This is a genomic window from Haloplanus ruber, from assembly GCF_024494725.1.
GTDB classification, from domain to species: domain Archaea; phylum Halobacteriota; class Halobacteria; order Halobacteriales; family Haloferacaceae; genus Haloplanus; species Haloplanus ruber.
In genome coordinates this window covers 1-56,084 of the sequence record NZ_JANHDK010000006.1, presented here as the reverse complement: position 1 = coordinate 56,084, position 56,084 = coordinate 1, and the positions used below count along the sequence as shown (strand labels likewise).

The 56,084-nt window shown below is 67.7% G+C and carries 55 protein-coding genes (1 of these 55 running past the window's edge); 27 read left to right on the top strand and 28 right to left on the bottom strand.

Annotation, left to right across the window (positions count from 1 at the left end):
• Positions 1 to 932, top strand: the 3' portion of a protein-coding gene (locus tag NO878_RS16155) for an efflux RND transporter permease subunit (RefSeq protein ID WP_256407000.1). It extends 1,402 nt beyond the left edge of the window; 932 of the gene's 2,334 nt are visible here — the last part of the coding sequence; its start codon lies beyond the left edge, outside the window; the stop codon is at positions 930 to 932.
• On the opposite strand, the gene NO878_RS16150 is transcribed toward NO878_RS16155, so the two are convergent.
• A complete protein-coding gene (locus NO878_RS16150; RefSeq protein ID WP_256406999.1) occupies positions 929 to 1,333 on the bottom strand; it encodes a helix-turn-helix domain-containing protein in 405 nt (134 codons plus the stop codon). The two genes, NO878_RS16155 and NO878_RS16150, sit on opposite strands and share 4 nt — an antisense overlap.
• A 255-nt stretch (positions 1,334 to 1,588) precedes the next feature.
• Positions 1,589 to 1,798 (bottom strand): YgaP family membrane protein, encoded by a 210-nt coding sequence (locus NO878_RS16145; protein WP_256406998.1) that lies wholly within the window; start codon positions 1,796 to 1,798, stop codon positions 1,589 to 1,591.
• Between the two features lie 100 nt (positions 1,799 to 1,898).
• Between NO878_RS16145 and NO878_RS16140 the strand changes: the two genes are divergently transcribed.
• Positions 1,899 to 2,378, top strand: coding sequence for an RNA-binding protein (locus tag NO878_RS16140; RefSeq protein WP_256406997.1), 480 nt, complete (start codon positions 1,899 to 1,901; stop codon positions 2,376 to 2,378).
• On the opposite strand, the gene NO878_RS16135 is transcribed toward NO878_RS16140, so the two are convergent.
• Entirely contained in the window at positions 2,360 to 3,028 is a 669-nt protein-coding gene (locus NO878_RS16135; protein ID WP_256406996.1) for a DUF1028 domain-containing protein, read from the bottom strand. The genes NO878_RS16140 and NO878_RS16135 overlap by 19 nt on opposite strands.
• An 89-nt stretch (positions 3,029 to 3,117) precedes the next feature.
• Between NO878_RS16135 and NO878_RS16130 the strand changes: the two genes are divergently transcribed.
• The 5 genes from NO878_RS16130 to NO878_RS16110 all read left to right on the top strand — a co-directional run bounded on the left by NO878_RS16130 (position 3,118) and on the right by NO878_RS16110 (position 9,994).
• Positions 3,118 to 3,471, top strand: a complete 354-nt coding sequence (locus tag NO878_RS16130) for a cell division protein SepF (RefSeq protein ID WP_157691242.1) — start codon at positions 3,118 to 3,120, stop codon at positions 3,469 to 3,471.
• A 110-nt stretch (positions 3,472 to 3,581) separates the two neighbouring features.
• A complete protein-coding gene (uvrA, locus tag NO878_RS16125; RefSeq protein WP_256406995.1) occupies positions 3,582 to 6,554 on the top strand; it encodes an excinuclease ABC subunit UvrA in 2,973 nt (990 codons plus the stop codon).
• A 42-nt stretch (positions 6,555 to 6,596) separates the two neighbouring features.
• Complete coding sequence (locus NO878_RS16120; protein ID WP_256406994.1) at positions 6,597 to 7,706, top strand: PGF-CTERM-anchored ABC transporter substrate-binding protein; 1,110 nt, start codon at positions 6,597 to 6,599, stop codon at positions 7,704 to 7,706.
• Positions 7,707 to 7,806: 100 nt separating this feature from the next.
• Complete coding sequence (locus NO878_RS16115; RefSeq protein WP_256406993.1) at positions 7,807 to 9,210, top strand: DUF402 domain-containing protein; 1,404 nt, start codon at positions 7,807 to 7,809, stop codon at positions 9,208 to 9,210.
• Between the two features lie 46 nt (positions 9,211 to 9,256).
• Positions 9,257 to 9,994, top strand: a complete 738-nt coding sequence (locus NO878_RS16110) for an SDR family NAD(P)-dependent oxidoreductase (protein WP_256406992.1) — start codon at positions 9,257 to 9,259, stop codon at positions 9,992 to 9,994.
• Positions 9,995 to 10,094: 100 nt separating this feature from the next.
• Here the strand turns inward: NO878_RS16110 and NO878_RS16105 are convergent, their stop codons facing one another.
• Complete coding sequence (locus NO878_RS16105; RefSeq protein WP_256406991.1) at positions 10,095 to 10,487, bottom strand: DUF5611 family protein; 393 nt, start codon at positions 10,485 to 10,487, stop codon at positions 10,095 to 10,097.
• 54 nt (positions 10,488 to 10,541) lie between these two features.
• Complete coding sequence (locus NO878_RS16100) at positions 10,542 to 11,543, bottom strand: DUF7093 family protein (RefSeq protein ID WP_256406990.1); 1,002 nt, start codon at positions 11,541 to 11,543, stop codon at positions 10,542 to 10,544.
• 113 nt (positions 11,544 to 11,656) lie between these two features.
• Between NO878_RS16100 and NO878_RS16095 the strand changes: the two genes are divergently transcribed.
• Positions 11,657 to 11,956 (top strand): DUF6432 family protein, encoded by a 300-nt coding sequence (locus NO878_RS16095; protein WP_256406989.1) that lies wholly within the window; start codon positions 11,657 to 11,659, stop codon positions 11,954 to 11,956.
• Between the two features lie 80 nt (positions 11,957 to 12,036).
• Entirely contained in the window at positions 12,037 to 13,128 is a 1,092-nt protein-coding gene (ygfZ, locus tag NO878_RS16090; protein ID WP_256406988.1) for a CAF17-like 4Fe-4S cluster assembly/insertion protein YgfZ, read from the top strand.
• On the opposite strand, the gene NO878_RS16085 is transcribed toward ygfZ, so the two are convergent.
• Together NO878_RS16085 and NO878_RS16080 are read right to left on the bottom strand one after the other, a co-directional pair.
• Positions 13,116 to 14,261 carry a geranylgeranyl reductase family protein gene (locus NO878_RS16085; protein ID WP_256406987.1) on the bottom strand — a complete coding sequence of 382 codons (1,146 nt, stop codon included), beginning with the start codon at positions 14,259 to 14,261 and terminating at the stop codon, positions 13,116 to 13,118. The two genes, ygfZ and NO878_RS16085, sit on opposite strands and share 13 nt — an antisense overlap.
• A gap of 79 nt (positions 14,262 to 14,340) precedes the next feature.
• Positions 14,341 to 15,729, bottom strand: coding sequence for an FAD-dependent oxidoreductase (locus NO878_RS16080; RefSeq protein WP_256406986.1), 1,389 nt, complete (start codon positions 15,727 to 15,729; stop codon positions 14,341 to 14,343).
• A gap of 162 nt (positions 15,730 to 15,891) precedes the next feature.
• Here NO878_RS16080 and NO878_RS16075 point away from each other — a divergent pair, with 162 nt between their 5' ends.
• Positions 15,892 to 16,902 carry a PrsW family intramembrane metalloprotease gene (locus tag NO878_RS16075; RefSeq protein WP_256406985.1) on the top strand — a complete coding sequence of 337 codons (1,011 nt, stop codon included), beginning with the start codon at positions 15,892 to 15,894 and terminating at the stop codon, positions 16,900 to 16,902.
• Here NO878_RS16075 and NO878_RS16070 read toward each other — a convergent pair.
• Positions 16,899 to 17,474 carry a riboflavin synthase gene (locus NO878_RS16070; RefSeq protein WP_256406984.1) on the bottom strand — a complete coding sequence of 192 codons (576 nt, stop codon included), beginning with the start codon at positions 17,472 to 17,474 and terminating at the stop codon, positions 16,899 to 16,901. The genes NO878_RS16075 and NO878_RS16070 overlap by 4 nt on opposite strands.
• Before the next feature lie 85 nt (positions 17,475 to 17,559).
• On the opposite strand from NO878_RS16070, the gene NO878_RS16065 reads away from it, so the two are divergent.
• Positions 17,560 to 17,817: a DUF7533 family protein gene (locus NO878_RS16065; RefSeq protein ID WP_256406983.1), complete on the top strand. Its 258-nt coding sequence runs from the start codon at positions 17,560 to 17,562 to the stop codon at positions 17,815 to 17,817.
• 93 nt (positions 17,818 to 17,910) lie between these two features.
• Here the strand turns inward: NO878_RS16065 and NO878_RS16060 are convergent, their stop codons facing one another.
• The 4 genes from NO878_RS16060 to NO878_RS16045 all read right to left on the bottom strand — a co-directional run bounded on the left by NO878_RS16060 (position 17,911) and on the right by NO878_RS16045 (position 22,242).
• Positions 17,911 to 18,579, bottom strand: coding sequence for a M24 family metallopeptidase (locus NO878_RS16060; protein WP_256406982.1), 669 nt, complete (start codon positions 18,577 to 18,579; stop codon positions 17,911 to 17,913).
• Positions 18,580 to 18,583: 4 nt separating this feature from the next.
• The gene (locus NO878_RS16055) at positions 18,584 to 20,428 is read right to left on the bottom strand and encodes a UvrD-helicase domain-containing protein (RefSeq protein WP_256406981.1); all 1,845 of its coding nucleotides are present in this window, start codon (positions 20,426 to 20,428) and stop codon (positions 18,584 to 18,586) included.
• A 52-nt stretch (positions 20,429 to 20,480) separates the two neighbouring features.
• The gene (locus tag NO878_RS16050) at positions 20,481 to 20,666 is read right to left on the bottom strand and encodes an HVO_0416 family zinc finger protein (protein ID WP_256406980.1); all 186 of its coding nucleotides are present in this window, start codon (positions 20,664 to 20,666) and stop codon (positions 20,481 to 20,483) included.
• Positions 20,667 to 20,739: 73 nt separating this feature from the next.
• A complete protein-coding gene (locus tag NO878_RS16045) occupies positions 20,740 to 22,242 on the bottom strand; it encodes a carboxypeptidase M32 (RefSeq protein WP_256406979.1) in 1,503 nt (500 codons plus the stop codon).
• Positions 22,243 to 22,340: 98 nt separating this feature from the next.
• Between NO878_RS16045 and NO878_RS16040 the strand changes: the two genes are divergently transcribed.
• Positions 22,341 to 23,660, top strand: a complete 1,320-nt coding sequence (locus NO878_RS16040; RefSeq protein WP_379823035.1) for an NRAMP family divalent metal transporter — start codon at positions 22,341 to 22,343, stop codon at positions 23,658 to 23,660.
• Between the two features lie 7 nt (positions 23,661 to 23,667).
• A complete protein-coding gene (locus tag NO878_RS16035; RefSeq protein WP_256406978.1) occupies positions 23,668 to 24,231 on the top strand; it encodes a hypothetical protein in 564 nt (187 codons plus the stop codon).
• On the opposite strand, the gene NO878_RS16030 is transcribed toward NO878_RS16035, so the two are convergent.
• Entirely contained in the window at positions 24,232 to 25,311 is a 1,080-nt protein-coding gene (locus NO878_RS16030) for a M20 family metallopeptidase (protein WP_256406977.1), read from the bottom strand.
• A gap of 93 nt (positions 25,312 to 25,404) precedes the next feature.
• On the opposite strand from NO878_RS16030, the gene NO878_RS16025 reads away from it, so the two are divergent.
• Positions 25,405 to 27,270, top strand: a complete 1,866-nt coding sequence (locus NO878_RS16025; protein ID WP_256406976.1) for a PINc/VapC family ATPase — start codon at positions 25,405 to 25,407, stop codon at positions 27,268 to 27,270.
• Here NO878_RS16025 and NO878_RS16020 read toward each other — a convergent pair.
• The 3 genes from NO878_RS16020 to NO878_RS16010 all read right to left on the bottom strand — a co-directional run bounded on the left by NO878_RS16020 (position 27,267) and on the right by NO878_RS16010 (position 29,538).
• Positions 27,267 to 27,551: a winged helix-turn-helix domain-containing protein gene (locus tag NO878_RS16020; protein ID WP_256406975.1), complete on the bottom strand. Its 285-nt coding sequence runs from the start codon at positions 27,549 to 27,551 to the stop codon at positions 27,267 to 27,269. The two genes, NO878_RS16025 and NO878_RS16020, sit on opposite strands and share 4 nt — an antisense overlap.
• A gap of 101 nt (positions 27,552 to 27,652) precedes the next feature.
• Entirely contained in the window at positions 27,653 to 28,780 is a 1,128-nt protein-coding gene (locus NO878_RS16015; protein ID WP_256406974.1) for a hypothetical protein, read from the bottom strand.
• 80 nt (positions 28,781 to 28,860) lie between these two features.
• The gene (locus NO878_RS16010; protein ID WP_256406973.1) at positions 28,861 to 29,538 is read right to left on the bottom strand and encodes a cytochrome c biogenesis CcdA family protein; all 678 of its coding nucleotides are present in this window, start codon (positions 29,536 to 29,538) and stop codon (positions 28,861 to 28,863) included.
• 54 nt (positions 29,539 to 29,592) lie between these two features.
• On the opposite strand from NO878_RS16010, the gene NO878_RS16005 reads away from it, so the two are divergent.
• Both NO878_RS16005 and NO878_RS16000 read left to right on the top strand, forming a co-directional pair.
• Entirely contained in the window at positions 29,593 to 30,297 is a 705-nt protein-coding gene (locus NO878_RS16005; protein ID WP_256406972.1) for an ABC transporter ATP-binding protein, read from the top strand.
• Positions 30,294 to 30,971 (top strand): heme exporter protein CcmB, encoded by a 678-nt coding sequence (locus NO878_RS16000; RefSeq protein WP_256406971.1) that lies wholly within the window; start codon positions 30,294 to 30,296, stop codon positions 30,969 to 30,971. Before NO878_RS16005 ends, NO878_RS16000 begins: the two co-directional genes overlap by 4 nt.
• A 7-nt stretch (positions 30,972 to 30,978) precedes the next feature.
• Here NO878_RS16000 and ccsA (NO878_RS15995) read toward each other — a convergent pair whose 3' ends face one another.
• From ccsA (NO878_RS15995) to NO878_RS15985, 3 genes are all read right to left on the bottom strand, one after another.
• Positions 30,979 to 33,327 carry a cytochrome c biogenesis protein CcsA gene (gene ccsA, locus NO878_RS15995; RefSeq protein ID WP_256406970.1) on the bottom strand — a complete coding sequence of 783 codons (2,349 nt, stop codon included), beginning with the start codon at positions 33,325 to 33,327 and terminating at the stop codon, positions 30,979 to 30,981.
• Positions 33,324 to 33,788 (bottom strand): thioredoxin family protein, encoded by a 465-nt coding sequence (locus NO878_RS15990; protein WP_256406969.1) that lies wholly within the window; start codon positions 33,786 to 33,788, stop codon positions 33,324 to 33,326. The genes ccsA (NO878_RS15995) and NO878_RS15990 overlap by 4 nt, the downstream gene beginning before the upstream one ends.
• A 92-nt stretch (positions 33,789 to 33,880) precedes the next feature.
• Positions 33,881 to 35,389 (bottom strand): cytochrome-c peroxidase, encoded by a 1,509-nt coding sequence (locus NO878_RS15985; protein WP_256406968.1) that lies wholly within the window; start codon positions 35,387 to 35,389, stop codon positions 33,881 to 33,883.
• A 181-nt stretch (positions 35,390 to 35,570) separates the two neighbouring features.
• On the opposite strand from NO878_RS15985, the gene ccsA (NO878_RS15980) reads away from it, so the two are divergent.
• On the top strand, positions 35,571 to 36,323 hold the full coding sequence (gene ccsA, locus NO878_RS15980) for a cytochrome c biogenesis protein CcsA (protein ID WP_256406967.1): 753 nt from the start codon (positions 35,571 to 35,573) through the stop codon (positions 36,321 to 36,323).
• Between the two features lie 2 nt (positions 36,324 to 36,325).
• Positions 36,326 to 36,463: a CcmD family protein gene (locus NO878_RS15975; protein WP_256406966.1), complete on the top strand. Its 138-nt coding sequence runs from the start codon at positions 36,326 to 36,328 to the stop codon at positions 36,461 to 36,463.
• 13 nt (positions 36,464 to 36,476) lie between these two features.
• On the opposite strand, the gene NO878_RS15970 is transcribed toward NO878_RS15975, so the two are convergent.
• A complete protein-coding gene (locus tag NO878_RS15970; RefSeq protein WP_256406965.1) occupies positions 36,477 to 38,006 on the bottom strand; it encodes a molybdopterin-dependent oxidoreductase in 1,530 nt (509 codons plus the stop codon).
• A gap of 3 nt (positions 38,007 to 38,009) precedes the next feature.
• Complete coding sequence (locus tag NO878_RS15965) at positions 38,010 to 38,543, bottom strand: cytochrome c maturation protein CcmE domain-containing protein (protein ID WP_256406964.1); 534 nt, start codon at positions 38,541 to 38,543, stop codon at positions 38,010 to 38,012.
• Positions 38,544 to 38,749: 206 nt separating this feature from the next.
• Between NO878_RS15965 and NO878_RS15960 the strand changes: the two genes are divergently transcribed.
• The 6 genes from NO878_RS15960 (at position 38,750) to pyrF (ending at position 44,165) form a co-directional block, all read left to right on the top strand.
• Positions 38,750 to 39,340 (top strand): halocyanin domain-containing protein, encoded by a 591-nt coding sequence (locus NO878_RS15960; protein ID WP_256406963.1) that lies wholly within the window; start codon positions 38,750 to 38,752, stop codon positions 39,338 to 39,340.
• A gap of 63 nt (positions 39,341 to 39,403) precedes the next feature.
• Positions 39,404 to 39,718: an EMC6-like membrane protein gene (locus tag NO878_RS15955; RefSeq protein ID WP_256406962.1), complete on the top strand. Its 315-nt coding sequence runs from the start codon at positions 39,404 to 39,406 to the stop codon at positions 39,716 to 39,718.
• A 1-nt stretch (position 39,719) separates the two neighbouring features.
• A complete protein-coding gene (locus NO878_RS15950; RefSeq protein WP_256406961.1) occupies positions 39,720 to 41,549 on the top strand; it encodes a ribosome biogenesis/translation initiation ATPase RLI in 1,830 nt (609 codons plus the stop codon).
• Between the two features lie 64 nt (positions 41,550 to 41,613).
• Positions 41,614 to 41,742 (top strand): hypothetical protein, encoded by a 129-nt coding sequence (locus NO878_RS15945; RefSeq protein ID WP_256406960.1) that lies wholly within the window; start codon positions 41,614 to 41,616, stop codon positions 41,740 to 41,742.
• A 37-nt stretch (positions 41,743 to 41,779) separates the two neighbouring features.
• Positions 41,780 to 43,315, top strand: coding sequence for an amidohydrolase (locus tag NO878_RS15940; RefSeq protein WP_256406959.1), 1,536 nt, complete (start codon positions 41,780 to 41,782; stop codon positions 43,313 to 43,315).
• Between the two features lie 37 nt (positions 43,316 to 43,352).
• Entirely contained in the window at positions 43,353 to 44,165 is an 813-nt protein-coding gene (pyrF, locus tag NO878_RS15935; RefSeq protein WP_256406958.1) for an orotidine-5'-phosphate decarboxylase, read from the top strand.
• Positions 44,166 to 44,169: 4 nt separating this feature from the next.
• Here the strand turns inward: pyrF and NO878_RS15930 are convergent, their stop codons facing one another.
• On the bottom strand, positions 44,170 to 44,307 hold the full coding sequence (locus NO878_RS15930) for a hypothetical protein (RefSeq protein WP_256406957.1): 138 nt from the start codon (positions 44,305 to 44,307) through the stop codon (positions 44,170 to 44,172).
• 25 nt (positions 44,308 to 44,332) lie between these two features.
• On the bottom strand, positions 44,333 to 45,061 hold the full coding sequence (locus NO878_RS15925) for a DUF7847 domain-containing protein (protein WP_256406956.1): 729 nt from the start codon (positions 45,059 to 45,061) through the stop codon (positions 44,333 to 44,335).
• Between the two features lie 97 nt (positions 45,062 to 45,158).
• On the opposite strand from NO878_RS15925, the gene NO878_RS15920 reads away from it, so the two are divergent.
• Together NO878_RS15920 and NO878_RS15915 are read left to right on the top strand one after the other, a co-directional pair.
• Positions 45,159 to 45,650, top strand: coding sequence for a J domain-containing protein (locus tag NO878_RS15920; protein ID WP_256406955.1), 492 nt, complete (start codon positions 45,159 to 45,161; stop codon positions 45,648 to 45,650).
• Positions 45,651 to 45,724: 74 nt separating this feature from the next.
• Positions 45,725 to 47,335 carry a GTPBP1 family GTP-binding protein gene (locus NO878_RS15915; RefSeq protein WP_256406954.1) on the top strand — a complete coding sequence of 537 codons (1,611 nt, stop codon included), beginning with the start codon at positions 45,725 to 45,727 and terminating at the stop codon, positions 47,333 to 47,335.
• Here the strand turns inward: NO878_RS15915 and NO878_RS15910 are convergent.
• The 5 genes from NO878_RS15910 to NO878_RS15890 are packed head-to-tail and all read right to left on the bottom strand — an operon-like array spanning position 47,332 to position 53,205.
• Positions 47,332 to 48,453, bottom strand: coding sequence for an ABC transporter ATP-binding protein (locus tag NO878_RS15910; protein ID WP_256406953.1), 1,122 nt, complete (start codon positions 48,451 to 48,453; stop codon positions 47,332 to 47,334). The genes NO878_RS15915 and NO878_RS15910 overlap by 4 nt on opposite strands.
• Positions 48,450 to 49,577 carry an ABC transporter ATP-binding protein gene (locus NO878_RS17210; RefSeq protein WP_256406952.1) on the bottom strand — a complete coding sequence of 376 codons (1,128 nt, stop codon included), beginning with the start codon at positions 49,575 to 49,577 and terminating at the stop codon, positions 48,450 to 48,452. The genes NO878_RS15910 and NO878_RS17210 overlap by 4 nt, the downstream gene beginning before the upstream one ends.
• Positions 49,574 to 50,485, bottom strand: a complete 912-nt coding sequence (locus tag NO878_RS15900) for an ABC transporter permease (protein ID WP_256406951.1) — start codon at positions 50,483 to 50,485, stop codon at positions 49,574 to 49,576. Before NO878_RS15900 ends, NO878_RS17210 begins: the two co-directional genes overlap by 4 nt.
• Positions 50,485 to 51,444 (bottom strand): ABC transporter permease, encoded by a 960-nt coding sequence (locus NO878_RS15895; RefSeq protein ID WP_256406950.1) that lies wholly within the window; start codon positions 51,442 to 51,444, stop codon positions 50,485 to 50,487. Before NO878_RS15895 ends, NO878_RS15900 begins: the two co-directional genes overlap by 1 nt.
• The gene (locus NO878_RS15890) at positions 51,445 to 53,205 is read right to left on the bottom strand and encodes an ABC transporter substrate-binding protein (protein ID WP_256406949.1); all 1,761 of its coding nucleotides are present in this window, start codon (positions 53,203 to 53,205) and stop codon (positions 51,445 to 51,447) included.
• Between the two features lie 395 nt (positions 53,206 to 53,600).
• Between NO878_RS15890 and csg the strand changes: the two genes are divergently transcribed.
• On the top strand, positions 53,601 to 56,084 hold a 2,484-nt coding region (csg, locus tag NO878_RS15885; RefSeq protein WP_256406948.1), incomplete at its 3' end, for an HVO_2072 family ArtA-dependent S-layer glycoprotein.

Here is a 56,084-nt window from a genome sequence, read left to right as displayed (position 1 = left end):
ACCCGAAGGTGATCTACGTCGTCGTCGAGACAGAGCGGGCCTACACGCCGGAGACGTTCCGCGAACTCGCGACGTATCAGCGGCTCATGCTCGAAAATCCGAACGTCGGGGCGGTGACGAGTCCGGTCTCCGTCGTCACGGCGAGCAACGGAGGGGCGGTGCCGGGGACACAGCGAGCACTCGACGCCGCGTTGGACGACCGAACCGGCGAAGGCTCGACGGCGGTACGCGACCCGGACGCGACGCCACACAAGGTGTTGCTCACGTTTCACGTCGACGACATCGAGGGCGAGGCCGTCCGGACGCTCGTCGACGAGTTCGAGGGCAACGCCGCGTTCGCGCTCACCACCGCCGACGACGTGCGGGTGACCGGCAAGCCCGTCCTGAACCGGACCGTCATCGAGAACGTCACCGCCGGACTGACACCCATGACGCTTCTCAGTTTCGCGTTGGGCTTTGCCTTCCTCACGGTTGCGTTCCGATCCGTGCGGGTCGCCGGAGTCCTCGTCGCCGCCGTCGCGGCGAGTGCCTCCCTGCTCGTGACGGGGGCGATGTACCTCCTGAACGTGCCGTGGAACCCGCTGACGATCACGATGTCGTCGCTGACACTCGGGATCGGGGTCGACTACGGGGTCCACATCTTCGAACGCTTCGAACACGAACGGCTCGAGCGCGGACGGTCGCCGCTGGACGCCGCCGCGACGGCGGTGGCGACGCTCTCGCGGCCCATCGTCGGATCGAGTTTCACCACCATCTTCGGGTTCGGCGTGCTGACCGTCTCCCGGTTCCCCGTGTTGGCGAACTTCGGGGTGACGACCGTTCTCGCCATCGGACTGTCGTTGCTCTCGGCGTTCGTCGTCCTGCCGGCCGCGCTCACCGTCGTGCGCGTCGTCGACGCCGACCGGCCGGAAGACGCGCCGGGCGTCGCTTAGCTATCGACCGACGGCGGCGTCGTGTCCCGTCGTTCGTACTTCTCCTCGAACTCCGTGATGAGTTGCCCCATCTTCGCGTACCAGTCGTTGAGGAGTCGTTGCATGTCGTCGGCAATCTCCGCGGGGTCGGTCGGCTTGTAGACGTGATAATATCCGCCCTGGTCGTAGTTGATCTGTTCTTTCTGGATGAATCCGGCTTGGAGAAGCCGCTGGACGGCCCGGTACGCGGTCGACCGCTCACGGTCGACGGCGTCCGCAATCTCGTCGACGGTGAGTGGGTCTGTCCCCGTTACGAGCGTTCGAAACACCTCTCTGTCGAGTTGCTTGAGTCCGTGGAAACACTCGAGGAGCCCCTCACACTCCATGTCCTGTCGGAGTTGCTCCGCCATCGAATCTGGCATCGTACTACCGACGGATAGCGGGGCCGCGGTCAAAACGTTTGTGTAGAAAAAATACATTTCCGTGTGCATGACGCGTCGGCAGGGACGGCCGTTCGTCACCGCATGGCCGGTGTAACGACCGTGGGCGACGTCTCGGGGTGAGTAGTATTGTGAAATATATCCGATACTATGGGCGCGGAGGTGTCCGGGGCGTTCGACCGATTCGAACGGCCATTCCTGATGTTGGCCGACAGCGCGTGGTCGGCCCGTATCCGCTCACCGTTGGGACGTGCCACCCGAGCGTCGCCACAGCCGACAGACGCCGCGAGGAGGACAGACACCCGTCACCGTGCTCTGAAGCAAGTTGATCCCTGCAAAGGCGTCGACGAGGAAGAACCACTCGTTGACGAACCACCCGAGGAGGAACCCGACGAGAACGACGGTTCCGGCGACGAGGCGAACGAACCGATCACACTGATTTGCCATATTGGGAATAGTGCACAATAATACAAAAACCCATCCCTTGCTCGGCGGGTCATCGCATCGGAACGGGCGACTTATGGGCGGAGCGGTCCCAGACGCCGGCATGGAGGTCAAATCCCGCCACCACCTGCGGAGCGACGAGATCGGGGAGCTGACGGCGACCATCGAGGACGGGCTTGGCGTCGCGGTCGACGGCGAGACGTTCGAGCGCGTCGACCTCGTCGGGACCGAGTTCGACCTGGTTCTCGTCGACGGCGAACCAGCCGTCTTCGTCGTCGACGGCGAACCGTTCCTGACGGTTCGGGGCGCGAACGCGTACCCGCCCGAACGGCGCGTCGTCACCGTCGACGCCGGCGCCGTCCAGTTCGTCAGCGACGGCGCCGACGTGATGCGTCCGGGCATCGTCGAGGCCGACGACGATATCGAACCCGACGACCTGGTCGTGATCGCCGAGGAGACCCACGGCAAGGCGCTCGCGGTCGGGCGGGCGCTCGAACCCGGCTCGGAGATGGTCGGCGACGCGGGGAAGGTCGTCGCATCGGTCCACCACGTCGGCGACGACCTCTACGAGTTCTCCGTCTGAGGATCGTATCGATCCAGCGCGGCCTCGTATCCCCGCTTGGCCCGCCGGTAGGTTTCACGCAGGTCGGCCACCGGCGAGTCGCTGGCGTCGACCCGCAGGTCGTGATACAGCGGTTCGCCGTCGCCGGGCGTCGCAACGACGACGGCGGCGCTCCCGACCGGCAGTTCCTCCCGACGGTCGCCGCCCGCCCGTTCTCCTGCGGCGAGTGCAGTGAGCAGGCGATAGACCAGCGGCGCGTCGCGTTCGTCCTCGCGGTAGCCCCGCGCTACGGCGTCCAGTACCGCCTCGTCGGCGAGTGATGTGCCCGCGACGGTGTAGCGGTCGGCCGTCCGGTGGGCGGCGGCGGGACGACAGTCGGTCCCGGTGTGGGCGGCCGTCGACGCGGCGCCAACGCCGTGGATCTGCCGGGCCTCGCCGTCGGCCGTCGCGTCGGCAACCGCCGCGTCGACGGGGTCGCCCGTCGCGAGGGCCGCGAGACACCGCTCTCCGACCTCGGGGTCGGTCAGACCGGCCGTCGCGATGGCGCCGTGATCGCCCGCGTGCGGACAGACGCTCCCCACCGCGGGGAGGCGGGCGGCGGCCGCGGCGCCGAACCGATAGCGGGGTGTGTCCCCCGCGACGCGCTCCCGGACGCAGATGCTGTAGGTCACGGTCGAAGGCGCGGGCGCCGTAGAGAAAAGTCCGCCGTCGGCGTCCGTCTGACGCAAGAACTAATGAGGCGGTGGTGCCTGTAGGTACTATGGGCATCATGAGCAAGATCCTCGGCGGGGGCGAGAGTCACAGTACCGAGGACTACGTCGAACTGAGCCTCGACGACTTCGATACGGCGCGAGCGGAAGCGGGGATGAGCGTCCACTTCGCGGAGATCAGCGAACAGCGCGACGCCATGGCGATCAAGGACGCCGTCTACGACGGGGACCTCGTCGTCGCGGACATCACGCGGATGAGTCCGAGCGACAGCGTGGTCGACCGGGTACTGGAGGACCTCCGGCAGGTCGCCCGCGAGGTGGACGGCGACGTGGTCGTCAAGGAGGACGATCAGGTCGTCGTCACGCCGACAGGCGTGAAGATCAGCCGCGAAAAGCTCTCCTGAGGCGACCGTTCGCCGTCCGGGGACGCGGAGTCGCCGGTGAGCAGGGCCACTGATCTCGTGACCACCGGAACCGACAGGGTTTCACCGGTTCGGTCCCCAGTCGCGCGTAGATGAGCAAGGACTACATCGAGGTTCGAGGGGCCGAGGAACACAACCTCAAGGACCTCGACGTCAGTATCCCCCGCGAGGAGTTTAGCGTCGTCACCGGGCTCTCCGGGTCGGGGAAGTCGTCACTCGCGTTCGAGACGGTCTACGCCGAAGGCCAGCGTCGCTACATCGAATCCCTCTCGGCGTACGCGCGTAACTTCCTCGGTCAGATGGACAAGCCGCAGGTCGAGAGCGTCGAGGGACTCTCACCCGCCATCTCCATCGACCAGAAGAACGCCGCCAACAACCCCCGGTCGACGGTCGGGACCGTCACCGAACTCCACGACTACCTTCGCCTGCTGTACGCCCGCGTCGGCACGCCTCACTGTCCGGAGTGTGGCCGCGAGGTGGGTGAACAGAGCGCGGGACAGATGGTGCGACGTCTCCTCGAACTGCCCGAAGGGACGAAAGCGAAGCTCTGTGCGCCGGTCGTCCGCGACCAGAAAGGCGCCTTCGAGGATCACTTCGACGAGCTAGTGAGCGAGGGGTACAGCCGCGTCGAGGTCGACGGCGAGCCGTACGACCTCACGGTGGATCGTCCGGACCTCGACGAGAACTACGATCACACGGTGGACGTGGTGGTCGACCGGGTCAAGATCGATCCAGACGCCCGCTCTCGGATCGTCGACTCGGTCGAGACGGCCCTCGAAGAGGCCGACGGCGTCCTCAAGGTGATCCTCCCCGACCCGCACGCGGGGATCGAACTCGGCGGGGCGACCGCCCGGTCGACGGGCGACCTAGCCGACGCGGACGCGGATGGGGACGCGACGCCAGACCGACTCGTCGTCGAGTTCTCCGAGGCGCTGGCCTGCACCCACTGTGGCATCGACATCCCGGAGATCGAAACCCGGAGTTTCTCGTTCAACAGCCCCCACGGCGCTTGCCCGGAGTGTGAGGGCATCGGCAACACCAAGGAGGTCGACCCGGACCTCGTGGTCCAAGACGAGCGCAAGCCCCTGAAAAACGTCTTCGAGCCGTGGAGCTACAACCGGTCGTACTACCGCCGACAGCTCGACTCGCTGGCCCGACACTTCGACGTGTCGCTCGAAACGCCGTTCGAGGAGCTTCCGGCCGACGTACAGGACGCCTTCCTCTACGGCACCGACGAGGACGTCCTGTTCAAGTGGACGACCAAAAACGGCGTCCGCCGGAAAGAAGAGCCGTTCGAGGGTGTGATCGGCAACCTCGAACGCCGGCACGTCGAGACGGACTCCGACAACACCCGCGATCACATCGAGGAGTTCATGGCCGTCACCACCTGCCCCGAGTGCGAGGGGACGCGTCTCAAGCCGTCCTCACGGGCCGTCCTCGTCGATGACGTGGCCATCACCGAGGTCAACCGCATGAGCATCGCGGACGCGCTCGATCACTTCGAGGGGCTGGAAGCGGCGCTCTCGGAACGCCAGCGCACCATCGCCGAGGAGATTCTGAAGGAGATCCGGGCGCGGCTCGGCTTCATGGAGGAGGTCGGTCTCGACTACCTCACGCTCGACCGCGAGGCAGCGACGCTCTCGGGCGGCGAATCCCAGCGCATCCGCCTCGCCACACAGGTCGGCTCGGGACTCGTGGGCGTGCTCTACGTCCTCGACGAGCCGTCCATCGGCCTCCACCAGCGGGACAACGACCGCCTGCTCGACACCTTAGAGGGACTTCGCGACCTGGGCAACACCCTGCTCGTGGTCGAACACGACGAGGAGACGATGCGCCGGGCCGACTCCATCATCGACATGGGGCCGGGGCCGGGCCGGCGCGGCGGCGAGGTGGTCGTCCAGGGTGAGTTCGACACCGTCGTCGACGCCGAGGACTCCGTCACCGGCGACTACCTCGCCGGCCGCCGCGAGATTCCGGTCCCCGAGGAGCGCCGCGACCCCGAGGACGGGGCGCTGACGATCCGTGGCGCCCGCCAACACAACCTCGCCGACGTGGACGTGTCCATCCCGCTCGGCCAGTTCGTCGCCATCACCGGCGTCTCCGGGTCGGGCAAGTCGACGCTGATGCACGACGTGCTCTACAAGAGCCTGGCCCGCGAGATGAACGACAACACCTCCGTCGACCCCGGCGACCACGATGCACTCGAGGGGTACGAAGAAATCGAGACGGTCCGGCTGATCGACCAGTCGCCCATCGGACGGACGCCGCGGTCGAACCCCGCCACCTACACCGGCGTCTTCGACCACGTCCGCGAACTCTTCGCGGAGACGAACCTGGCGACCCAGCGAGGCTACGACAAGGGGCGGTTCTCGTTCAACGTCAAGGGCGGCCGCTGCGAGGAGTGTGGCGGCCAAGGGGAGGTCAAAATCGAGATGAACTTCCTCTCGGACGTTCACGTCCCCTGTGAGGAGTGCGGCGGCGCCCGCTACAACGATGAGACGCTCGATGTCACTTACAAGGACAAGACGGTCGCCGACGTACTGGGGATGGAGGTCGACGAAGCGCTGGAGTTCTTCGCGGCCAACCCCGGCATCCGCCGGCGCCTGCAACTCCTCAAGGACGTCGGCCTCGGGTATATGAAGCTCGGCCAGCCCTCGACCACCCTCTCGGGCGGCGAGGCTCAGCGCGTCAAACTCGCCGAGGAGTTGGGCAAAAAGGACTCCGGCGAGACGCTCTATCTCCTCGACGAACCGACGACCGGTCTCCACCCCGAGGACGAGCGCAAGCTGATCGAGGTGCTGCACCGCCTCGCCGACGCCGGCAACACCGTCGTCGTCATCGAACACGAACTCGACCTGGTGAAAAACGCCGATCACGTGATCGACCTCGGGCCGGAGGGTGGCGAGGGCGGTGGCGAGGTGGTCGCGACCGGAACCCCCGAGTCGATTGCCCACGATGACGACTCCCACACGGGTCGCTACCTGCGTGACCTGCTGCCCGACGTGGACCTGACGGGACCGCGGGCGGACCGGCGCAAGCCAGCGAAGGCGGCAAGCGACGACTGACCGGCCGGACGGTTTATCCCCGTCAGCGCGCTCGGAGCGAGCATGCACGCGATACGCGCGCTCCTCGTGGTGATCGTCCTCGCGGCCGCGGCCCTCGGCGGTCCGGCCGTCGGCGCTGCGGCGGCCGCCGACGCCACGGACTGCTCGTTTCCCCGGACACACACGGACGCGACGGGAACGGCTGTGACGGTGCCTGCCGACCCCGAGACGGTCGTGACGTTGAACCCCAGCGCCGCCCAGACGATGTACGAAATCGGCGCCTGGGACGAGGTGGTCGGCGTCTCGACGTACGCCGACTACCTTCCCGGCACGGACGCGAAGACGACGGTGGGCACCGGAACCGACGACGCGACCGTCGAGCAGACGCTCGTGCTCGACCCCGACCTCGTCCTCGCCCCGAACACCGTCCCGGACTCCGTTGTGTCGCGGCTCCGAGGCGCCGGCCTGACCGTCTACAAGTTCGAGGCTGCCGCGGACCTCGCGGACGTCGTCGCGAAGACGCGTCTGACCGGCGACCTAGTGGGTGCGTGCGAGAGGGCCGACGCCCGCGCCGACCGGATGGAGCGCGAACTCACCGCCGTCGAGCAAGCAGTCGCGGACGTCAACCGGCCCGACGTGCTCTACACCTTCTTCGGGTTCACCGCCGGCGAGGGCACGTTCGTCCACGAGGTGATCGAGACGGCAGGCGGGAACAACGTCGCGGCCGACCCCGACGGCGCGAACGCGAGCGGTCGCACGTCGGGCTATTTCGCCGTCAACCCGGAGGTGGTCGTCGCGAGCGATCCCGCGTGGGTCGTCCTGAACGACGACGAGTACGACCGCGCGACCGTTCCCTCCGGTCCCGGCGGCGTCTACGAGAACACGACCGCCTTCCGTGCGGGGAACGCAGTCGTCCTCGACGCGAACGAGATCAGCCAGCCGGCGCCACGACTCGTCGACGCAGTGCTCGACCTCGTCGCCGCGCTCCACCCGACGGTCTACGAGACGGCGATCCGCGACCGGATCGGGACGGACGAGTCGACGGCCGCCGCGACCACGGCGGCGACGACCGATCCGTCGACGACCGGGGACGCCCCCGGGTTCGGAGTCGGCGCGCCGGTCGGAATGCTCGTCGTCGCGGCACTGCTCGCGGCGACGCGACACTGGTGGTGAGCCGTCTCCGTCGCAGTCAAAACCCCGTGGCTCCAAACACCGGTGTGATGTACGCCGAACTCCCCGTCCGACCGCCGTCCGGACGCCGCCCGCGTCACGCATGAACGTCCGCATCCGTGGCATCTACACGACGGCGCTCACCCACCGCTTTCTCGACGCGGATCACGCCGTCGTCGACGCCTCCGCTCCCATCCGCGACCGGTTCGACGCGTCGTTCGAGACGGAGCCATACGACGTCCGCGTCGAAACGACCCGGGACCGGCAGGGCGTCGAGGCGACGGGCGACCCCGAGGCGGTGGCGACGGCGGTCGATCACCTGGACGCGACCCGCGACACCTTCGCGTGGCCCGCGACGGCCCCGCGGGACGCCGTCTTCGACGCTCGCGTGACCGAAACGCTGGGACGCGGCGCGGTGTGTGATCTCGGCGACGCCGAGGGCTTTCTCCCCTTCGACGCCGCCGCCGACCACGTCTCGGTCGGCGACCACCGCCGCGTTCGCGTCGCCGAGCCGGTGGCGCCGTGGGTCGACCGCCGGCCCGTCCTCGACACCGACCTGCGGGTGCGAGCAGGGCCGGCGACGCTCGTCCACGGCGAGTCGGGCGTGACCGTCGACACCCGTGACGAGGCGGCCGGCCGCGAACTCGCTGGGATGACGGAGCTGTTGGGTATCGACCCGCCGGCAGGCTGGGGACTGCGCTGGGACGAGGCAGCGACCGACGCCGACATGGGACGGCTGGAGGCGGCGCTCTCGCAGGCGGCCGAGCGAGCCGAGGCGCTCCCCTTGGACGAGGCGGTCGAACCGGTTCGGCGGCTGGCCGCGCCCGGGGCGACGACGTGGGTGTGGTTCGGCCGCGAGGCCCGGTTCGAACTCGATGCGGACCGGCGGGCGGTGACGACGACCATGACCGGTCACCACCGCGTCAAGGCCGCCTCCGCGGACGCGAGCCGGGCGGTCGACCTCGTCGAGGCGCTGTCGGACGACGACGCGGTGCCGGCGGCGGCCGATGCGTTCCCCTTCGAGGCCGTCACCGACACCTTCGGTCCCGTCGTCGGCGACGATGTCCGCCTCGAACACGGCAAGCCGGACGGCCGACTGATCGTCCTCGGACGGGCCGAGGTGACCGACCGCGACCCGGACGGAACCCTCACGCTCCGCCGGGAGATGACCGCCGGCGGCACCTACGACGCCTTGGGCGTCGACCGCGAGGCCGGCGATGTGGCGACCACGAAGGTCCGCGAGGGACGGTGGTGGTATCCGACGGTCTACCGCGGCGCCGACGGCGAGCGCAAGGGAACGTACGTCAACGTCTGCACGCCCGTCGAGTGTTTCCCCGACGCCGTCCGCTATATCGACCTCCACGTCGACGTGGTGAAGGGACCGGACGGAGCGGTCCGCCGCGTCGACGACGACGAACTCGATGCGGCCGTCGAGGCCGGTCTGGTCTCCGCGGCGGCCGCCGAGAAGGCGCGGTCGGTGGCCTCGGGGCTGGTCGAGGCCATCTGAGTTCGTCGACCCACATCCCTTTGCGCGCCCCCATCCATCCTCGGATATGCTCACGACGGATCTCTCCGACCGGGTCGCACTGGTAACAGGTAGCGCGAAGGGAATCGGCCGCGAACTCGCCCTCTCGATGGCCGAGGCGGGGGCGGCGGTGGCGGTTCACTACCACACGAGCGCCGAGGCGGCGCGGGCGACGGCCGCGGTAGCCCGCGAGGAGAGTGGCCGCGCAACGACCGTTCAGGGCGACGTGACCGACCCCGAGGACGTCGACGCGATGTTCGACGCAATCGAGGCAGACCTCGGCACCGTCGACGTCCTCGTCAACAACGTCGGCGACTTCGCACCCCGTCACTGGGCCGACCTAGAGTTCGAGACGTGGAACCGGGTGCTGGAGACGAACCTCAACGGCACCTACCTCTGCTCGAAACGGGCGCTTCCGGCCATGCGCGAGGCCGGGTTCGGCCGCATCGTCAACATGGGGTATGCGGGCACCGAACGGGCGCTGGTCTACCCGAAGAACTTCCCCTATCTCGTCGCGAAAACGGGCGTCATCATGTTCACGCGGATGCTCGCCAACGACACCACCGAGGACGGGGTCACCGTCAATTGTGTGTCGCCCTACGTCGTCGAGAACTCCGACGAGTTCCCCGAGGAGGCGCCGCGTGGCCGGTGGGCCTCCTTCGCGGACCTGCGGCAGGTGCTCTTTTTCTTCCTCGATGCCGACAGCGACTACGTGAGCGGGGAGAACGTCGAGGTAGATGGGGGATGGATTCCCGAGGCGCTGTGAGATCGGTTCGGCCCGGACTCATACGGGTTACTGTAACTGGGTACTGATGATTCGCCGCGATGGTCCGGCGAACCACCGGTACTGACTTACAGTACCCGTATCAGGCGTTCGGCACGTCGTCGGGGTCGTCCTCGACGGAGCGTTTCATCGAGTCACGGCGGGACTTGGCGTCCCGGCCCGTCACTTCGAGCAGAAAGTCGTTTTTTGCGCTCACGGCGTCTTCGGCGGCGTCGGCGTGACCCTCCTCGATCACCTGTGCGGCCGGCTTCTCCTCGAAGTGGACCGCGAGGCGATCCTTCTTGCCGCTGTACTCCGCCGCACCGGCGACGATGCGCTCGAAGACAGGGTTGTCGGGGTCGCCGACGACATAGAGGTCGTTGCCTTCGTACTCCTCTGTCCCCGTGACCGAACCGAAGTACTCCTCGACGGTCCCTTTCAGATCCGGCGCGTTCTCGTCCAGGGTTTCCCCGCGACGCATCTTGTACTGCTTCATAGCGTTCGATTCGGAAGGCGACGGTTTACCAGTTTCGTCCTCCCGGCGACCGCCTCATCGCTCGCGCTCGGCGATGTACCCCTGGTGACACTCGGGACAGATGTCGCCGGCACGCATCGACGACCCGCCGGCGCCGCGGGCGTGGCCGCAGTTGGGACAGAAAAACTCCGTCTCGGCCGCCGTCGTCCGGTTGTCGCCGACGGGTTCGACCTCTTGGGCGGCGACGAACTGCTTGCCTGCGGCGGCGCCCCCGGCCGCTTCGGTCGTCCCGTTCGTGGCGGCAGGGTCCCCGACGGCAGGCCCCACTTCCTCGTCGATGGTGGCGTCCTCCGGCGCCGCGTCGCCGGGCGTCGCGTCGAACCCTTCGTCCTCGCCCTCGGGATCGGGCCACCCCTCGCCCTCGACGACGGTCGCCCCATCGTCGGCCTCCGGGACGCCCGTCGTTCCCTCATCGCCGTCGGCCGCGACGGCGGTGTCGTCGGCGTCGGGCCACTCGCCAGGGGTCCGGTCGGCGCTCACCCCGCCGTCGTCGTCGGTGTCGTCGTCGAGGATGATCGCGTCGTCCTCCTCGGCGGCGGTCGGCTGGTCGGCGTCGACGGTAGCCTCGTCGGCAGTTGTCGCCTCGGCGTCGGCGGCCGTCGCCTCAGCATCGGCGGTCGGCTGATCGGCGTCAGCGGTCGGCTGATCGGCGGTCGTCGCCTCAGCATCGGCGGTCGGCTGATCGGCGTCGGCAGTGGGTCCTCCACCCGACGCCGGCGCGCCCCCATCGTCCGCCGGCGTCCCCTCGCCGGCGGGCATCCCGTGGTCGGTCTCGGCGCCGTCGGCGGCGTCGAGGTCGGGCGTGACGCCCCCGCCGAGTCCGGTCGTCACGCCGTCCTCGGTCGGTTCCCGCACGGGGCGGACCTCCTTGTTTTCGCTGACGATCCGGCGTTCCCCACACCGGTCGCAGGTCTCGACGGTTCGGTACGTCACGACCACCTCGTCGCCGCGTTCCTCCCGCTCACGCTCCACCTCGCGGTTTGCGTATTCGTGTCCCAGTAGGCACCTGAGTCCCATTGTGGACGGGTAGCGCGGGCACCACCAAAAGCCTCCGTCAGACGTTCGTCCGACGGCAGAAGGCTCCCGCTGGGTCGGTACTGGTAAACCGACCGCGGCCGTTACCACCGCGTATGAAGGCCAAGGGGGAGTTCCGGGACCGTGCGAGCGTCGAGGTGGCGGTCCTCGACGCACTGGTCGACCGCAGGGAGGACGGTATGACCGTCTTCGAACTCCGTGCGGCCGTTGAGGTCGACATCGACACGCTCGAAGACGCCCTCGCGGACCTGAAGGAGGACTCGCTCATCGTCGTCGAGTCAAAGGAGAGTCGGACGGTCGTGCTCCCGGACGACCGCGTCGTCCCCGACCCCGGCGAGGCGCCCACCGAGGAGGAGAGCCTGTTCGATGCCGTCCGCGACCGTCTGGGGCTCTGAGAACCCACCCCCGGCGCAGGTCGCCGGCCGTCGTCTCTCCGACCGCGTCGCTTTTTCCCCCCGACCGCCTACGACCGTCGATGACACGGGGTCTCCACGCCGACTACGGCGCCGAGTTCGAGACGCACGACGGGCGGACCGTCGTCGCCCACTACGGCCGGCCCGAACGGACCCATCTCGCGGTCCGAAACGGGGTCGGCGTCATCGAGATGGACTACGGCGTCGTCGTCGTCGAGGGGAGCGACGCGGTCGACTTCGTCGACAACACCGTCTCGAACCGCGTCCCCGCGGCCGACGGCGAGGGCTGTTACGCACTCTTACTCGACCCACAGGGTGGGATCGAGACCGACTGTCACATCTACAGCGCCGACGAGCGCCTGCTCTGTTTCACCCCGGCGGCGCGGGCGACACCGCTCGCCGACGACTGGAGCGACAAGGTGTTCATCCAGGACGTGTCGGTCCGCGACGCCACCGACGAGTTCGCCGTCTTCGGCGTCCACGGCCCGTCGGCGACGGAGACGGTCGCAACCCTCCTCGCGGGGGCGAACCTCCCCGAGACGCCGCTGACGTTCGTCCGGGGGTCGCTCGCCGGCACCGGCGTGACCGTCACCGCGACGGACGAACCGACCGGCGAGACGGGCTACGAGGTGATCTGTGCCGCGGACGACGCCGCCGACGTCTTCGACGCCTTGCTCACTCGCGGGACGCCGACGACGCCGGTCGGCCATCGGACCTGGAACACCCTCACGCTCGAAGCAGGGACGCCGCTTTTCGACACCGAACTCGTCGGCCGCGTGCCGAACGTCGCCGGCGTGCGCAACGCCCTCGATTTCGACAAGGGGTGTTACGTCGGCCAGGAAGTCGTCTCCCACGTCGAGAACCAGGGTCAGCCCAGCGAGCGACTGGTCGGTCTCGCCCTCGATGCGGTGCCCGACGCTGGCGCGGCAGTCGTCGACGCCGACGGCGACACGGTCGGCGACGTAACCCGCGGCGCCGAGAGCCCGTCGCTCGACCGGCCCATCGCGCTTGCGTACGTCGAGCGTGGGGTGTCGACCGACGACCCCGACCTCGCGGTGCGCGTCGACGGCGACGACGTCGACGCGACGGTGACCCTCCTCCCGTTCGTCGAGGGGAGCGGTCGCTCTGCCCGCCTGCCTCGCTACTCCGACTGACCCCCGTCCGTCCGTTGTGGGTCCGGGTCGCCGCGCCCGCTCCAGGGGAGGAGTCCGCCTGCAAGCGCGCGGAGGTGCGTCGCCGAAAAGAAGGAGGTCGGCCGGTCCATGTGAACCCCAATCTCGCCGTCGAGGGCCCCCAGTCCGAGCCGCTGGACCGGATCGGGCAGGGAGTACGCCCGGCGGATCAGCCCCCCGAGCCGAATCTCGCGGCCGAGTTCCGCCCGCCACGCCCGCTCGTAGGCCGCGAGCGTCGCGGGGTCGTCGGGGTCGACCGTTTCGGCCGCGCAGTCGGCCGCCGTCATGCCGTAGAGGATGCCCCCACCGGTGAAGGGCTTGGTCTGGGCGGCGGCGTCACCGACGAGGAAGACCCGGTCGCCGGTGACGGTATCGGGCGGGCCGACGGGGATGCCACCCGAGCAACGTCGCGTCGTCTCGGCGCCGTAGGCGTCGGTCAGCCGCTCGAACCGTTCGGTCACGTCGGCACCGGGCGGCGCGGCGAGACCGTACTCGACGCCCGCGTCGCCGCGAGGGATGCGCCACGCGAAAAATCGCGGCACCGTCAGGTGGACGTCGACGAAGTCGCCGTGGTCCGGCGTGTCCTCGAACGCGAGAACGCCGTGGAGCGTCTCTGTCGGGTCCGGGAGGCCAGCCTCGCGGCGCACCCGCGAGACAGGGCCGTCACAGCCGGCGACCAGTCGCGTCTCGAACGTGATCGTTTCCCCGTCGGTTCGGGCGGTCACCGTCGCGTGGTCGTCGCCGACGTCGACGCCGGTGACGGTGTGGCCCTCGCGCACGTCGGCCCCCGCGGCCCGTGCGGCGTCGGCGAGGGTCCGGTCGAGCGCCACGCGGTCGACGACGTTCGACACGGCCTCCGATTTGTAGAAGGGGTAGGCCCGCGAGTCCGGGCCGCCGAGATGAAAGTTCGCGCCGTAGACGCGATTCTGTCGGAGGTCCGTCTCGCGTCCCTCGGGGACGTACTCCCAGAGATCGGTACTGACGTGCCCGGAGCAGGCAAGCGGCGTGCCGACCGTCCCCTTTTCGAGGGCGAGGACGTCGTACCCGGCCTCGGCGGTCCGGCGAGCGAGGCGTGCCCCCGCCGGTCCGACGCCGACCACGACGAAATCGTACATACCCGTACTACCCGGGCGACAGGACAAATACCCGACGGTTCGTTAGATCGATCCGTCGACCTCGGCGGCGGCGACGCCCTCAGTCGTCCGCAGCGGGGATTCCGGCGGGGTCGGTGTCGACCGAGCCGTCGGGGTCGCGCGGGAAGTTGTCGATGGTGTCTGCGCGGAACGCCGCCTCGTCGAACTCGTAGTCCGCGTCGAGAAAGTCGAGGAGCGTCCGCGTATCGCGCATGGCGTTTTTGAGACAGGTCGAGGCGCCCGGCGAGGGCGTGATGTTGAAGATGATGTCGTCACCGACAATCTTCGCCTCGCCCATATCGAGCGACTTCGCCGAGGTGTCGACGATCTGTGGACGAACGCCGCCGTAGCCTTTCGCGCGCTCGATATCGTCGAGTTCGACGCCCGGAACGACCTTCTGGACGTGCGGGAGGAACTGTCGCGGCCCAACCTCGGGGAGGTCGTACACGAGGTTGCGCAGGACATACGGGAGCAACACCCGGTCCGAGAGGATGTTGGCGTAGCTGAGCGCCGCGGCCGCGTTCAACCCGAACACGTCGAGGAAGTCCGTCACCGTCGAGAGTCGGCCGCGTTCGAGCGCCGGGACGAGCTTCGCGGTCGGGCCAAAGCGCGTGATACTCGCGTCGTGAACGTCCGCGTCGCCGTGAACGGCCGCGAAGGGCAGTTTCTTCATCTGCAGGGTGTAGACCTTCCCGTTCAGGAGGTCGTCCGCGAGGAAGAAGCTCCCGGCGACGGGGAGCAGTACCTTGTCCTGGCCGTAGCCGAGTTCCTTGGCCATCTGGAGGCTGTGACTGCCGGCGGCGACGACCGCCGCCGAACAGTCGAAGCGGCCGTCGTCTGTCTCGATGGTGTAGCCGTCGAGCGTCGGCGTGACGTCCGTGACCGTGGTCCCCGTATAGACGTCGACGCCCGTCTCGGCGGCCGCGTCGTCGACGAAGGAGGTCGCCGTCTCGCCGTAGTCGACGACGTAGCCGTCGGGCGTCTGGAGCGCGAGCAACTCCGTATCGGGGTCTCGCCCATCGACGACCGCAGGTTCGATCTCCGCAATCTCCTCGCGGTCGATGGGCCGTAGTTTGGGGAAGAGGTCGCCGAATCCGTCGTCGTCGTAGCGCCGTTCGAGCTGGGCCACCTCCTCGTCACCGACGCCGAGGACCATCTTGCTTCGCTTTGCGTGCATCTCACGGTCGGCGTCGTGGTTCTCTAGGTAGCCGGCGAGGAGTTCCGCCCCCTCCTTGACCTCCTCGGCTTTGTCGAGGGTGTAGTTCGTCTCGATGTCGCCGAAGTGGAGGGTCTGGGAGTTGTTCGTGTGGTGGGAGTTGATCGCCGCAATCTCCGACTCCTTCTCGATCAGCGCAATCGAGTCGATGTCGGTGAACTTCGCGGTCGTATACAGAAGCGATGCACCGCTGATACCGCCGCCGACGATGACCAGATCGTATTTGCCGGACATAGTTGCCCCGTGGAGTTACCTACACGACTGCGCTCCAGCCTCATAACTCATTTTTTCTCCGTCTGTATATCGACAATTAACGAAGCGAGTCTCGACGGCGGCCGGCGACGGCCCGAGGTCGCTCGGGCCAAGAAATTAAACGATGGACGCCGAGTCGGTGGTATGTCGCGTAGACGGGACCCGGTCGAGGAGCGCGCCGGCGCCGACGTCGACCTGTACGACATCGCCACCTGGGAACCCCGCGGGGTGCTCGACGGGGTGGCATCGGGGATCTATCGCGTCTTCGTGGCGTCGACCCGGCTGTTCGTCGTCGGTGTCGCTCTTCTCATCCTGATCGGGATCGGTGGGCTGAGCGCGCTGACCGACCCACAGATCGGCGCGCTGACGCTGCTCTCGGCGATTCCTGCCTTCGCCCTCGCGGTCTACGTCCGCCGCTCCGACGTGACCAGCGGCGAACCGCTCTCCGTACTCGTCGCGACGTTCCTACTCGGTGTGCTGACCGCGAACTTCGCGGCCGTCCTCAACTCCTATTCACAGGGGCTGTTCGCCGGCTTCGGCTTTCTCGGCAGCGCCCTGTTTTTCTTTCTCGTCGTCGGTCCCGTCGAGGAGTCGGTGAAGCTCCTCGCGGTGCGGCTCTATGCCTACGGACACGACCGGTTCGAGGCCGTCGTCGACGGCACCGTCTACGGGGCCGTCGCCGGCCTCGGGTTCGCCACCATCGAGAACGCCATCTACATCACGCAGAGCCTCGACGCACCGACGGCCACCGCGGGCCTCGGTCTCATCGGCGCCGGCGGCGGGATCACCGCCGTCCGCGCGCTCGCCGGTCCCGGCCACGTCATCTACTCCGCCTTCGCCGGCTACTATCTCGGCCTCGCGAAGTTCAACCGTGAGCATCGCGGCCCGATCATCGTCAAGGGCCTCCTCGTCGCCGCGCTTATCCACGCTACCTACAACACCACCGTCGGCATCGGGACGGGACTGGTCGGCCTCGCGACGGGACTCGGCCAACTCCCCTCGTTCCTGCTCTATGTCCTGCTTTACGACGGCGTCTTCGGCTTCGTCCTCTTCCGAAAGATCCGCCGGTACAACCACACCTACCGGACGGTCCACGACGACGAGGCGAGCGAGGAGTCGGCCTTCGAGTCCGAGCCGATGGAGTTCGACCCCTAAGCCAGCCGCTCGACGTACTTCGCCACCACGTCCGCCTCGACGTGGACAGGATCGCCGACGTCCTTCGTCGAGAGCGTCGTCAGCTCGTAGGTTGCGGGAATGATCGCGACGCCGATCCGGTCGTCGTCCCGGTCGGCGACGGTGAGGCTGATCCCGTCGAGCGCGATAGAGCCCTTGTCCACGACGTACTGGTCGAGGCTGGCGGGCAGGTCGAACTCGAATCGCCAGTCGTCGCCGACCCGTTCGACCGCCGCGACCGTCGCCACGCCGTCGACGTGTCCCTGGACGATGTGGCCGTCGAAGCGCCCGTCGGCAGGCATCGCCCGTTCCAAGTTGACAGCGTCGCCAACCTCGACGCCGCCGAGATACGTCTTTTCGACCGTCTCGGCGGCCAAAAACACCTCGAACCAGTCGTCGTCGTAGCGCTCGACGGTGAGACAGGCACCGGAGACGCTGATCGACTGTCCCGGGTCGAGCGTCTCGAAGTCGTGGCCGATTCGGATGCGACGACCACCTTCGGCGTCGTCGACGCCGATCACCTCACCCGTCTCCTCGACGATACCGGTGAACATACCCATCCTTCGCCGTCGTCGGAGTAAGGGGTTACGTTCGCCGCCTCTCGGCCGTTTTTTCACCCGGCGGCGCGTAGCGTCGCCGATGCGACTCGGGATCCTGGATACGCTCGGTCTGGCGGCGACCGTGATCTTCGCCCTCCCGGTGGGGCTGTACGGCGTCGAGACGGCGCTCGCCGGGCGGCCGGTGCTCGGCGGCGGACTGCTCGTCGTCGCGGCACTGATGATCTTTCTCCCCCAGCGGCTCACCACCCCCGCCGACCTGCCGGCGGCCATCGTCGGACGGGTGATCGGCGGGGCGGTGAAGGAACCGGACCCCGACACAGACCCGGACGACGAGTGAGGCGGGTCCCGCCGTCTCGTACGAGTTACTGTATCCCGGTGGTTCACTGGACCGTCTCGGCGAGCCGACGGTGAACGGTTACAGTACTCCGTCTCAGTACGCGCCCGGCGACAGCGACATCGGGAGGCTGGCGAGCGCCCGACACCCCGACTCGGTGACGGCGTAGTACCGTCCGATGCGGACCCGACCGCGGTCGGCGGCGGGGTCGGGGTCGACCGCCGTCGGATCGAGCGCGAACACCTGTCCCGTGGCGAGCGACGCGTCATCGGAGCGGTCGAGGGGGTCGCCCGCCGCCGTCCGGGCCACGGGGTCCTCGGTCGGAGCCAGCCCGTAGGCCCCGAGTTCCGCGACCGCCTCGTCGACGATCCGTCGGACCGGGACGCCCGGTTCAGCGACGCGAGTGACCGCGTCGTGGGCCATCTCGACGGCAACGGCGGCGCGGCGCTCCCATCCGCCGCCACCGTCGACGACGAACGTGCGCGCCCACGGGGCGGCGACGCCGTCGTCCCGCGGGTGAAGGGCGACGACGACGGGTTCGCCCGCCCGGAGGGTATCCGGGGTGACACTGAGGTCGACACCCGCACCGCCCGCGTCGGTGACGGCGGCGTCGGCGGCGGCGGTCAGCGCCGCGGCGGTGAGAGGGGTGTCGTCGGCGTGAAGACGGCCGTCGACGGCTGTCGCGGCGTCGAGGCGGCCCGCGACGGCACGGATCCCGGCAGCGGCAGTCGAGAGCCTGTGTTCCACCTCGGCGGCGTCGGCCACGGCCTCAGGGCTCCGGTTCGGGTACCGGTGTCGCCTGGGCCTCATCTAACATCTCCTCGACACTCTCTTCGCGGAGTTCGTTGTGCAGGAGGACGCCGATGGGGAGGGTTGGGGCACCGCCGATCAGGTTCTCTAGCAGGACGAGCCGTTCCCGGGCACGGCTCATCCCGACGTAGAACACACGCCGTTCGTTGTCGGTAAGAAGCGGGACGGGGCTGGTGTGGGCCGTGAACTCCTCGACGCCGGGCACGGCGGTCGGGTCGTCGACGCTGGCGGCCATCTGTTCGACCACCTTCTCCGTGAGGTCGGTACAGACGAAGACGTGGTCGGCCTCGCGGCCCTTCGCGGAGTGGATGGTGCCGACACGGACCCGGTCGGGGTCCATGCCCGCGTAGTCGCCACCGAAGTAGGCGTCGACGGCCTTCCGCTGGAAGCTCGTCACCTTGCGGAGCATGTCACCGGCCGCGGCCGGTTCGGGCATGAACGGTGCGTGATCGGACACGACGTCGGGTTCGACGCTGATCTCGGCGATATCGTCGGTGTCGGCGGCCTCCTCCCGGTCGTCGAGGTGGTCGTAGAAATCGTCGCGGTCGTTGGTGCCGAACGCCGAGTCCTGAAGCATGTCGGCGAGGCGGCGCGCCTCCAGTCCCGTGATCGACTCGTCGGCGTCGAGTTTCTCGACGGCGTGGACGTACTGGGTGAGGCGGTCGGTCCACATCCGCTGGTCGGTCATGATCGAGAAGGGGATCCCCTTGGGGAGGAAGTCGTCGATGAACTGGAACATCTGATAGCGCGCCCGAAACAGGACCATGAGCGTCTCGTCGGTGTTGTCGACGGTGTGCTGGACGTTTCGCACCACCTCGAACATCGAGGGACTCCGAATGCCCTCGACGACACCCCCCTCCTTGCGCGGGTTGAGGTCCTTCTCTTGGCGTTTGGAGATGTGACGGATCTCGCGGTTGACGACGTTGAGAATCTGGGATGGGAGTCGGTAGGAGTTCGGGAGAACGATATCCTCGTCGACGTCGGCATCGAGCAGGATGCTCGGATCGGCGCCCTGCCACGCGTAGACGACCTGGTCGTCGTCACCCGCGATCAACACCCCCTCCATGTGGGGTTTCCACTCCTCGTACACCTCGTACTGGAGCGTGGTGATGTCCTGGAACTCGTCGATGACGAGGTAGTCGACGTGGGGGACCAGCGACCGCTCGGCGACGCGTTCCAGCATGTCGGCGAAGCCGACCAGGCCATGTTCGCCCTTATAGGAGCGCCACGCCCGGATCACCTTCGGCACGTCGATGCGCTCGTCGTCGGCGGGCCAGGTCGGCGTGTATTTGTTCCCCTCCTGGGCGTTGGGGTCGACCTCCGGCGGGAGACGGACGGCCTCGACGTCCCACTGGAAGGGCACGTCGTACCAGTCGGCGACGTCGCGCCGGGTGCGCTGAAGCCACTGACTCGTCGCGATGATCTTGTTGCCGAGTGTCGTCGACCGAGCGGTGCGGCGGCCAGCGCCGCCGTACTCGTCCTCGTACTCGACGCCGTACTCCTCGCAGAACTCCTGTTTGTCGCTCTCGCCGACCACGTCGCCACGCGAGAGGTCGAGCAGTTCGTACGCCTTCGCGTGCATCGTACAGACGTTACCCTGGAGCGCCCGGGGCGACGTATCGAGGCGCTCGGCGAGTCGCTCACGGACCTCCGCGGCGGCGGCGCGCGTATAGGAGACCACGAGGACATCGCGAACGTCGACTGCGTCGTCTTCCAACAGGTCGTCGACGCGGTCGAGGAGGGCGGTCGTCTTCCCGCTACCGGGGCCTCCGAAGAGTCGGGTGACCGTGGCGTCGTCGCTCATGGTCAATTTACACGCCCCCGGCCGTGATAAACGACGTGGCTCGGCCGGCCCGTCAGGGGGCCGGCGTCCACCCGCAGACCGAACAGTCGGCGGCCGACTCGTCGTGCAGCGCCCCACAGTCCGGGCACTGCAGCTTGTTATAGGATCGCTCCCAGCGTACCGGTGTGGTCTCGTGGCCGTTGTCCGCGAGGAACTGGTCGAACAGTTCGTCGTCGCGTGCGCTGGGTTCGGCTGCCATACACGCTATGGTACGCCATACCACCACTTAGTCGTACCGGTGTGGGTAATTGTGACATGGGGAGACACGACGGCTACAGACCGTACAACGTCCCGTACTTTTCGGTGGCGTAGTCGACGAACGCGTCGGCGGACACGTCGTCACCGGTCGCCCGAGCGACGAGTTCGTTCGTCTCGAAGCGCTTACCGTGACGGTGGATCCGGTCGGTCAGCCAGTCGTGGAGCGAGGTGAACTCGCCCGCGCGAATCGCGTCGTCGAGGCCGTCGAGGTCGCGGTCGGCGGCGTCGAACAGTTGGGCGGCGATCACGCTCCCCAGCGAGTAGGTGGGGAAGTACCCGAAGTTGCCGTGAGACCAGTGGATATCCTGCAGACACCCCTTGGCGTCCGTCTCTGGGCGCACACCCAGATACGAGTCCATCTTGTCGTTCCAGACGGCCGGCACCTCCGCGACATCGAGGTCGCCCCGGATCAGATCCCGTTCGATCTCGAATCGCAGGACGATATGCAGGTGGTAGGTGAGTTCGTCGGCCTCGACGCGGATGAGATTGGTGGGGTCGACGGCGTTGACCGCCTCGTAGGCCTCACGGACACTCGGGTCACCGACGCCGGGGAACGCCTCGACGACCCGAGGGAGGAAGCGCTCCCAGAACGCTCGCGAGCGCCCGACGTGGTTCTCCCACAGCCGAGACTGTGACTCGTGAATCGAGAGGTCACGCGCCTCCCCGAGTGGCGTGCCGTAGGCCTCGTCCGGCAGGCCGAGCGTGTAGGTGGCGTGGCCGAACTCGTGGACCGTCGAGAGGAGGGCACCGACCGGATCCGCCTCGTCGTAGCGGGTGGTGATCCGGGCATCGTACGTCGTCCCCGTCGAGAACGGGTGCGGAGCGACGTCGAGACGCCCGCGCTCCCAGCGGTAGCCCAAGTCGTCGAGCACGTCCCGCATGAGCGACTCCTGCTGGTCGCTCGGGAACGTCCCGTCGAAGGTGTCGGTCGCCAAGTTGGCGTCGGCTCCCCTGATATCGTCAACCAGCGGCACCACCGCCTCGCGGAGCGTCGTCAACACCGACTCGGCGTGTTCGAGGGACAGACAGGGTTCGTACTCCTCGAACAGCACCGCGTAGGGGTCACGGTCCGGGGCGATGTGCTCGGCGTACCGCCGCTTCAGATCGATCAACTCCCGCAGGTGTGGGGCGAACGTCTCGAAGTCGTCCGCGTCCGTGGCCTCACGCCACGCGGTCAGCGCCTCCGAGGACGCCGCCGAGACGCGCTCGACGAGGTCGGTCGGAACGCGGACGGCACGCTCCTGTTCGCGGCGCACCTCGCGGACGACGGCGCGCTCGTCGGCGGTGAGATCGGCCGCCTCGAGTTCGTCGAGCAGGTGCCCAAGTTCGTCGTCGACGAGCAGGTCGTGTTCGACCGCCGAGAGCGCCGAGAGCTGTCGGGAGCGCGCGGGCGTCCCCTCGTCGGGCATCATCACCTGCTGGTCCCAGGAGAGCAGGCCCGCGGCGTTCGAGACGTTCGTGATCCGACCGACCCGGTCGAGCAGGTCGTCGTATGCAGCCGGCGTCGTATCGCTCATGCCCGGACGTGGGTCCGGGTCGTAATCAACCCCGTGTCCGCCCCGGGTGATACCACGGAGTGGTAACACCTATACGGGCGAGGCGTCGACCGGGTGGCATGACAGACAACGCTGGCGGGGAGTCGACCGGGGTGACCGAGCGTATCGGGGGATACGCCGCCGATATGGGGCCATCGTGGGTCGCCGGCGCCATCGCGGCCGGGCCGGCGACCATCGCCAGCCTCGTGACCGCTGGCGCGACGTTCGGCTACGACCTCCTCTGGGTGGTCGTTCTCTCGGCGGGTGCGGGCGCGCTCGCCCAGTATCTCGCGATGCGACTGGGCCTCCTGACCGAGCGAGGTATCGTCGCCGTCGTCGAGGACACCCTCGGCGAGCCCTGGGCGTGGCTGCTCGTCGTCGACGGCGTCCTGGCGGCGGGCGTCGCACAACTGGTCATCATGAAGACCGTCGCGACGGTGTCGGCGACGGTCACGGGCGTCGACGCCCGGATCTGGGGCGTCGTCTGGGCGGTCATCCTCGCGCTCGGGCTGGCCGGTCGCGGCTACCGCTTTCTCGAACTCGCGGCGAAGCTGCTCGTCTCGCTGGTCGTCGTCGCCTTCGTCGCCAGCCTCTTCGTCGTCCCCATCGACTACGGCGCGGCCGCCCAGGGTCTCGTCCCCGCGGTGCCGTCCGGCGGCGCGCTCGTCGCCGCAGGCATCCTCGGTGGCGCGGTCCACATCACCCTCATTACGATGCACTCCTACACGATGCGCTCGCGCGGATGGACTCGCGAGGACTACGGCACCGCCTCCTTCGACGTCGGGGCGTCCATGCTCGTCGCCTTCGGAATCTACAGCCTCGCCATCTTCCTCGTCACCGCGAGCGTCCTCACATCGGCGGACCTCTCGACGGTCGGCGCCGCCCAAGCACTCGGCCCGCTGGTCGGCCCGAGCGCGAAGTGGCTCTTCCTGCTCGGTCTCTGGGGCGCGGCCGTCTCCACCCTCGGCGGCAACACCATCGTGCCGCCCTTCCTCCTCGCCGACAAACTCGGCTGGGGCACCACCATCGAGGACGACCGCTACCGGTGGCTGCTGGTCGCCACCGCGCTCCTCTCGGCGCCCGGCGCGTTCATCGGCGGCGCGGTGCTCGGCCAGCTAGTGCTCGTCCTCGCGCTCGGCACCGTCGGCACCCCCTTCGCCATCGCCGTCGTCCTCTACCTGCTGAACTCCGGGGCGGTGCCCGACCGCAACTCGACGCTCGCGAACGTCGGCGGCCTCGCGCTCCTGCTGGTGACGGGGACTCTCGCCGCCAACTTCGTCCGGGAACAGGTCGCCGGCGGCGTCGGTCCCCTCTCGGGGTTCGTGCTGGCTGTCGCGGCGGTCCTCGGAGTCGCCATCCTGGGTCTCGGCGGTAAGTACGCCGCCGAGGAGGTCGTCTGATCGGCCCGTGACCGATCCACTCCCCGACTCGGGGACGACCCTGATCGTCGGCCCCTCGAACGCGGGCAAGACACGCCGGACCGCCGCGGCGCTCGATGCCTGGCTGGACCGCGAGGGCCCAGAGGGTGTCGTCGTCTTCGAGTTCGCCCCCGAACTCGAACGGAACGGCCGGATTCTCGGCGGCCGCCTCGACCGGTTCACGACCGTCCCCGGGACCGTCTGGCACGGCATCGTCGACGCCCACGCGCCGCGGACGACGGGCGAGAGCGCGTCCGAAGCGGCCGACCTCGCCGCCGACAACGCCCGGCGGGCCGTCTCCGTGTTCGACGCCGCCCCCGCCGACCCGCGGGCGGTCTTCGTCAACGACGCCACCATTCCCTTCCAGAGGCCCGCGGCCGACCCGGACCGCCTGCTCGATTACTGTGACGACGCCGCGGTGGCGGTGCTCAACGCGCTGGCCGGCGACGCACTCGCCGGCGACGACTCCGTCTCACGGGCCGAACGAGAGACGCTGGCGGCCCTCCGACGGCGGGCCGACCGCGTGATCGAACTCGACGGCGGAGAGACCTGATCACTCCCCGAGCGCCGACTCGGCGATCCCGCGGTAGATCCGCACGCATCGCTCGACGACCTCGACCGAGACGCTCTCGGTGTCGGTGTGGGCCTCGCCGGGTTCGGCCGCGCCACAGACCACACAGGTCGTCCCCGCGGCGGCCAGCCACCCCGCGTCGGTGGCGTGGGGCTTGATCACTCGTTCGGGCGTCGACGCCTGGGCGTCGGCCGCGGCCGCGAGGGCCGCGTCCGCGAACCTGGCGTCGTCACAAGCCATCGGTGGGAGGTCCTGATCGACGTCCCACGTCACGCCGGCGACCGACTCGGCCGCTTCGAGGGCTGCCCGGTCACCCGGCACCGTCCGCTCGTCGATAGTTACCGTACACGACTCGGGGATCACGTTCCAGGCCGATCCGCCCTCGATTTCGGTGACGGCGACGCTCCCCCGCACGTCGTGGCCCAGCACCGTCGACGCCGGTGTGTCGAGGCCGCGGACGACGTCGACGGCGTCACAGGCGCGATAGACGGCGTTCGCGCCGACCTCTGGGTTGCTCGCGTGGGCGCTCTCGCCGGCGACGTGGAGCGTGCTCCCGCGCCGCCCCTTGTGGGCGACGGCGACGTCGGTGACGCCGGGCGCGGAGTAGCCGGTCGACCCCTCGCCGACGACGGCGAAGTCGGGGGCGAAGCCGTCGTCGATGGCGGCCCGTGCACCCACACCGCCTTGTTCCTCGCCGACGAAGGAGGCAAAGACGAGTTCGTGTGCGGGAGTCGCGTCGCGAAAGGCCACCATCGCCGCCGCGAGGCTTCCCTTCATGTCGGCGGTGCCACGGCCGTACAGGCGGCCGTCCCGCGCCGTGATGGCGTAGTCGTCGCCGTCGACCTGGTCGTCGGCCGGCGGCACTACGTCGTGGTGGCCTACGAGCGCGACCGACTGCTCGCCCGTACCGCGGCGGGCGATCACGTTGCCGTGGGCGTCGCGTTCGACCGCGGCGTCGGTCTCCGCACGGAGCCAGGATTCGACCGCGTCGCCGGCGGCGCGTTCGTCCTCGTGGCTCGGTATCGCGGCGAGCCGCTGAGTCAGATCGGCGGCGTCGTGCATGGCTCCGGGGAGGGAGGCCGGGGACTTATGTTGGTCGCCAGCGCCCGCCCGTCGCTTGAATACGCTTATCCGTCTCGCCCCCCGAAATCCCGCATGAACATCGTCCCGGACACGAGCGCGGTCGTCGACGGCCGCGTGTCCGAACGCGTCGAGTCGGGGGCCTACGATGGGGCGACGGTCACCGTCCCCGAGGCCGTCGTCGGCGAGCTCGAGTGGCAGGCCAACGAGGGCCACGACACCGGTTGGGAGGGGATCGAGGAACTCCAGCGGCTGATCGGCCTCGCCGAGGACGGCACGATCACCGTCGAGTACCACGGCGCGCGGCCCGACGCCGGACAGAAACGCGACGCCGACGAAGGCGAAATCGACGCCATCGTCCGCGACGTGGCCGCCGACCTGGACGCGACGCTCCTGACCAGCGACGTGGTGCAGGCCGAGGTGAGCAAGGCAAAGGGCCTGGCCGTCGAGTACGTCGAACCCCGTCGGCGCGAGGCCGGCGGCGACGAGGGCCTAGAGATCGAGCGGTTCTTCGACGAGACGACGATGAGCGTCCACCTTCGAGCGGGAGCGAATCCGAAGGCCAAGCGCGGCGCCATCGGCGACATGCATTACGAGACTATCGGTGACGAAGTGACATCCGAGGCGGAGATGAAGGAGTTCGCTCACGACGTCATGGAGACGGCACGGGCCAGCCCCGACGGCTTCGTCGAACTCGACGAACGGGGGATGACCATCGTCCAGTACCGCTCCTACCGGATTGCGGTCGCGCGGCCGCCCTTCGCCGACGGCTTCGAGATCACCGCCGTCCGCCCCATCGTCAAGACCGACCTCGACGACTACGAGTTCGCGAGCGACCTCAAGGACCGCCTCCTAGAGCGCCAGCGGGGCGTGCTGATCTCCGGAGCACCAGGCGCCGGGAAGTCCACGTTCGCCCAAGCGGTCGCGGAGTTCCTCGCGAGTCACGACAACGCGGTCAAGACGATGGAAAAGCCCCGCGACCTGCAGGTCGGCTCCGATATCACCCAGTACACCGCACTGGGCGGGGACATGGCCAAGACCGCCGACTCCCTCCTGTTGGTCCGACCGGACTACACCATCTACGACGAGGTGCGAAAGACCGACGACTTCGAGGTGTTCGCCGATATGCGCCTCGCGGGTGTGGGAATGGTCGGAGTCGTCCACGCCACCCGCGCCATCGACGCCCTGCAGCGGCTAGTCGGCCGGGTCGAACTCGGCATGATCCCGCAGGTGGTCGACACGGTGGTCTACATCGAAGCGGGCCGCGTCGACACCGTCTACGACGTGACCACCGAGGTGAAGGTGCCCGAAGGACTGACCGCCGAGGACCTCGCGCGCCCGGTCATCCAGATTTCGAACTTCGAGACCGGCACGCCGGCCTACGAAATCTACACGTTCAACCGGCAGGTCGTCACGGTCCCGCTCGACGGCGACGAGGGGAGCGAGACGGGCGTCTCACGGCTCGCCCGCAAGGAGGTGGAACGCGAGATTCGCTCGATTGCCCGCGGTCACGTCGAAGTCGAGTTGAACGGGCAAAACGAGGCCGTCGTCTACGTCGAGGACGACGACATCTCCTATGTGATCGGCAAGGGTGGCGGCCGGATCAGCGACGTCGAGGACCGCCTCGGCATCGACATCGACGTACGGACCCTCGACGAGCGCCCGGGCGGCGGATCGGGCGGCGGAGAGAGCGACGCCACTCCTACCGGAAGCGAGGGCACCGTCGTGACGCCGGAGGTCACCTCCAAGCACGTCGTCGTCGACGCGGGGGCGGCCGCCGAAGTCGGCCAGACCGTCGAGGTGCGGGCGGACGGCGAGTATCTGTTCACCGCGACGGTGGGTCGGGGCGGCGAGATTCAGGTGTCGCGAGGGAGCGCCATCGCCGACGAACTCGAACACGCTATCGACGACAAGCGGCGGATCACGGTCGTGTCAGCCTAGTCGCACTCGACGCAAGGAGCCTCCGCCTCGCCGCACTCCTCGGCCAGTTTCGTCTCGTTGAGTTGATAGAGATTCTGTCGGGCGTCGGCGAAGTAGACGTCCTCGTCGACGACGCCGATATCTTCGAGTCGTTCGAGCGCGTACCGGACCGTCCGAGCCGAGAGCATCGACTCTTCGACGATCCCCTTCTGGGTCAGCGACCCGTTGTATTCGAGGACCTTGAAAACCAGTTTCGCGCTCGGGGGAAGGTCGTCCAGACCCTCCTCTTCAGTTCCAGCCATCATGTGTGGGAAGCGTGGCCATCGGCATAAATCTTCACCGACAGGGATTGCTCGCGGCCGAGTGGGTAGACCCGGCTGCCGGCGGCAGACTCACCGTCTGATCACTCGGACTGTGCGCGGCGGAGTCGGTCGGTCGCCACGTCTTGGGCGACGACCACGACGTTCTCGTCGCCGAGATAGTCGACCGTGGGATCGGTGAGTCGCGGCCAGTAGGAGAGCCGGAGGCTCCGGCGACTCTCCGAGTCTACGTCGCCCGCATAGACCGCACGGACGAGACGGAGGGGGACCGACGTCTCCCGCGTGAACGCAAGTGTCACCTGAAGGCGGGCGGTGTCGAAGTCGCCGTCGTCGCCGTTCGGAAAACTCGTGCTGGCAACGCCCGCGAGCATGTTGCCGCCGACGCCGTCGAACCCGCCGGGGGCCGACGGCGGGAACAACACCGCCTGGGAGTCGGCGGCCGTGTACGTCCGCGCGAACACCCGCCGCGTCTCGGGGCTGGCCGTGGCCCACGTCGGCGACTCGCCCGCCCACGTCGCGAGGAGGTCCGGATACAGGTCGGTCTCCACGCTCTCGGTGCCACGGACGTAGACACTCCAGTCCTCGCCGCCCAGATACACCGTGCGGGGAACGCCGTTCTCGTCGTCGGCGCGGTATACGTCGTACCCCTGTCGAGTCGTCACCTGGGAGAACCCGCGCTGTTCGAGAGAGTCGAGGAGTGCGCTCGTCGGTCCCCGGGCGATGACGACCGCTTCGAGTCGGTCCGTCTGGTATCGCATCGCCAGCGGAATCCCCTCCTCGCTCCGGGCGTTGTACGCCGAGTTGGCGACCGATTGGTTGCCACGCGATGCCCGCAGACGGGCAAAGCTCAGGTCGGCAGGGTTGACCAACTGATAGCCAACCCGTGTCGGCTCCGCGTACGGTCGTGTCCAGAGCGCGGGGAGCCAGCGTCGAAACTGGTACGCCGCCGGGATTTCGGGCTGTGCGAACCGGTCGGTCGGGGTGGCGGTGGGCGTCGCCGTGGCCGTCGCCGTCGGCGTCCGGGTCGCCGTCGGTGTCGAGCTAGCGGTGTCGGGTTCCCCGTCGCCACGCCCGTTGCATCCGGCTACGCCCGCGAGCGACGCGCCAAGCAGTGCGAGCGTCGCCCGTCGCGTGCGTTCGGTCACGGATGCCTCGCTCCGGCGCAGGCCGTCGATTTCGGCTCTGTCGTCGCCGTCGATCCGATGCCCCACATCACGGGCGCTAGCTGGCGCCGAACGGGGCTAAAATGGTTCGGTGATTCCCGAGACGGGAGAGCAGACGGCGACCGGTGTCACAGACTCGACAGGAGCACCTTATCGAGTTCGAACAGCAACCCGACACCGCTCGCGAGCAGGGCGTAGCCAGCGAGGCGCCTGACCGTCCGGGTGTGTTCCACGCCGGGGAGACGGCCGCGGAGCCGACTCCCTGCCACCTTGCTGCCGTACGCGACGCCGAGCAAGGGGACGCCGAAGCCGGCCCCGTAGCTGAACAGGAGTAGTCCGCTCTCGGCGACGCCACCGGTCGTGCTCGCGTACGCCAGCACCGCGCCGAGTATCGGGCCGACACAGGGGAGCCAGAGGACACCGAGCAGACAGCCGAGGATCACCCCGCCCGCGAGCGGATGGCCGCCGCTGTCGGCCCGTTCGGCCACGCCGTCGGCCCGGCCGGAGAGCCGGGAGGCGTACGCGGCGTAGGCGGCGTGCAAGTCGTCGTCGGCCAGCACCGCGCCGAAGACGATGACGGTGACGAACGCGGGCGCACGAAGCGTCTCCGGCGCCAGCATTCCCAGGTAGCCGGTCACGACCCCGATGGCGGTAAAGGACAGCACGCTCCCGGCGACGATTGCCAGCGGCCGCAGCCGGTGGCCGACGCTTCCGGACAGAAGTGGCGGCAAAACCGGGAGACAGCACGGGGTGAACGCCGTCAGAATCCCGGCGGCGAACGTCGCGTACGGCGAGGGAATCGCCATGGGTCGGCTTCGAAGTTGCAAAAGTTAAAACGCCACCTCTCGAAGGTGGCGTCGATGGGTGCGCTCTCGCTCTCGTCGGTCTCTAAGTTCTTCGGAGACCAGGTTGGCGTCGCCGACCTCACGCTCGACATCGAGCACGGGCAGACCGTGGTGTTGTTCGGGCACAACGGCTCCGGGAAGACCACGCTTCTCCGGATGCTGGCGACGCTCTCCCGCCCGACCGCCGGCACGATCAGCCTAGACGGGACGCCGCTGTCACGGGACCGGCCCCACCTTCGAGACGAGATTGGGGTCGTGTCACACGAGACGTACCTGTACGACGAACTCACGGCGCGCGAGAACCTGCGACTCCACGCCCGACTCCACGGTGTCGACCCGGACCGCTGTGCCGAACGCCTAGACGCCGTCGGCCTCACACACCGTGGCTCGGACCCCGCGGGCGAGTTCTCTCACGGAATGGCGAAACGGCTCTCGTTCGCCCGCGCGACGATCCACGACCCGGAGGTGTTGTTGCTGGACGAACCCTTCTCCGGGCTGGATCGGGAGTCGCGAGGGCGGATCGTCGCGCGTCTCCGCGACTTAGACGATACGACGCTGCTCGTCGCCACACACGACCTAGACCGCGGGTTCGACCTCGCGGATCGTGTCCTCCTGCTTGCGGACGGGCGCCGCGTCGGCGACGTGACGACGGCGACGTGTGCGGGACCGGCGGCCGTCGAGCGGACGTACGAGCGGCGGGTGGCCGGGAGCACCGGATGAGTGCCCGACAGTACCTTCGTGTCGTCCGCGAGGTGGCTCGCAAGGACCTACTGCTGGAACTTCGCGGCAAGCGTCGGTTCAACGGCGCCGGGGTGTTGGCGCTGCTGATCGTCGTCGTCTTTTCGTTTGCGTTCGTACGCCAGGTCGAGAGCGGCGCGGTCGTCGGCCGGGGGAGTCTCTGGATCGCACTGGTGTTCGGCGCGATGCTGGCGCTGTCGCGCGGCATCGCCACCGAGGAGACCAACGCGGCCATCGAGGGGTTGCTGTTGGCACCGGTCGACCGTTCGGCGGTCTATCTCGGCAAGGTGTGTAGCGCCACCGTCTTCGTGACGGTGATCGGGTGGACGACGCTGGTCGGCGTCACCATCTTCCTAAACGCGCCGTTCCCGCCGGCGGTGATCGGACGCCTCCTCGTCGTCTTCCCGCTGGCCGCACTCGGCTTCGCCGCCGCCGGCGTGTTGCTGACGTCGCTGACGCTGAACTCGCGGCTTCGGGAGTCGCTGTTGCCCGTGTTGTTGTTGCCGCTGGTCATCCCGGTGGTCCTCGCGGGAATGGAGTTGACCCGGGCGACGGGTCCGTTTCTCGCCTCGGGCTGGTTTCGCATCCTCCTCGTCTACGACGCGCTCGTCGCCTTCGCGGGGTGGCTGAGCTTCGAGTTCGTCGTCGAGGGGTGACCGCCTCTCAGTCGCGCGCGCCGGCCGCGGGATCGAACACGAACAGGAGACACATCCCCACGAGCATCGTGAGGACGCCAAACCACATCTGGTTGGCTAGCGGATAGCGGCTGACCTCGATTGAGAGGCCGCCGCCGCGCGTCATCGTCCCCACGACGTAGGTGTCACCGAGCGGCCCTCGGGCGATCAGCGGGTCGTTCGTGTTCATATCGCGGCCGCGGTAGGACTGTTCGGCGACGATGCCATCCGCGACTACCTCCTCGCCGCGGTAGAGCGTGACCTGGAAGCGGTGGTCGACGACGCGAGGCTGGTAGACGTCCGTCGGCGGATCGTCCACTGTCCCCGCGTTCTCCCGGTCGGTGTAGACGAGCGCGTCGATGTTCGTCGACCGCGGGTCGGAGAGACTCCCCCGGACGACCACCTCGGTCCCAGGCTCGAACGCGACGGTGCCGCGGTCGGCGCCGACCCAGACCGAGGAGCCGTCGAGTTGGGCGATGGTCACGTTCTCGAAGCGTTGAACCTCTGTTACCTCGCCCCGCACGAGCACCGCCGTCGCCGACGGGTCGGTCGACAGAACCTCCGCGGGCGAGAGCGCCGCCTCGGTCACCGTCGGCGTGTTCGCCGGCCGGTAGTCGCTCACCTCGACCGTGTAGGGTGTCCCCTCGACCGCTCTGACGACTGGCTCCCCGGAGTCGTCCAGTCCCGTCGCGCCGGCGATGCCGACCGACCCCGTCGCCGAGAAGACGTAGACGAGCGAGACGGCGACGACGAGAATCGCCGCGCCGACGTGGATGAGGACGACACCGGTCTCCTTCAGTCGGACGCGCCGCGAGTCGATCCGTGCGACACGGTCGACGAACCGGCCGGTCCACCCGGCGGCGAAGTACGCCGCCGGCGGGACGACCGTGAGGACGCTCAATCCGCCGACGACCCGGTAGTAGAGCGGGTCGAACGGCTCGGTGGTGGCCAGTTGCCACTCGGGGCGGGCGAGTCCGATGCCGACGGCGAGGGTGACCACGAGGACGGCCGCGACGGTCCCGAGCACGGTCCGACCGCTCATGCGCTCGCGCTGAGCGTACGCGCCGCCACCGAGCAGCATGAAGACGACGACCGGGAAACTCCAGAGGTTGTAGTACCGGGCGTCGACCCCAACCTCCACGCCCGAGGCGAGGTTCCGGATGACCGGGAAGGAGAGTCCCCAGACGGAGACGAATGCCAAGAGGACGAACGCGAGCACCGCGGCGTGAAGGATGGTAGGCTGGCCGAAGCGCGGGCCGCCGTCGGCCGTCGCGCCTTCGGCCGCGTCCTGCAGTCGGAACCAGTAGACGAACGCCGGCACGACGGCGAGGGCGGTAGTACTCCCCAGAATGAAGAGGATGCCGCTGCCGATGCCACCACCCGCAAAGGAGTGGACGCTCCGGAAGACGCCACTCCGGACCACCGTCGTCGCGAACACCACGAGCGGGAACAGGATGGCCGTCGCCGCGGGTGCGAGGACGGAGTATTGACCGGTCGTCCGATACCGGTTGAGCGAGTGAAGGACGGCGCTCAGCCCGAGCCACGGGATCAACACCGCCGTCTCGACGGGGTCCCACGACCAGAATCCGCCCCAGCCGAGCACCCGGTAGGCCCAGATGCCGCCGAGCGTGATGGCGGCGGTCAGGAGGAGCCACGACGCACGGAGCCAGCGGGTAGTGCTGTCGATCCACTCCACGAAGACGCTGTCGTGGCCGCGGAGCCGGGAGACGAAATGCGTCACCCCGAGCGCGAAGGGCACCACCAGCAGCGCGTACGCGGAGAAGGTGATCGGCGGGTGGATGGCCATGAACGGGTCGACGAGCAGCGGGTTCAGCCCGCTCCCGTCGGCCGGAACCCCGTTCGCGGCGATGTCGGGGAACTCCGCGGCCAGCGGTACGAAGGGGCTATCGGAGACCAACATGGTGGCGAACACGCTGACGACCCCCATCGCCAGCGCCTGTGTCAGGCGCGCGCCGCGCACGTCGAACCGGTTGAGGAGCACCGTCGTCGTCGCCACCACCGCGGTGAGCAACGCCCACAGCAACACCGACCCCTTGTTCGACGCGTAGACTCCCGTGAGCTTGTACAGCAGCGGGAGGTAGTTGGCCGTGTTGTCCCAGACGTACGCGTTCGTGTAGTCGCCGGTGACAAACTGGACCGTGAGGTAGACGAGTGCACTCGCCAACGCGAGCGTCGTCACGCTCGTGGCCACCCGAATCACCCGGTCGTACGCCCGCGTGTCGGCGGCGTACTGATAGCCGAGGAGGACGGTCGCCAGCGGGCCGGCGAAGGCAGCGACCGCGAGCAGCCACGTGCCGGCGGTGGTCCCGAAGATCATGTCGCCTCCTCCGCCCCACGCCGAAGGATACGGAGCATCTGCTGGCGCTCGACGTACCCCTCGATACTCGTGACCGTCTCTCCTTCCGGCGTCATGATCCGGTGTTGGGGGGGATAGGTCGCCTCGTGCTGTCGGGCGAGATCCTCTCCCGGACCCGGTTCGTCGAGGTTGATCGCCAACAGGACGTAGCCGTCCAATTCCGCCCGGACCGTCTCGTTTCGGTAGTGGTTGTCGCTGTAGGTATCACAGTACGTACACCACGTCGCCCAGTAGTAGACGAGGATCGGTTTGTCCTGACTCTGTGCCATTTCGAGAGCCGTTCCCGGCTCTGTCTGCCACTCCAGCCCACCCTCGTAGGTGTGTGCCTCGTCGCTCACCACCGGCGCCGCGTTCATCGAGTAGTAGCCCATGGCGAGAACGACGACGAAAAACGCGACGGTGAGTGTCTTTCGAGTGTTCATTCGGGGTTACAAACCGTTCGTATCGGCGTCGACGCGGGTAATCGTGTCGGAACGAAATCCGGTGCCGGCAGGCTGCCGGCTCGGTCGGACGATCAGTCGCGCTGTCTGAGGTGCGTTGCCGCGAGTAGCAGCCCCATCAGAATCGCCGCGGCGGTGACGAGGGTGAAACTCGCGTTCGACACCGTCGATCCGTTCGCGGTGCCGGTGTCTGCTTCGGCGCTCATATCGGCGCTCGCTTCGGTACTCGCTTCAGTGCTCGCGTCGCCCGATTCGGGCGTGCCGACTGACTCGGTGTTGTCGGTGCTCGATCCACCGTCGTCGGGGGCGGACGCCTCACCTGCGTTCTCCGGAAGCATCGGCGGGCCACCGCTCCGGGAGGGGATCCGCGGCACGTCCTGTTCGGGGAACTCCCCGGAGAGGCTAGTGAGGAACGCCGTCACCTGCTCGGCCTCTTCGTCGGTGATGTTCTGATCGAGCTGACAGGAGGCCATCACCTTCGTGGCGTTTTCGAGCGTCCGCACCCGTCCGTTGTGGAAGTACGGCGCGGTGTACTCCGTGTTGCGGAGCGTCGGAACCTTGTACATGTGCTCGTCGGCGTCGTCACCGGTCACGCCCGCACGGCCGCTGTCGGCGTACAGGTTGTATCGGTCGATGTACTCCTGACACTGGGCGTTGGAGTCGCTGTAGACGCCGAGTTGCTGGTAGTAGCCGTTACCGTTCTCCATCTGCCACTGCGGGCCGTTGAACGCCGGGCCGGAGTGACAGCTCTGACAGCCAAGCTCCTTGAACTTCTGCATCCCCTGGAGCTGTTCCTCGGTCAGTGCGTCGGCGTCGCCACGCACGTACCGATCGTAGGAGCTGTTGGGCGTGATGAGCGTCCGCTCGTACGCCGCGATAGCGTCGACGGTGTTGTTCAACGTAACCGGGTTCTCACCGCCGTAGACATCCTCGTAGAGCTCGACGTAGCCGGGGTTGCTCCGGATCTTCTCCATGGCTGCGCCGGAGCTTGGCATCCCCATCTCGACGCCCGCGGTGATCGGCCCCTTGGCCTGTTCCTCGAGCGTGTCGGCCCGGCCGTCCCAGAACTGCGTGCTCATGAACACGGCGTTCCAGACGGTCGGAGAGTTGCGCGGCCCGGTCTGACCGTGGACCCCACGACCAACCTGACGGCTCCCGTCGCCGCCTTCCATCACGTTGTGACAGGTGTTACACGAGATGGAGCCGGTGTCCGAGAGCCGCGGGTCGAAGTAGAGCTTCTTCCCGAGTTCGACCTTGGCCTCGGTGTCGTTCGGCTGTCGGACCTCCTCGTAGCTCGGGAGCGCCTGCTGGGTCGGCGGCTCCACCGGAAGCTCCGCGGAGTCGTTCGCACTCGTGTTCCCCGTATCGTTATCCATCTGTGCCGTCGTCGGTTCCGTCGGGGGCGTCGCGGCCGGAGCCTCACTCACCGACACGTCGCTCGCGTCCGTGACCGACGCCGAGGATGCCCCCGCCGTGCCCGCTGCAGTCGACGGCGTTCCGTAAGCGGCTGCTACCGGCCCTGCCGCCAACAGTAGCGACATCAGGACCACGGCAGCAACCGCGGCTGTCTGCCCTCGCCTCATACAGGTACGATAATCGAATCACTACTTAATACCACCTTCTGCGGTCAATTCCGATGGGAATCAGGATAAGCTATATATGTCCGGATTTGGCGGCGTGGTTGTGACGGTGTGTCTACCGTTCGGCGACGTTACCCGCTATCACAACAGACTTTAGTCGGCTTGGCGAGCAGTCCCCGTCGACATGAGTACACTCACGCGAGCCGAAGTGACGGCCGTCGCGACTCTGCGGCGCCTCTTTCGGACCCGGGCGCTCACCTATCTCACGCTTCTGGTGGGCGTCGCGTCGCTCGGGAGCATCTTCGGGATAGCCTCGGACGCGATGTACGGGGTCAGTCACCCGATCAACCTCATCGCGTACTGGCACATTGGGCTGGCGACGGCCGCTGCCGGCGCACTCACCGTTACGTTTCTCGGGTGTGTCCTGTATCTGCTGACCGAGACCGACTTCTGGGAGTTTCTCGCGCACGCCTCGGGCGAGGTTGGCTTTCTCTTTGTGACGCTCACCCTCGTCACGGGGAGCGTCTGGGGGCGTGTCATCTGGAACAGTTGGTGGGAGTGGACCGACATCCGACTCGTCACGTTTCTCATCGTCTGGTTCATCTACGCCGGCTACCTGCTGATCTACTCGGCCGGCGGCGCGAACAGGGTGGCCCGACTCGCCTCGGCGTACGGCATCGTCGGCTTCGTGACCGTTCCCCTCTCCTACGTCTCGACCCGACTGTGGACCCCGACGTTCCACGAGACGACCGTCGGAAACCCCGACACGCAGGCGACGGTCACCGTTCCCGCGCTGTTGCTCTCGGTCGTGGCGATGGGACTCCTGTATCTGCTCTTGTTGGCCTCGCGCGTTCGGGTTCGCGAACTCGAATCGCGGCTCACGTCGGTCCGCCGGGCGGCGGCCGACCGAGCGGCCGAGCCGAGCGGGGGTGAGTGAGCATGGAGCCGCTACTGTTGGTCGGATACGGTGCCGTCTTCGTCGCGGTGATCGTCTACGTCTGGTACCTTCGGAACCGGGTTGCCACGCTGGAGCGGAAGGTGTCGGATCTGGGCGACGAGTCCGACACCGGGGAGTAACGCCAGACGCTTCTCACAGCTCCACGTTGAGTGTGAGCTTTGCCCACCCGGTCGCGCCGTCCGGGAACGGTGACGACCGCGCCCGCGGCTGTTCCGTCCCCGTCCCGTCGACGGCCTTGGCGACGAGGTTGTACCGGGAACTCTCAGGCTGCCACTCGTACTTCCACTGCCGCCACGTGTCCGTATCTGGAAGCTCGCCCGACAGCGTCGCCGCCTCCCACGTCTCGCCGCCGTCGACCGAGACCTGCACCTCGCGCACCCCGCGGGTCCCGGCGTAGGCGTGGCCGCCGATCTGGACCCGGCCGTCGGAGAGTCGGTTCGTCGCCTCGATCTTCACCACCGTGTTGACGGTGTCCATCCCGTTCCACCCTCGCTCCTCCCAGTAGCCGCTCTCGGACTCCTCGACGATTTCGATCTCGTCGAGCCACTTCACATTGAGTTTTCCCCATCGGTTCGGCACCAGCGCCCGCACAGGGTAGCCGTGTGGGCGGGGGAGTTTCCGGCCGTTCATTCCGTAGGCCACGAGACCATCCGCGAGCATCGACAGCGGCATCGAGTAGTAGTAGTCGTCCGGCGCCCGCAACACCGCGTGGCTCCCCTGTGGGTTCGCCTCCTCGATCAGATCGCTGATCGAACAGCCGGACCACAGCGCCGTCCCGATCTGTTCGCCGTCGATCGGATCACCCAGACAGCGCAGCGTCTTGAACTGGTCGACCGATTCGCGGTCGCGGATGGCCGCGTAGTCGTACTCCCGTTCTGTCTCGACGGCCCCCGTTACCGAGAGCGACCATCCCTCCGTCTCGGTGGTCGGTGGGCGGGGGTTGATATCGACCGTGTAGAAGTCCTCGACGTCGACGACCAGTCCGGACATGCCGTCGACACCGAGAGAGCGGTCCGCCGCCGTGGCGAGTTTCGCGTCGATGCTGTCGCCCTCAGACTCGTCCGTGTCGCCGACCGCCGCGCCATCCAGGTCGCCGGGTCGGGAGCCGACCCCGCGAAACGCCCCGATGGCGTGGGTCACGACGTTGTACGCCCCGACACCGACGAGCGCCCGGACGAGGACCCGACGGCGGTCGGCCGACTGCTCGTCGTCGATTCCGTCGAGCATCCGAACGACCAGCCCCATCACGCCGGTGCCGGCAACCGCCGGCGCGAGCGCGGGCAGAGGAGCGCCGACGAGGAGGGCAACGAGAAGTGCCACGAGGACGGCCGACAGCGCGAGGCCGGCCGCGTCGCCGCTCCGTGCCCGACCGAACTGGAAGGCGGCGTGGCTCACGGCGCCGGTGACGACGGCGAGTAGCGTACCCAGCCCGATCAGGGCGAGCGCGAAGGAGTAATCGCCGAAGTTCCAGATGATCGAGGCGACAACGTCGCTCGGGAGGAGGTCGAGAGTCCCACGGCTCGCGGCGACGATGACGAACGACTGTGAGGTGCCGTACAGCGCGAAGGAGGTGCCGACGACGGACACGCCGCCGGCGAACACCGCGATCACCCACCGAAGGCGGTCTTCGGTCCACGGCCACGCGTCCCGAAACCCGGACATCGGTCACGCCGCTCCGTGTCGGTATCGGGCCGGCAGCGTAGCGTCGGCGACGACCCCGGAGGTGGCCGCGGCGAGGTTGGCCGTCGAGTTGTTGTGGTGCGCGGAGACGTTGATCCCCTCGGGATGGCCCGTGACGTTGCCGGCCGAGCCGTTGTGGTGGCCGCTCGCGTCTGGCCGTTCACCCTCGTGGGCACGCACCGACAAGGAGTTGGCCTCGACGCCACTCCCGTTGTAGTACCCCTTGGCGACGACGACCCGGCCCTCGGCCATCGTCTCGGGCATCGGCCCCTCGTAAACGACCGGGACCGACGCGTTCGCGTCGGTGACGGTGAACGCGAGCCGGTCGTTGGACTGGCGCAGGTTCGTGACCACGCCCTCGAGGTTCACGCGCTCGCCGGTGTACGCGTCCTGACCTGCCGTCTCCACGTCGGTCGGGGAGACGAACTCGGCGGAGCCACCCATCGTCGTGGCCGCTAACACGGCAAACAGTACCGGAACGACGACGACGCCGACCAGAAGCTTAGTTTTCGTTCGCATTGTCAGGGTTCAGTCCGACGGCGACCACTTTGGCGACCCGGCGACGCCGACGCCGGCCCCCACGCTCGTGTCCCGTGCATCGGAGTATCTCTACCGCGCCGATTGTGTCTCGACCCTTTTGTATCGTTGGATCGTTCCGAGCGTCTGGGTTCGGGGCACGAACGTATGTCACTCCGGTGCTGTACAGTCGGGTGTAGGTGCATCACATGTCGGATTCGGATGCGATCAGTCGACGGCGGTTGCTTGGAATCGGCGCGACGGCAACGCTCGGCGTGCTCGCCGGCTGTAGCGGCGCGAGCGCACCCACGGCGAGCGACGACGAGTCGGAGACGGAAGCGCAGACGGACGCGGAATCGGCGACGGCAACCGAGACGGCGTCCCCGACGGCGACCGACAGCGGTGGCGACGGCGGAAGCGGGGGCGCCAGCGGTGGCGACGGTGTTCCCGCGGCCGTCTCGGAGTATCTCGCCGACGTCGGCAACTTCGACGGGACGGTACAGGATATGACCGGGCAGGACACCGTCACCGTCTCCGTCGGGGCGGAAGGGAACAACGGCTACTTCGCGTACGCGCCCCCCGCTATCGCGGTGTCGACCGGCACGACCGTCCAGTGGGAGTGGACGGGACAGGGCGCCGGGCACAACGTCATCGCCGAGGACGGTGCGTTCGACTCGGGGTCGATGGTGACCGAGGCCGGGGTACACTTCGAACACACCTTCGAGGAGTCCGGCGTGTACAACTACTTCTGTCAGCCACACAAGGCTCTCGGGATGAAAGCCAGCGTCGTGGTGCGCTGACCGCGACCACCCGTCGCCGCCCGTATCGAACGGCTTTTGATGCCCGGTGCCGGAGAGGCGTGTATGGCTACGGAAACGCAAGCGGGCCTCTCGGGACACATCCGTGGGGTGACCGTCACCACCCTCGCCTGTCTCGGCGGCCTCGTCGCCGCGGTGGTCGCGGGCGTCGTCGTCGGGACTCACCCCGAGGCGGCGGGTGACACCCGGTCGCTCGCCTTCCTGGTGGCCGCGATCGCCGGCCAGTATCCGGTCCTGAAGGCGATCGGCGTCGACATCTCCGACTTCGGCGCGAAGGACCACCTCTACGTGGCGTTTATGACCTTCGCGCTCTGGTTCATCACGTTCGCAATCCTGTTGACCTCCGGCGTCGCCCTCTAACATGGCCGACGACAGCATCGCGGTCGTCGACCTCGACCGGTGTCAGCCCGACCGCTGTAACTACGAGTGTGCGAACTTCTGCCCGCCGAACCGCACCGGCGAGGAGTGTATCGTCACGCTGGACGAGCGCCACGACGACCCCGACCTCTACGACGGTGGCCCCGATCAGATCAGCATCTCCGAGGAACTCTGTCTGGGCGAGACCTGTGGCATCTGCGTCGAAAAGTGTCCGTTCGACGCCATCGAAATCATCAACCTGCCCTCGGAACTCGACGACGAGCCGGTCCACCGCTACGGCGAGAACGCCTTCTCGCTGTACGGCCTGCCGGTCCCCGAGGCGGGGACGGTCACGGGACTTCTCGGCCCGAACGGCATCGGGAAGTCGACGGCAGTCCACGCTCTCGCGGGCGAAGCCATCCCGAACCTTGGCCGGTACGACACCGAACCGGCGTGGGAGACGGTGCTCGACCGCTATCGCGGCACCGCGCTCCAGAACTACCTCGAACGTCTGATGGCCGACGAGGTGAGCGTCGCGCGCAAGCCCCAGTACGTCGACCGCATCCCCGACAGCTTCGACGGGAAGACCCGCGAACTGCTCGCGGGAACCGACGAACGCGGCGTCGTCGACGACCTGGTCGACCGGCTGTCGATCCGCCCGGTGATGGACCAGGCAATCGACACGCTATCCGGCGGAGAGCTTCAACGGGTGGCTCTCGCCGCCACCCTGGCCCGGGACGCTGACTTCTACTTCCTCGACGAGATTACCCCCTACCTCGACATCGGGCAGCGGGTGACCGCCGCGCGGCTCGTCCGCGAACTCGCCGAGGAGGAGGACCGCTCGATGCTCGTGGTCGAACACGACTTGGCCGTCCTCGATCTGCTGGGTGATCGCCTGCACGTCGCCTACGGCGAACCCGGCGCGTACGGCGTCGTCACCGATCCAAAGTCGGTGCGCAGCGGCATCAACGAGTATCTCCAGGGCTATCTCGACAACGAGAACATGCGTATCCGGCCCGAGGCGATCACGTTCGAGGAACACGCGCCCCGCGAGTCGGTCACCGGGACGCCCCTGATCGACTACCCCGATCTGCGGAAATCCTACGGCGAGGACGAGTTCTCGCTGTCGGTCGAGGGCGGGACCATCTACGAGAACGAGGTGCTGGGCGTCGTCGGGCCGAACGGTATCGGGAAATCGACCCTGGCGAAGCTGTTCGCGGGGAACATCGATCCCGAGGGGGGCGACCTCGACTTCCGTCTCGATATCGCCTACAAGCCCCAGTACGTCGAGGTCGACCAGCCGATGCGGGTCGACACCTTCCTCGCGTCGATCACCGACGACTTCGGCACCTCCTTCTGGAACACGGAGATCGCTCGCCCCCTCCAGTTGGAGCAGATCATGGAACAGCAGTTGACGGATCTCTCGGGCGGGGAGCGCCAGCGGGTCGCCATCGCCGCCTGCCTCTCGGAGGACGCCGACCTCTACGTGTTGGACGAGCCCTCGGCGCACCTCGACGTCGAACAGCGGGTGCAGGCGACGACCGCCATTCGTCGGTACGCCGAGAACCACGACGCCACCGCGATGGTCATCGATCACGACATCTACATGATCGACCTGCTGGCCGACCGGTTGCTGGTGTTCGACGGCGAACCCGCCCAGCGCGGCCACGCCGCCACCCCGCAGGATATGCGCTCGGGCATGAACGATTTCCTCGCGGACCTCGATATCACCTTCCGCCGCGACGAGCGGACGGGACGCCCCCGCATCAACAAGCCCGAGAGCCAACTCGACCGGAAACAGAAGCGGCAGGGCGAGTACTACTACGCGCCCTGACGGTTGGGTATCAGTCACACACGACCGCTTCAGGGGTTTACCGCTCCCGACCCGACGTGTCGGTATGGCTACCGCAACTGACGACGACGCCGACACTGAGGGAGGGGAACTCACGCGGCCCCGTTTTCGGGGCTGTGTGGTCTGTTATAGCGCCGAGTGGGTCGCCTACGGGGCGCGGAAGCTGTGGCGGTAGGGACAACAGTTAGGTCCCTCGCCAGCGGCCATCCGGCATGACCGAGGCCGCCGACCTGCTTCTGACGAACGCGGCGGTGCACACGCTCGCCCGCCCCGACGAGACCCACGAGGCGGTGGCCGTCCGCGACGGACGGATCGTCCGCGTCGGCGACACCTACGAACTCGGCTTCCTGGCCGGTGTCGACACCCGAACCGTCGACCTCGAGGGGCGAGTCCTCCTCCCCGGCTTCGTCGACGCCCACACGCATCTGGACGTCGTCGGCCGGAAGCGCGTCCACGCCGACCTCTCGACAGCCGAGAGTCGGGCGGAGGCGCTCGATGCGCTCCGCGCCCAGGCCGACGCCGTGTCCGACGGCGACCCGGTTCTCGGGTTCGGGTACGACGAGTCGGCGTGGGGGGAGGGCGACTACCTCACCCGGGAGGATCTAGACGCCGTCGGCGCCGTGGGTCCCGTCGTCGCCGTCCGCGAGGACCTCCACGTCGTCTCGCTGTCCTCGACTGCGCTGGATCGGTTCGGCGACGACCTGCCCGAGGCGGGCGTCCGGCGCGAGGGCGGGGAACCGACGGGCGTCGTCGTCGAGGCGGCCGCCGAGGCGGTCCGCGACGCCTTCGCCCCCGACGCGGCGGCGACCGAGCGACACCTCCGGGCCGCCCAGGCGGACGCGAACGAGCGGGGCATAACGGGCGTACACGACATGATCCGGCGGTCCCACGCCCCGCAGGTCTACCGTGACCTGGCAGCCGCCGGGGATCTGACGCTTCGGGTCCGACTCAACTACTGGGCCGACCACCTCGACGCCCTCGTCGAGACGGGACTGCGGACGAACCACGGCGATGGGCTGGTCCGCGTGGGTGCGATCAAGACGTTCACCGACGGCAGTCTCGGCGGCCGGACGGCAAAGCTCTCGACGCCGTACGCGGACGCACCCGAGGAGCGCGGCGAGTGGACGGTCAGCCCCGAGGCGTTCCGAGAGCTACTCGAGGGTGCCGAGGCGGCGGGGTTCCAGGTCGCCGCCCACGCCATCGGCGACGCGGCGGTGGACGCCGTCCTCGACGCCTACGCCGACGTGGCCGACGACCCCGCCGAGTCCCGCCACCGGATCGAGCACGCCGAACTCGCGAGCGACGCGGCGGTCGAGCGGCTGGCCGACCTGGGCGTCGTCGCCTCCGTCCAGCCCAACTTCCACCGCTGGGCGGGCGCGTCGGGGCTGTACGCCGACCGCCTGGGCGAGCGCCGAACCGAGACGAACCGGCTGAGTCGGCTGGCCGAGGCGGGCGTTCCCCTCGCCTTCGGGAGTGACTGTATGCCCCTCGACCCGCTGGTCGGCGTCGCTCACGCCGTCGACGCGCCGACCGAAGCCCAGCAGTTGGGCGTGACCGAGGCGCTCCGGGCGTACACGGCCGGTGGCGCGTACGCTGGCTTCGACGAGGACCGACTGGGGACGGTCGAACCCGGCAAGTGCGCCGACCTAGTGGTGCTCGACGACTCGCCGTGGACGGCCGACGAGGTCGCCGCCATCGACGTGGCGCTAACCGTCGTCGACGGCCGGATCGTCCACGAGGCGCTGTAGTCGCAACCTTCTACTCCGCGCCCCGCGGAGTCGGCCCATGACCGCCTTCTTCGACCGCCTGGGCGAGCGGATCGACCGCGTCGACAGCGTCGTCTCGGTCGGCCTCGACGCCGACCCCGACCGGATTCCGGACTTCCTCGACGACCGCGACCTGCCGCGGTGGGCGTTCAACCGCCGGATCATCGACGCCACCCACGAACACGCCGCCTGCTACAAGCCCAACGCTGCCTTCTACGAGGACGCCGACGGCTGGCGGGCGCTCCGCGAGACGGTCGCCTACGCACACGGAAAGGACGTTCCCGTGTTGCTGGACGCCAAGCGCGCCGACATCGGCAACACCTCCCGCCGGTACGCCGACTTGCTCGATGTTGCCGACGCGGTCACCGTCAACCCCTACATGGGGCGGGACTCGCTCGATCCCTTCCTCTCGCGGGCGGACGCGGGCGTGTTCGTCCTCTGTCGCACCTCGAACCCCGGCGGGGCCGACCTGCAGGACCTCGAACTCGCCGCGGGCGAACCCCTCTACCGGCGGGTGGCGGCGCTCGCGGACCTGTGGAACGAACACGGAAACGTCGGCCTAGTGGTCGGCGCGACGGCGCCCGAGGAACTGGAGACGCTGCGAGCCGAGGTGCCCGACCTTCCCTTCCTCGTCCCCGGCGTCGGCGCACAGGGGGGCGACGCCGAGGCCGCGGTGGAGTACGGCCTCGCGGACGGCGTCGGCCTCGTCAACTCCTCGCGCGGGATCATCTTCGCCGGCGAGGAAACTCCGCGCGACGACCCGGGCGCCTACTTCGGCGCGGCGGGCGAGGCGGCAAAGCGACTCAAGACGCGACTCAACCGGTATCGGTAGCGCGTCAGGTCCCCGCCGCGCAGTCGGTACACAGGCCGGTCGCGCGGTCGTAGTGGGTCGCACAGACGGCCGTTCCGCACGTATCGCAGGTGTCGACCGCCATCGCGGACTCACAGATCTGACAGAGGCTCGCGACGCTCACGCTGGGGTCACGGGCGCAAGCGGGTTCAGAGTTCCGGGCGCCCCGCCCCACGCAGTTGATCGAACGCCGCCGACACCGCCGCGACGTTGTACATCGTCACCGGCGCGACGATGACGGCGGTGAGCAGCGGCGTCAGGGCTTCGAGGCCGGCGAGTGCGGTGACGACACTCACCAGCCCGAAGACGACGCCGACGGCGCCACCGAGCGCCGTCACGACGACGAAGAGGCCGAGAATCGACAGGCGGTTGCCGCGGGCAAGCCCCCAACTCCGCCGCATCGCGGTGACGAAGTCGTCGCCCTCGACGGCGACGTACATCGCCACGAACGCGAGGCCGACGAGCAGAAACAGGCCGGGAACGAGCAGGAAGACCAGTCCGACGGTCACGAGAAGCGAGGTCAAGAGGCCGCCGACGACGAGGTTGGGGAGCGCCCACGCGACGCCGTCGGTCCAGAACCCGCGCGGAATGGCGTCGCGTTCGTCGGCGACGAAGGTACGAATCGCCACGAGGCTCAGCCAAGCGAGCGCGAGCAGCGAGGCCGCGACGACGACGGCCGCGACCGACGCGGGGACGGCAACCGGCGTGGGTATCGCAGGCGGGAGTCCCACCCGAGCGTAGAAGGCGTTCATCACGACGTTGAATCCGGTCTGGTAGACGGCGTACAGGACGAGGTAGCCGACGGTGAGGAGGGCGCCGCTCCGGCTGACGAACCGGTAGCCGCCACTCTTCAGGGCGGCACCGATGCGAAGGGACATATCGGCAGGTGCTCGGGGAGTCGACCTGAAGCTTTCGCCGCGTCGCGCGTTCGGCGACGGGCGAGACGCTTACAACGGTGGCGGACGGTGTGTACGTGTGGACAGGGACCGACTCGTGCTGGGCTTGGCAGCGGTGTTCGCCGGCGTCACCACCGTGCTCGTGGTGCTCGCGTTCGTCCGACAGCTGTTCTTGCTGTTTCTGGCGCTTCCCTTTGCGGCGACGACGTACATCATGTGGAACCACGCCACGGGGCGACTGGAGGCACGCACCCGACAGCGGGCGCGACGAGCGTCGGGCGCGGGAACGCGGGTCGGGTCGAACCCCGGCCCCGGTGGCTTCGGTGCGACGGCCAGGGGCACGGCCGGTCGAGGGGCGGCCGGCGGGCGGGCCGGTTCCGGCGCCACGGCCGACCCCGGGCCAACGCGTCGGGAAGCCTACGAGACGCTCGGCCTCGACCCGGACGCCGGCGACGACGAGGTGCGCCGCGCCTACCGGGCGAAGGTCAAGGAGGTTCACCCCGACGCCGAGGACGGCGACGAGGAGCGGTTCAAGCGCGTGAACCGCGCGTACGAGCGACTGCAGGACTGAGTCCGGAGCGGTCGTGTGTGAAACGTACTCACACTACGGAAAGGGTTTTGCCGAGTGATAGCGTATCACGGTCTATGACCGCCGATCGGGCCGTCCTGGAACAGGCCCTAGAGCGCGGCGAGGAGGAGGGCGGCCCAATCGAGTTCAAGGAACGGCTCTCGCGAGACGTTCACCTCGTAGACGGACGGATGGAGAGTCTGGCGGCACAGCTTCGTCACCGCGTGCTGTCGGGCGACGGCGAGGCCACCTACGTCGTCGGCGTCACGGACGACGGCCACGTAGCCGGCATCGCGCCATCGGCGTTCTCGGAGTCGATGGACGTTCTTTCCTTGCTCGCCGAAGAGGCGGGCGCTCACATCGACGACGTGGAGACGTGGGGGGTCGGCCGCGAAGACGAGAACGGACTGGTCGGCGTCGCCACGGTCTGTGAGGGCGCCATCCTCGACACCGACGACAGTCACATCGTCGTCGGCACCGCCGGACACGTCGACCACGGCAAGAGTACGCTCGTTGGCACGCTCGTCACCGGGCAGGCCGACGACGGACAGGGTGGGACCCGCTCGTATCTCGACGTCCAGCCCCACGAGGTCGAACGCGGCCTCTCGGCGGACCTCTCCTATGCGGTGTACGGCTTCGACGAATCGGGGCCGGTGCGGATGGACAACCCCCACCGGAAGTCGGATCGGGCCCGCGTCGTCGAGGAGTCCGAGCGCCTGGTATCGTTCGTCGACACCGTCGGCCACGAGCCGTGGTTGCGGACCACGATCCGCGGGCTGGTCGGGCAGAAACTCGACTACGGACTCCTGACGGTCGCCGCCGACGACGGGCCGACGAAGACCACGCGCGAACACCTCGGCATCCTCCTAGCGACGGAACTGCCGACGATGGTCGCGATCACCAAGGCGGATCTCGTGAGCGAAGAGCGGTTACAGGAGGTCGAACGCGCGGTCGAACGCCTCCTGCGGGACGTCGAGGAGACACCGCTCCGGATCGAGCGCCACGGCGTGAGCGCTGCCGCCGAGGAGATTGGCGACGTGGTGCCGATCTTGCGGACCAGCGCCGTCTCGGGCGCGGGCCTCGACGCACTCGACGACCTGTTCGAGCGCCTGCCGAAGACCAACGGCGGCGACGGTGACTTCCGGATGTACATCGACCGCACCTACTCCGTGACCGGCGTCGGCGCCGTCGCCTCCGGGACAGTCAACGCCGGCAGCGTCGAGGCGGGCGACGAACTCCTCCTCGGGCCGATGCCCGACGGCACCTTCCGCGAGGTGGAGGTTCGCTCCATCGAGATGCATTACCACCGGGTCGACCGCGCCGAGGCGGGCCGCATCGTCGGCATCGCGCTCAAGGGCGTGACCGAACCGGCCATCGAGCGTGGGATGGTACTCCTGCCGGCCGACGCCGATCCCACGCCGGTCCGCGAGTTCGAGGCCGAGGTGGTCGTCCTCAACCACCCCACCCGGATCGGGACGGGCTACGAACCCGTGGTCCACCTAGAGACGATCAGCGAGGCGGCGATTTTTCGCCCCGAGGGCGGGCACCTCCTCCCCGGTGACCGCGGTACGGCGACGGTCGAGTTCAAGTTCCGCCCCTATCTGATCGAGGAAGGGCAGCGATTCGTCTTCCGCGAGGGCCGGAGCAAGGGCGTCGGCACGGTCACGTCGGTCGACAGAGGGGGCTAGTCGTCAGCCGACTCCGACCGGATGACCTCGCGTTCCGTCGTCGACGGCGGCGTGTGGGCCGCCCGCTCGGCTTCGCTCCGGTCGAGCCAGTGACACGCCGCCTCATGGCCGGCGTCGCCCTCGACGTCCTGAAGCGACGGCTTCTGTCCGGGACAGGAGCCGTCGATGAACTCCGGACAGCGCGGGTGGAACCGACAGCCCGAGGGCGGGTTGGTCGCGCTCGGTGGCTCTCCGTCGAGCCCCTTGCGGTCGGCGCGGGTGCCATCCCCGTCGATCTGTGGGATCGCGTCGAGAAGCGACCGGGTGTAGGGATGCTGGGGGTTCTCGAAGATGTCGGCCGTCGCCCCGCGTTCGACGATTTCGCCCGCGTACATCACCGCGATGCGGTCACACACCTGTCGGACGACGTTGAGGTTGTGCGAGATCAGCAGATACGAGAGATCGAACTCCCGCTGGAGGCGGTTGATGAGGTTCAGGATCTGTGCTTGGAGCGTCACGTCGAGCGCCGAAACCGGTTCGTCGAAGACGACGAGGTCGGGTTCGGTCACCAGCGCCCGACAGAGACCGACGCGCTGGCGCTGCCCCCCGGAGAGTTCGTGGGGGTACGCGTCGAGTTGGGACGGTCCCAGCCCAACCTCCTCGAACAGGTCGGCGACGCGCTTCCACTTCTCGTCGCCCGACGCGATGTCGTGGACTTCGAGGGGGCGGGCGACGCTCTGGCCGACGGTCTTGCGCGGGTTGAGCGCCGACATCGGGTCCTGGAACACGTACTGGATCCGGCGCCGGATGGGACGAAGCTCGCGCCCAGAGTGGGTTTCGATGTGTTGGCCGTCGAAGACGACGCTTCCGTCGGTCGGTTCGTAGAGCCGCGAGAGCGTGCGTCCGAGCGTGCTCTTGCCGCTGCCGGACTCGCCGACGATACCGACGGTTTCGCCGGCGTGGACGGTGAGGTCGACACCGTCGACCGCCCTGACGACACGGTCGTCGCCGAGGAGGCGGTCGATCAGCCCCTCGTTGAGCGGGAAGTGCTTCTTGACGTTCGCCGCCTGCAGAAGCTCCCGTGGTCTGGCGTCGGTCGCGTCGTCGTCGGTCGTGGTGTTGTCGGTGGTCGAACTCATCCGTCGGTCACCTCTGTCGGCGACGGCTCCCCGGAGTCGTCCGTGACGGCGGTCACGCCCGCGTCGATATCGGCGTCCGCGTCCCAGGCCACCTCGCCGGGGTCGTCACGTTCGGTGTAGAGGTGACAGCGCGTCGCGTGGCCCGCGTCGACGACGTGTTCGGGGAGCGGATCGGCACACGCCTCGAAGGCCGCAGGACAGCGGTCGCGGAAGGGACAGCCGTCGGGTCGCTCCGTCGGCTCGGGTGCCGAGCCGGGTATCGTCGTCAGTTCGCCGTCGGTCGCCCCGCCCTCGGGGACGCTCCGCAACAGCCCCTTGGTGTAGGGGTGAGCGGGGTGCTGGAACAGTTGCTCAGTGCTTGCTCGCTCCATCACCGATCCCGAGTACATGACCGTCACGCTGTCGCACGTCTCGGCGACGACACCGAGGTCGTGGGTGATGAGCAGAATCGAGACGTCCATCTCGTCACAGAGGCGCCGGAGTTCATCGAGGATGCCCGCCTCGACGGTCACGTCCAGGGCCGTCGTAGGCTCGTCGGCGATGATGAGCGAGGGGTCGCCGCCGAGTGCTTGGGCGATCATCACCCGCTGGCGCTGGCCGCCACTCAACTGGTGCGGGTAGGTCGTCGCCACGTCCGCCGGATCGGCGATGCCGACCGTCTCCAGCAGTTCGACCGCGCGCCGCCACGAGGGCGCCGTCTCGCTCGTCCCCGTGACGTACTTGCGCCGAAGCTCCGAGAGGAGCCCCGCCGACTCGTCGACGTCGCCGTGGTGTCTGACGACCTCGGCAATCTGTTCGCCGACGGTCATCACCGGGTTGAGCGCGGACATCGAATCCTGAAACACCATGCCGATGTCGTCACCGCGGATCGTCCGCATCTCCGCCTCGGATTTGGCGTAGAGGTCCTCACCGCGGTAGTCGAAGCGGTCGGCCTCGACGACCGCCCCGTCGAGCAGTCGCATGACCGACCGGGCGGTGACGCTCTTGCCGCTGCCGGACTCGCCGACGAGACCGTGGATCTCCCCGGGTTCGACCGCAATGTCGACGCCGTCGACGGCGCGGACGTCCGGTCCGCCGTCGACGGGAAACGTGACTCGGAGGTTCTCGACGTCGAGTAGGCTCACGGCGATCCCTCCTCGCCCCGCACGTCGAAGGCGTCACGGAGCGCGTCGCCGAAGAGGTTGATGCCGAGTACGGTCACGACGATGGCGATGCCGGGGATGATCGAGATCCACCAGGCTTGGCCGATGAGGCTCCGCCCCTGTCCGAGCAGCGCCCCCCACGTCGGCGTGGTCGGCTTGACGCCGATGCCGAGAAAGGAGAGCGTACTCTCGGCCAGCATGGCCCGGGCGACGAGCACGGTGAACTGGACGATCAGCGGCGCCACCGCGTTCGGGAGCACCTCTTCGATCATGATCCGGGTGTCGCTCAGGCCGATGTTTTTCGCCGCGAGGACGAACTCCTCTTCACGGATCGAGAGCACCTCACCGCGCGCGAGGCGGGCGAAGTCGTCGATGTACGCGAAGGCGATGGCGGCGATAACGTTCCAGACACCCTGCCCGAACACCGCGACGAGCATGATGGCGATCAGGAGCCACGGGAACGCCCAGAGCACGTCGACAAAGCGCATGAGCGCGTCGTCGACGACGCCGCCGAAGTAGCCCGCAACGAGGCCGAGGCCGATGCCGACGACGGCACCGATGGTGACGGCGACGAGGCTGACTCCGAGGCTGATTCGCGCGCCATACATCATCCGCGAGAGCAGGTCGCGGCCGAACGAGTCGGTCCCGAACGGATGGGCACTCGACAGCGACGGCGCCTGCATGATGGCGTACTCCTGGGCCATCGGGTCGAACGGCGCCAACTCGGGCGCAAAGATCGCCGCGAGGACGAACAGGATCACCGTCGTGAGCCCAAAGGTCGCCTTGTAGTCGCCGGTGAGCGTCTCGCGGAGACGGTCGAACCGGTCGAGTCGGACGCCGAACAGGCGGGTCGTATCGTCGCTGCCGTAGCCGCCGTAGTCGGCGCCCATCAGGCCTCACCTCCGTATTTGATCTTGGGGTTGATCGACATGTACAACAGGTCGACAAAGAGGTTCATGAACACGAAGATGATCGAGATGACGATGACCGACCCCTGGACGATGGGGAAATCCTGACGCTCGATGGAGCGGATGAGCAGGCGACCGAAGCCCTGCACTCCGAATACCATCTCGACGGCGACGATGCCGCCGAGCAAGAGCGCAAAGAGGATGCCCGCGACCGTCACCACGGGTAACAGTGCGTTCTGGAGGCCGTGCTTGAACAGGATCACGCGCGGGGGGAGTCCCTTGGCGCGTGCGGTCTGCATGTAGTCCTCGCCAAGCACCTCCAGCATCGACGAGCGGGTCATCCGGGTGATGATGCCCGCGTACGGGAGCCCAACCGCCGTCGCGGGCAGGATCACGTTGGCGAGCCACGGGACGATCCCCTCGCTGATCGGCGTGTAGCCGTACGACGGGATGGCCGGAATCGCGGTGCCGACCGTCAACAGGAGCACGATGCCGATCCAGAACGACGGCATGCTGATGCCGAGGAAGGCAACGCCAGTGGCGGCGTAGTCCTCCCACTGGTCACGACGCGTGGCGCTGATGATACCTGCGGGAATGGCGATCAGGATGGCGATGGAGATTCCGACGAGGCCGATGCTCAGCGTCGGCTCAGCGGCCCCGATGATGCGGGACGCCACCGGTTCGCCGGTGAAGATCGACTCCCCGAGATCGCCACGGACGAGGTCACCCATCCACCGTGCGTACTGGACGTACATGGGCTGGTCCAACCCAAGTTCCGCACGGACCGCCGCGATGGCGTCGGCGTCGGCGTCGCCCCCGAGGATCAGTCGCGCGGGATCGCCGGGGATCGACCGGACGGCCACGAACACCGTCGTCGCGACGACGTAGACCACCAGCAGCGCTTGTAGCGTCCGCTTTGCCACATACCGTTGGATGCCCATCTATTCGAGTGTCGCGTGATGGAAGTTGCTCAGGCCGGCCTGGTTGCCGACCCCGCCGAGGTTCGAGACACTCACCTTCGGGATCAGCGGGAACGTCGTCATGGCCCAAGCAGCGTCCTCGAGGAAGAGCTCCTCGGCCTGACGCAGGAGTTCCGTCCGTGTCTCCATATCGGAGGTGCCGTAGTCCTGTTCGAGCAGATCGTTGAACTCGGGGTTCTCGTAGAGGTTCGCCTGCCAGGCACCGGCCGAGCCGGACTCGACGGGCGTTTTCAGCTGTTTCCACAGCGACATCCACGGGTCGATGTCGACGTAGCCGTCGTACATCACGAGTTCGTTCTCGTAGCGGTAGAGGTTGTCCCAGTAGGCGGACTCCTGCTGGACGTTGAGTTCGACCTCGATACCGACCTGCGAGAGCATCTCCTGGACGACGGTCATCCGCCGCTCGTCGCTCGGCGCCCCGAGCAGCGAGAGGCTCATCCGCGGTTCGCCGGTGTACCCCGCCTCGTCGAGGAGTTCTTGGGCGGCTTCTGGATCGTAGTACTGGCCCGGGTCCGGTTCCTCCTCGTAGAGCCACGCGATGGCCGGGTTGAACACGGAGTGGGCCGGTTCGGCGTACCCGAAGAAGGCGCGTTCGATGAGCGCCTCGCGGTCGATGGCCATAGCGATGGCCTGTCGGACGCGTGCGTCCGTCGTGGGCAGTTCCTCGTCCGACCACTTGTCGGTCGGCTCACCGGCGCCGCTGGCGTACTGCTGCCACTCAACTTCCGCCGGATCGTTACAGAGCGGGGCAATACAGAACCACGCGCCGGGGTTCGTGCCGACGACGTTCAGGTTGCCCATCGACTCGGCTTGCCCGGCGTTCTGTGGCGGGATGCTGTTGGAGTACTGAATCTCGCCACCCCGCATCGCCGTCCACATGGTCGACGGCTCCGGGATCAGGTCGATCCGCACCGAATCGAGGTACGGCAGCGAATTGCCCTCGTCGTCGGTTCCGAAGTAGCCGTCGTGGGCCTCTAGTTGCAGGTACTCGCCGGTCTCGCGCTCGGTGAGTTCGAACGCGCCGCTGCCCACGGGCATCCGGTTGTACTCGTCGGGGTTCGCCTCCGCCGATTCGGCGTGGACGATGGTGCCGGCCCGCCCCGGCCCGCGCGTCAGGAACGAGATGAAGGGACCGACCGTCTCCGAGAGACTGATCCGCAGGGTTGTCTCGTCCTCGGCGGTGACACTCTCCACCGACGACACCTTCCCCAGGTGCGGGGAGTCGTCGAGGCTCATCAGCCGCTCGAACGACGCCTTCACCGCCTCCGCGTCGAGCGGGTCGCCGTTGTGGAACGTCGCGCCTTCCTGCAGGTCGAACACGTACGTCGTGCTGTCCGGAAGCGACCAGTCGTTGGCCAGGTCGCCGACGATAGCCCCGTCCGGTCCGATCTTCACGAGGCCGCTGTAGATGTTCGAGGAGACGTAAATCTCCTGCCCCTTGTCGATGTAGTGGGGATCGAGATACTCGATTTCGTCGATGTTCCAGCCGGCGGTGATCGACCCGCCGCTCGATCCACTACTCGACTCCTCGGTTTCCATCTCTTCCCCGCCGCTGCTGTCGGTGCTCTCGTCGCTGCCGCCGCCACCACTCTCCGTCTCGGAACCGCCACCGTCCCCGCCGCCGCTACACCCGGCGAGACCCGATAGCCCACCCGCAGCCAGCAGCTTCGTCGCGGTGCGTCGGTCGATACGGGGGCCTTCGAGGTCGTCAGTGTCGAACATATCAGTGGTCCTCGGTGCTCAGTACGTCGTCGCGTCGGTAATCGGCATTATTCGTCTTCTTTCCGCTGCGATCTACGTTCTCCGACCGAATGCTGTCGAACACGTCTGATCGATATGCGAATATCCAACTATATATGACTTTGCTACCAACAATGTCATATTGATTTGATCCCTTGGTGCGATACTGTTCCCTTATACACATACTAGGACGAGGCGGCGGCAGGCGGACGCTCTGGAGGGCGGTAGAGAGGACAGAGAGACAGTACGGTCGTCGCGTCGGCGGTATCGCACACAAGGCATTTTACGCTGACGCCATGAACCATTGACTGGACCTCCAAGGAGCATCCCTCCAGGTCACAGTCGTGTGAGCAACTGCTCCTAGGCTACCACAATTCATGACAGGAACCAGTAGTAAGATTCGCGCGGTCGTACTCGCGGCGCTAATGGTGTTCTCGGTTTTTGCCGGCACCGTCGCGCTCTCCGGGACGACTGCAGCGAGCGTTACGTCTTCGGGAACACCGGAGAACATCGAAATCGGGACGGACAATGAGCAAGCTACAACAGGAATTACTGTCGACGGGCTATCGAATGGCAGCACCGCCGCGATTGAGGTGGACGTTAGTTCACTCACCTCGCTGAGCGGCGTTAACGTCGGCGGCGTAAGTGCATCCGCCGATGGTGGCGGGGACTCAATTAGTACGGGTCCAACGATCAATAGCGGAACGGTCTCGCTCAACGTCTCGGATGACGACACCGGTTCCAACCCCGGCGAAGTGACGTTCAACGTCACCCTCACCGGCATCACCAGCGCCGGTGCGTCGGAGGCTTCGGGACTTGATTACACCGTGCGAGAAGACTTCAATCAAGACGGAACCTTCGAAAACAGTGCCGCGACGAGCACCTTCAACCTAGAGGACACGACCGTTCCGACGGCCACCATCAACAGCGCCACGCCGGGGTCGGTCGCCCCGGACGGCACGGTGACCGTCAACTACGACCTGCAGGACAACGGCGGCACGGGTATCAACACCAGCGCCTCGGACATCGTCCTGAGTGATGCCAACAGCGACACCCTGACCAGCAGCGTGTCGAACGGGACCGGAAACACGGCCACGTTCGACCTCTCGAATCTCCCCGGTGGGAGCGCGGCCTCAGGGTCGATCAGCATCACCCTCAACGCCGAGGACAACGTGACGCTGACGAACAGCGATTCAACGAGCATCAACACCAACTACCCGACGCGGGCGCGCACCGCGAGCGGAACCGGCGACTTCAACACCCAAGATGGTGAGGGCTACATCTTCGCCGGGGCAACGGTCTTCCAGGGCGAGTCGGACGTGTTCCTCGGTAACCAGATTTCCAACGTCCAGAAGGTCGCCGGCAACGACGAGGGTGTCCCCCTCGAAACGCCGAACGTTCCTCAGAGCCAGTCCACCGGTGCCTACTCGACAACCGGTGAGCCGACCTCGAACCCCGGCGTCTACGGTGTGACCGTTCAGACGCCGCGTGTGACCACGCTGGACGTTCTCAACAGCAACGTTGAGGACATCAGTGGTGGCTCGGTCGCCGAAGGGACCAGTCCCAGCAGTTCCTCGGACGGCACCCGCGCCGGTAACCTCACGGTCGTCGGCGCCTGGAACTACAAGTCCGCCGAGAACCTCGAACTGACCGTCGAAGACGACTCCGGTCTCGACGTGACCGGCGACGTCATCGACGACAACGTCGACTATGAGGACGACGCAGGCAATTCGGTGACGCTTGACAACAGCGACCCGGCCGTTCGAACCGCCAACGACCTCAGCAAAGAGGTCGTGAGCGCTGGCGGCAACGACCGCGGTGGGTCGATCTCCGCGAACGAGGTCGCCTACCCTGTTGACCTCGCGAACACGGGTACTGGCACCTACACCATCGAACTCGCTGGTACTGACGACCTCGACTTCGGTGAGGCCGCTCAGACCACGACCATCACCGTCACCGGTGACGACGACGCCAACCTCAACCTCGACAGCGACGAAGTCACGCGCGGTGAGGACGTCCGCTTCGAGATTCAGGGCTCGGACGCTGGTGACCAGCACGTGGTCATCATCGACGCCGACGACTTCCGTGACGGCGTCACCGCGGGCAACGCTGCGCGCATCTTCCGGCAGGTCGGTGACACCGACGAAGTCGGCTACGTGAACGGCGGCGGCGCCAGCGCGATCAACCGCTCGAACGCCGGTCCGACCGACTTCGACTACGCTTACGCGAACATCACCATCGACGACGACACCGGTGTCGGCGTCGGTCAGGTCGAAACCCAGTACCTGAGTGACTCGGACGTCGACCTCACCCTGTACAACTCCTCGACCAGCGTTCCCTTCTCGCTCGGCGGTACGACCGACCAGGAAGGCGAAGAAGACGAGCAGACCCTCACCGTCACCGAGGGTGACATCGAGATCAACTCGCCCGACAGCACCTACGTTGTCGGCAGCGAGATCACGATCAACGGTACGGCGTCGGAAGGCATCGACGAGGTCGCCTTCTTCGCCCGCCGGAACAACGACTACCAGCACGTCACCATCGACGGTGACAACACGGTCAACGTCGACGCTGACGGCACCTTCGACGAGGAAGACGTTGTCCTCTCGGAAGGTAGCACCATCCTGAGCCAGCCCGGCACCTACCGCTTCGGTGCGGTCGACGTTGACGGGCTCAACAACTTCCCGAGCAGCCTGACCACCTCGCAGTTCAACACGAACACGAGCACGCAGCAGTCCCTGCGTGTCACCGACACGGAACTGACCGCGAACGTCAAGACCGTCGGTGGGCAGGTCTCCACGACTGACGACATCGTCAACATCTCCGGGACCGCCTTCGGCGCCCAGAACGTTGACGTGGTC

Bases quoted from the DNA above. Each gene is read 5' to 3' on its own strand.
- NO878_RS15945 (WP_256406960.1), top strand. From the start codon at position 41,614: ATGGCTACCGCAACTGACGACGACGCCGACACTGAGGGAGGGGAACTC.
- NO878_RS15960 (WP_256406963.1), top strand. From the start codon at position 38,750: ATGTCGGATTCGGATGCGATCAGTCGACGGCGGTTGCTTGGAATCGGC.
- NO878_RS16010 (WP_256406973.1), bottom strand. From the start codon at position 29,538: ATGGCGATTCCCTCGCCGTACGCGACGTTCGCCGCCGGGATTCTGACG.
- NO878_RS16080 (WP_256406986.1), bottom strand. From the start codon at position 15,729: ATGTCCGGCAAATACGATCTGGTCATCGTCGGCGGCGGTATCAGCGGT.
- ccsA (WP_256406970.1), bottom strand. From the start codon at position 33,327: ATGATCTTCGGGACCACCGCCGGCACGTGGCTGCTCGCGGTCGCTGCC.
- NO878_RS16000 (WP_256406971.1), top strand. From the start codon at position 30,294: ATGAGTGCCCGACAGTACCTTCGTGTCGTCCGCGAGGTGGCTCGCAAG.
- NO878_RS15970 (WP_256406965.1), bottom strand. From the start codon at position 38,006: ATGTCCGGGTTTCGGGACGCGTGGCCGTGGACCGAAGACCGCCTTCGG.
- ygfZ (WP_256406988.1), top strand. From the start codon at position 12,037: ATGACACGGGGTCTCCACGCCGACTACGGCGCCGAGTTCGAGACGCAC.
- NO878_RS15985 (WP_256406968.1), bottom strand. From the start codon at position 35,389: ATGAGGCGAGGGCAGACAGCCGCGGTTGCTGCCGTGGTCCTGATGTCG.
- NO878_RS16070 (WP_256406984.1), bottom strand. From the start codon at position 17,474: ATGTTCACCGGTATCGTCGAGGAGACGGGTGAGGTGATCGGCGTCGAC.
- ccsA (WP_256406967.1), top strand. From the start codon at position 35,571: ATGAGTACACTCACGCGAGCCGAAGTGACGGCCGTCGCGACTCTGCGG.
- NO878_RS16110 (WP_256406992.1), top strand. From the start codon at position 9,257: ATGCTCACGACGGATCTCTCCGACCGGGTCGCACTGGTAACAGGTAGC.
- NO878_RS16105 (WP_256406991.1), bottom strand. From the start codon at position 10,487: ATGAAGCAGTACAAGATGCGTCGCGGGGAAACCCTGGACGAGAACGCG.
- NO878_RS15950 (WP_256406961.1), top strand. From the start codon at position 39,720: ATGGCCGACGACAGCATCGCGGTCGTCGACCTCGACCGGTGTCAGCCC.
- NO878_RS15910 (WP_256406953.1), bottom strand. From the start codon at position 48,453: ATGAGTTCGACCACCGACAACACCACGACCGACGACGACGCGACCGAC.
- NO878_RS16055 (WP_256406981.1), bottom strand. From the start codon at position 20,428: ATGAGCGACGACGCCACGGTCACCCGACTCTTCGGAGGCCCCGGTAGC.
- NO878_RS16030 (WP_256406977.1), bottom strand. From the start codon at position 25,311: ATGCACGACGCCGCCGATCTGACTCAGCGGCTCGCCGCGATACCGAGC.
- NO878_RS16150 (WP_256406999.1), bottom strand. From the start codon at position 1,333: ATGCCAGATTCGATGGCGGAGCAACTCCGACAGGACATGGAGTGTGAG.
- NO878_RS16040 (WP_379823035.1), top strand. From the start codon at position 22,341: ATGACAGACAACGCTGGCGGGGAGTCGACCGGGGTGACCGAGCGTATC.
- NO878_RS16020 (WP_256406975.1), bottom strand. From the start codon at position 27,551: ATGGCTGGAACTGAAGAGGAGGGTCTGGACGACCTTCCCCCGAGCGCG.
- pyrF (WP_256406958.1), top strand. From the start codon at position 43,353: ATGACCGCCTTCTTCGACCGCCTGGGCGAGCGGATCGACCGCGTCGAC.
- NO878_RS15895 (WP_256406950.1), bottom strand. From the start codon at position 51,444: ATGGGCATCCAACGGTATGTGGCAAAGCGGACGCTACAAGCGCTGCTG.
- NO878_RS16045 (WP_256406979.1), bottom strand. From the start codon at position 22,242: ATGAGCGATACGACGCCGGCTGCATACGACGACCTGCTCGACCGGGTC.
- uvrA (WP_256406995.1), top strand. From the start codon at position 3,582: ATGAGCAAGGACTACATCGAGGTTCGAGGGGCCGAGGAACACAACCTC.
- NO878_RS15975 (WP_256406966.1), top strand. From the start codon at position 36,326: ATGGAGCCGCTACTGTTGGTCGGATACGGTGCCGTCTTCGTCGCGGTG.
- NO878_RS16120 (WP_256406994.1), top strand. From the start codon at position 6,597: ATGCACGCGATACGCGCGCTCCTCGTGGTGATCGTCCTCGCGGCCGCG.
- NO878_RS15890 (WP_256406949.1), bottom strand. From the start codon at position 53,205: ATGTTCGACACTGACGACCTCGAAGGCCCCCGTATCGACCGACGCACC.
- NO878_RS15965 (WP_256406964.1), bottom strand. From the start codon at position 38,543: ATGCGAACGAAAACTAAGCTTCTGGTCGGCGTCGTCGTCGTTCCGGTA.
- NO878_RS16025 (WP_256406976.1), top strand. From the start codon at position 25,405: ATGAACATCGTCCCGGACACGAGCGCGGTCGTCGACGGCCGCGTGTCC.
- NO878_RS15955 (WP_256406962.1), top strand. From the start codon at position 39,404: ATGGCTACGGAAACGCAAGCGGGCCTCTCGGGACACATCCGTGGGGTG.
- NO878_RS16085 (WP_256406987.1), bottom strand. From the start codon at position 14,261: ATGTACGATTTCGTCGTGGTCGGCGTCGGACCGGCGGGGGCACGCCTC.
- NO878_RS16095 (WP_256406989.1), top strand. From the start codon at position 11,657: ATGAAGGCCAAGGGGGAGTTCCGGGACCGTGCGAGCGTCGAGGTGGCG.
- NO878_RS15900 (WP_256406951.1), bottom strand. From the start codon at position 50,485: ATGGGCGCCGACTACGGCGGCTACGGCAGCGACGATACGACCCGCCTG.
- NO878_RS16145 (WP_256406998.1), bottom strand. From the start codon at position 1,798: ATGGCAAATCAGTGTGATCGGTTCGTTCGCCTCGTCGCCGGAACCGTC.
- NO878_RS16050 (WP_256406980.1), bottom strand. From the start codon at position 20,666: ATGGCAGCCGAACCCAGCGCACGCGACGACGAACTGTTCGACCAGTTC.
- NO878_RS16115 (WP_256406993.1), top strand. From the start codon at position 7,807: ATGAACGTCCGCATCCGTGGCATCTACACGACGGCGCTCACCCACCGC.
- NO878_RS15940 (WP_256406959.1), top strand. From the start codon at position 41,780: ATGACCGAGGCCGCCGACCTGCTTCTGACGAACGCGGCGGTGCACACG.
- NO878_RS15915 (WP_256406954.1), top strand. From the start codon at position 45,725: ATGACCGCCGATCGGGCCGTCCTGGAACAGGCCCTAGAGCGCGGCGAG.
- NO878_RS16100 (WP_256406990.1), bottom strand. From the start codon at position 11,543: ATGGGACTCAGGTGCCTACTGGGACACGAATACGCAAACCGCGAGGTG.
- NO878_RS15925 (WP_256406956.1), bottom strand. From the start codon at position 45,061: ATGTCCCTTCGCATCGGTGCCGCCCTGAAGAGTGGCGGCTACCGGTTC.
- NO878_RS16005 (WP_256406972.1), top strand. From the start codon at position 29,593: ATGGGTGCGCTCTCGCTCTCGTCGGTCTCTAAGTTCTTCGGAGACCAG.
- NO878_RS15990 (WP_256406969.1), bottom strand. From the start codon at position 33,788: ATGAACACTCGAAAGACACTCACCGTCGCGTTTTTCGTCGTCGTTCTC.
- NO878_RS16130 (WP_157691242.1), top strand. From the start codon at position 3,118: ATGGGCATCATGAGCAAGATCCTCGGCGGGGGCGAGAGTCACAGTACC.
- NO878_RS16140 (WP_256406997.1), top strand. From the start codon at position 1,899: ATGGAGGTCAAATCCCGCCACCACCTGCGGAGCGACGAGATCGGGGAG.
- NO878_RS16065 (WP_256406983.1), top strand. From the start codon at position 17,560: ATGCGACTCGGGATCCTGGATACGCTCGGTCTGGCGGCGACCGTGATC.
- NO878_RS16075 (WP_256406985.1), top strand. From the start codon at position 15,892: ATGTCGCGTAGACGGGACCCGGTCGAGGAGCGCGCCGGCGCCGACGTC.